45 protein-coding genes and 1 pseudogene are annotated in these 57,671 nt (G+C 56.9%); 34 read left to right on the top strand and 12 right to left on the bottom strand.

The features are described from left to right. Positions 1–10: 10 nt before the first annotated feature. From ALP40_RS07670 to ALP40_RS07650, 5 genes are all read right to left on the bottom strand, one after another. Entirely contained in the window at positions 11–802 is a 792-nt protein-coding gene (locus tag ALP40_RS07670; protein WP_122207707.1) for a helix-turn-helix transcriptional regulator, read from the bottom strand. Between the two features lie 137 nt (positions 803–939). Continuing rightward, on the bottom strand, positions 940–2,220 hold the full coding sequence (locus tag ALP40_RS07665) for an OprD family porin (RefSeq protein WP_122207706.1): 1,281 nt from the start codon (positions 2,218–2,220) through the stop codon (positions 940–942). A 215-nt stretch (positions 2,221–2,435) separates the two neighbouring features. Next, entirely contained in the window at positions 2,436–2,642 is a 207-nt protein-coding gene (locus ALP40_RS07660; protein WP_122207705.1) for a hypothetical protein, read from the bottom strand. Between the two features lie 210 nt (positions 2,643–2,852). Then, a complete protein-coding gene (aguA, locus tag ALP40_RS07655; RefSeq protein WP_122207704.1) occupies positions 2,853–3,959 on the bottom strand; it encodes an agmatine deiminase in 1,107 nt (368 codons plus the stop codon). Between the two features lie 343 nt (positions 3,960–4,302). After that, positions 4,303–7,215 carry an aminotransferase gene (locus tag ALP40_RS07650; protein ID WP_122207703.1) on the bottom strand — a complete coding sequence of 971 codons (2,913 nt, stop codon included), beginning with the start codon at positions 7,213–7,215 and terminating at the stop codon, positions 4,303–4,305. Between the two features lie 236 nt (positions 7,216–7,451). On the opposite strand from ALP40_RS07650, the gene rfbB reads away from it, so the two are divergent. The 6 genes from rfbB (at position 7,452) to ALP40_RS07620 (ending at position 13,836) form a co-directional block, all read left to right on the top strand. Further along, the gene (gene rfbB / locus ALP40_RS07645; RefSeq protein WP_122207713.1) at positions 7,452–8,534 is read left to right on the top strand and encodes a dTDP-glucose 4,6-dehydratase; all 1,083 of its coding nucleotides are present in this window, start codon (positions 7,452–7,454) and stop codon (positions 8,532–8,534) included. Then, positions 8,531–9,406 carry a glucose-1-phosphate thymidylyltransferase RfbA gene (gene rfbA, locus ALP40_RS07640; protein ID WP_122207702.1) on the top strand — a complete coding sequence of 292 codons (876 nt, stop codon included), beginning with the start codon at positions 8,531–8,533 and terminating at the stop codon, positions 9,404–9,406. The genes rfbB and rfbA overlap by 4 nt, the downstream gene beginning before the upstream one ends. Then, positions 9,403–9,948 (top strand): dTDP-4-dehydrorhamnose 3,5-epimerase, encoded by a 546-nt coding sequence (gene rfbC, locus ALP40_RS07635; protein ID WP_122207701.1) that lies wholly within the window; start codon positions 9,403–9,405, stop codon positions 9,946–9,948. Before rfbA ends, rfbC begins: the two co-directional genes overlap by 4 nt. Positions 9,949–10,173: 225 nt before the next feature. Continuing rightward, complete coding sequence (locus ALP40_RS07630) at positions 10,174–11,982, top strand: ATP-binding protein (RefSeq protein WP_181116412.1); 1,809 nt, start codon at positions 10,174–10,176, stop codon at positions 11,980–11,982. Next, entirely contained in the window at positions 11,979–13,364 is a 1,386-nt protein-coding gene (locus ALP40_RS07625; RefSeq protein ID WP_122207699.1) for a sigma-54 dependent transcriptional regulator, read from the top strand. Before ALP40_RS07630 ends, ALP40_RS07625 begins: the two co-directional genes overlap by 4 nt. Next, positions 13,351–13,836 (top strand): YiiD C-terminal domain-containing protein, encoded by a 486-nt coding sequence (locus ALP40_RS07620; protein WP_122207698.1) that lies wholly within the window; start codon positions 13,351–13,353, stop codon positions 13,834–13,836. The genes ALP40_RS07625 and ALP40_RS07620 overlap by 14 nt, the downstream gene beginning before the upstream one ends. 78 nt (positions 13,837–13,914) lie before the next feature. Here the strand turns inward: ALP40_RS07620 and cysQ are convergent, their stop codons facing one another. Next, a complete protein-coding gene (gene cysQ / locus ALP40_RS07615; RefSeq protein ID WP_122207697.1) occupies positions 13,915–14,754 on the bottom strand; it encodes a 3'(2'),5'-bisphosphate nucleotidase CysQ in 840 nt (279 codons plus the stop codon). Then, positions 14,751–15,317 (bottom strand): ADP compounds hydrolase NudE, encoded by a 567-nt coding sequence (nudE, locus tag ALP40_RS07610; RefSeq protein WP_122207696.1) that lies wholly within the window; start codon positions 15,315–15,317, stop codon positions 14,751–14,753. The genes cysQ and nudE overlap by 4 nt, the downstream gene beginning before the upstream one ends. 99 nt (positions 15,318–15,416) lie before the next feature. Here nudE and yrfG point away from each other — a divergent pair, with 99 nt between their 5' ends. Next, on the top strand, positions 15,417–16,079 hold the full coding sequence (yrfG, locus tag ALP40_RS07605) for a GMP/IMP nucleotidase (protein ID WP_122207695.1): 663 nt from the start codon (positions 15,417–15,419) through the stop codon (positions 16,077–16,079). A gap of 194 nt (positions 16,080–16,273) precedes the next feature. Here yrfG and lysM read toward each other — a convergent pair whose 3' ends face one another. Next, the gene (lysM, locus tag ALP40_RS07600) at positions 16,274–16,723 is read right to left on the bottom strand and encodes a peptidoglycan-binding protein LysM (RefSeq protein ID WP_122207694.1); all 450 of its coding nucleotides are present in this window, start codon (positions 16,721–16,723) and stop codon (positions 16,274–16,276) included. Between the two features lie 150 nt (positions 16,724–16,873). Between lysM and ALP40_RS07595 the strand changes: the two genes are divergently transcribed. From ALP40_RS07595 to ALP40_RS07580, 4 genes are all read left to right on the top strand, one after another. Next, positions 16,874–17,755, top strand: a complete 882-nt coding sequence (locus ALP40_RS07595) for a LysR family transcriptional regulator (protein ID WP_122207693.1) — start codon at positions 16,874–16,876, stop codon at positions 17,753–17,755. Positions 17,756–17,858: 103 nt separating this feature from the next. Then, positions 17,859–18,695: a formate dehydrogenase accessory sulfurtransferase FdhD gene (gene fdhD, locus ALP40_RS07590; protein WP_122207692.1), complete on the top strand. Its 837-nt coding sequence runs from the start codon at positions 17,859–17,861 to the stop codon at positions 18,693–18,695. After that, positions 18,692–21,028 (top strand): FdhF/YdeP family oxidoreductase, encoded by a 2,337-nt coding sequence (locus ALP40_RS07585; protein ID WP_122207691.1) that lies wholly within the window; start codon positions 18,692–18,694, stop codon positions 21,026–21,028. Before fdhD ends, ALP40_RS07585 begins: the two co-directional genes overlap by 4 nt. A 196-nt stretch (positions 21,029–21,224) precedes the next feature. Continuing rightward, entirely contained in the window at positions 21,225–21,686 is a 462-nt protein-coding gene (locus ALP40_RS07580; protein WP_122207690.1) for a glycine zipper domain-containing protein, read from the top strand. A 270-nt stretch (positions 21,687–21,956) separates the two neighbouring features. Here ALP40_RS07580 and ALP40_RS07575 read toward each other — a convergent pair whose 3' ends face one another. Then, positions 21,957–23,891 (bottom strand): ATP-dependent DNA helicase RecQ, encoded by a 1,935-nt coding sequence (locus tag ALP40_RS07575; protein ID WP_122207689.1) that lies wholly within the window; start codon positions 23,889–23,891, stop codon positions 21,957–21,959. A 173-nt stretch (positions 23,892–24,064) separates the two neighbouring features. Here ALP40_RS07575 and ALP40_RS07570 point away from each other — a divergent pair, with 173 nt between their 5' ends. Next, positions 24,065–24,892 (top strand): hypothetical protein, encoded by an 828-nt coding sequence (locus ALP40_RS07570; RefSeq protein WP_122207688.1) that lies wholly within the window; start codon positions 24,065–24,067, stop codon positions 24,890–24,892. Here the strand turns inward: ALP40_RS07570 and ALP40_RS07565 are convergent. Both ALP40_RS07565 and ALP40_RS07560 read right to left on the bottom strand, forming a co-directional pair. Continuing rightward, positions 24,859–26,520 carry an acyl-CoA synthetase gene (locus ALP40_RS07565; protein ID WP_122207687.1) on the bottom strand — a complete coding sequence of 554 codons (1,662 nt, stop codon included), beginning with the start codon at positions 26,518–26,520 and terminating at the stop codon, positions 24,859–24,861. The two genes, ALP40_RS07570 and ALP40_RS07565, sit on opposite strands and share 34 nt — an antisense overlap. A 651-nt stretch (positions 26,521–27,171) precedes the next feature. Further along, positions 27,172–27,735 carry a hypothetical protein gene (locus ALP40_RS07560; RefSeq protein WP_122207686.1) on the bottom strand — a complete coding sequence of 188 codons (564 nt, stop codon included), beginning with the start codon at positions 27,733–27,735 and terminating at the stop codon, positions 27,172–27,174. 387 nt (positions 27,736–28,122) lie between these two features. Here ALP40_RS07560 and ALP40_RS07555 point away from each other — a divergent pair, with 387 nt between their 5' ends. Together ALP40_RS07555 and ALP40_RS07550 are read left to right on the top strand one after the other, a co-directional pair. Continuing rightward, positions 28,123–29,103 (top strand): IS5 family transposase, encoded by a 981-nt coding sequence (locus tag ALP40_RS07555; protein WP_122207685.1) that lies wholly within the window; start codon positions 28,123–28,125, stop codon positions 29,101–29,103. A gap of 430 nt (positions 29,104–29,533) precedes the next feature. Continuing rightward, a pseudogene (locus ALP40_RS07550) lies at positions 29,534–30,139 on the top strand (ADP-ribosylglycohydrolase family protein); the annotation flags it as partial. Positions 30,140–30,218: 79 nt separating this feature from the next. On the opposite strand, the gene ALP40_RS07545 reads toward ALP40_RS07550, so the two are convergent. Next, positions 30,219–32,384 carry a M48 family metallopeptidase gene (locus tag ALP40_RS07545; protein ID WP_122207684.1) on the bottom strand — a complete coding sequence of 722 codons (2,166 nt, stop codon included), beginning with the start codon at positions 32,382–32,384 and terminating at the stop codon, positions 30,219–30,221. Between the two features lie 718 nt (positions 32,385–33,102). Between ALP40_RS07545 and ALP40_RS07540 the strand changes: the two genes are divergently transcribed. The 20 genes from ALP40_RS07540 to ALP40_RS25960 all read left to right on the top strand — a co-directional run. Continuing rightward, positions 33,103–33,852 (top strand): hypothetical protein, encoded by a 750-nt coding sequence (locus tag ALP40_RS07540; protein ID WP_122207683.1) that lies wholly within the window; start codon positions 33,103–33,105, stop codon positions 33,850–33,852. Between the two features lie 68 nt (positions 33,853–33,920). Beyond that, positions 33,921–34,454: a type VI secretion system contractile sheath small subunit gene (gene tssB, locus ALP40_RS07535; protein WP_122207682.1), complete on the top strand. Its 534-nt coding sequence runs from the start codon at positions 33,921–33,923 to the stop codon at positions 34,452–34,454. Positions 34,455–34,468: 14 nt separating this feature from the next. Then, positions 34,469–35,971 (top strand): type VI secretion system contractile sheath large subunit, encoded by a 1,503-nt coding sequence (tssC, locus tag ALP40_RS07530; protein WP_122207681.1) that lies wholly within the window; start codon positions 34,469–34,471, stop codon positions 35,969–35,971. A gap of 31 nt (positions 35,972–36,002) precedes the next feature. After that, positions 36,003–36,485 carry a type VI secretion system baseplate subunit TssE gene (tssE, locus tag ALP40_RS07525; RefSeq protein ID WP_122207680.1) on the top strand — a complete coding sequence of 161 codons (483 nt, stop codon included), beginning with the start codon at positions 36,003–36,005 and terminating at the stop codon, positions 36,483–36,485. After that, positions 36,485–38,317, top strand: coding sequence for a type VI secretion system baseplate subunit TssF (gene tssF, locus ALP40_RS07520; protein WP_183136017.1), 1,833 nt, complete (start codon positions 36,485–36,487; stop codon positions 38,315–38,317). The genes tssE and tssF overlap by 1 nt, the downstream gene beginning before the upstream one ends. Continuing rightward, the gene (tssG, locus tag ALP40_RS07515; protein ID WP_122207678.1) at positions 38,281–39,351 is read left to right on the top strand and encodes a type VI secretion system baseplate subunit TssG; all 1,071 of its coding nucleotides are present in this window, start codon (positions 38,281–38,283) and stop codon (positions 39,349–39,351) included. Before tssF ends, tssG begins: the two co-directional genes overlap by 37 nt. Further along, positions 39,348–41,951: a type VI secretion system ATPase TssH gene (tssH, locus tag ALP40_RS07510; protein WP_122207677.1), complete on the top strand. Its 2,604-nt coding sequence runs from the start codon at positions 39,348–39,350 to the stop codon at positions 41,949–41,951. The genes tssG and tssH overlap by 4 nt, the downstream gene beginning before the upstream one ends. A gap of 81 nt (positions 41,952–42,032) precedes the next feature. Next, positions 42,033–42,743 carry a type VI secretion system lipoprotein TssJ gene (tssJ, locus tag ALP40_RS07505; RefSeq protein ID WP_122207676.1) on the top strand — a complete coding sequence of 237 codons (711 nt, stop codon included), beginning with the start codon at positions 42,033–42,035 and terminating at the stop codon, positions 42,741–42,743. Then, positions 42,740–44,083: a type VI secretion system baseplate subunit TssK gene (tssK, locus tag ALP40_RS07500; protein ID WP_122207675.1), complete on the top strand. Its 1,344-nt coding sequence runs from the start codon at positions 42,740–42,742 to the stop codon at positions 44,081–44,083. Before tssJ ends, tssK begins: the two co-directional genes overlap by 4 nt. Then, positions 44,080–44,793: a type IVB secretion system protein IcmH/DotU gene (icmH, locus tag ALP40_RS07495; protein ID WP_122207674.1), complete on the top strand. Its 714-nt coding sequence runs from the start codon at positions 44,080–44,082 to the stop codon at positions 44,791–44,793. Before tssK ends, icmH begins: the two co-directional genes overlap by 4 nt. A gap of 27 nt (positions 44,794–44,820) precedes the next feature. Further along, positions 44,821–48,714, top strand: coding sequence for a type VI secretion protein IcmF/TssM N-terminal domain-containing protein (locus ALP40_RS07490; protein ID WP_122207673.1), 3,894 nt, complete (start codon positions 44,821–44,823; stop codon positions 48,712–48,714). A 34-nt stretch (positions 48,715–48,748) separates the two neighbouring features. Continuing rightward, entirely contained in the window at positions 48,749–49,666 is a 918-nt protein-coding gene (gene tagF / locus ALP40_RS07485) for a type VI secretion system-associated protein TagF (RefSeq protein ID WP_122207672.1), read from the top strand. Next, positions 49,666–52,161, top strand: coding sequence for a type VI secretion system membrane subunit TssM (gene tssM, locus ALP40_RS07480; RefSeq protein WP_122207671.1), 2,496 nt, complete (start codon positions 49,666–49,668; stop codon positions 52,159–52,161). The genes tagF and tssM overlap by 1 nt, the downstream gene beginning before the upstream one ends. Before the next feature lie 146 nt (positions 52,162–52,307). Further along, complete coding sequence (locus tag ALP40_RS07475) at positions 52,308–52,826, top strand: type VI secretion system tube protein Hcp (RefSeq protein WP_122207670.1); 519 nt, start codon at positions 52,308–52,310, stop codon at positions 52,824–52,826. Positions 52,827–52,929: 103 nt separating this feature from the next. Then, complete coding sequence (tssA, locus tag ALP40_RS07470; protein WP_122207669.1) at positions 52,930–54,024, top strand: type VI secretion system protein TssA; 1,095 nt, start codon at positions 52,930–52,932, stop codon at positions 54,022–54,024. A 34-nt stretch (positions 54,025–54,058) separates the two neighbouring features. Then, on the top strand, positions 54,059–54,313 hold the full coding sequence (locus tag ALP40_RS07465) for a PAAR domain-containing protein (protein WP_122207668.1): 255 nt from the start codon (positions 54,059–54,061) through the stop codon (positions 54,311–54,313). A 10-nt stretch (positions 54,314–54,323) separates the two neighbouring features. After that, the gene (locus ALP40_RS25780; RefSeq protein ID WP_259640687.1) at positions 54,324–55,463 is read left to right on the top strand and encodes a hypothetical protein; all 1,140 of its coding nucleotides are present in this window, start codon (positions 54,324–54,326) and stop codon (positions 55,461–55,463) included. Positions 55,464–55,474: 11 nt separating this feature from the next. Continuing rightward, positions 55,475–56,467: a DUF2515 family protein gene (locus tag ALP40_RS07455; RefSeq protein ID WP_122207667.1), complete on the top strand. Its 993-nt coding sequence runs from the start codon at positions 55,475–55,477 to the stop codon at positions 56,465–56,467. Positions 56,468–56,516: 49 nt separating this feature from the next. Continuing rightward, positions 56,517–57,317: a hypothetical protein gene (locus ALP40_RS07450; RefSeq protein WP_183136016.1), complete on the top strand. Its 801-nt coding sequence runs from the start codon at positions 56,517–56,519 to the stop codon at positions 57,315–57,317. Between the two features lie 106 nt (positions 57,318–57,423). Next, the coding region (locus ALP40_RS25960) for a hypothetical protein (protein WP_147478301.1) at positions 57,424–57,671 on the top strand (248 nt) is incomplete at its 3' end.

The following is a 57,671-nucleotide window of genomic DNA, read 5'->3' as shown; positions in this document are numbered from 1 at the left end:
TCTCATGGGGTCAGTTCAGAGCGTGTAAACGATCACCGGCTTCTAAATACTGCGACGGCGCGACGCCCAGTTCGCGGCGGAACATGTCGCTGAAGCTGCTGGGCGAATAGCCGAGGGAGCGGGCGATTCGGCTGACGGGCACGGCCTGAATCACTTCGGCCACGGCGGTCGCCAGTTGTACTTGTCTGCGCCATTCGGCGAAGCCCATGCCGAGGGCACTCTGGAACAGGCGCGCAAGGGTGCGCACGCTGGCACCGGCGTTTTCGGCGTGTTGCTCGAACGAGATGTCCAGCGAAGGCTCGCTCATGACCGCCTGACACAGGTTCATCAAGCGCCGATCCGATCCATCCGGCATGGGAATCTTCAGCAAGGAACGACGAGCGCGCTTGAGTTCCAGCAGGCCCAGATTCACCAGCGCGTCGTAATAATCGGCCTCGCGATCACGATCCAGCGCCACCAGATTGAGAATGACCTCGCGCAGCAATCCGCCGACCTCGAAGACCTGCACGGTGCTTTCCAGTGTCTGGGCGATGGCCGGACGCAGGTAGATGTTGCGCATCTCCAGGTCCGACACCACCCGGATCCCGTGTTCGACGCCGGGCGGCAGCCAGACGGCGCGTTGCGGCGGTACGACCAGCGCCTCCAGTGGCGTCTCCACCCACATCACACCCGACATCGCGTACAGCACCTGCCCCCACACATGATGATGCGGCTCGATGAATCGCCCCCGGGGATAGGTGCGCGACAACGGCTGCACGGGAACGGCGGTGTCGGAAAGATCGGGCGGGGCGGCAAGGGCCATAGCGGTGACCGGCTCAAGGATGTGCGCACAGGGTAGCAAAGCCATGCACGCCCGTTGAGCAGCTTGCCCGTCGGCACAAACAAAAATGCCCCGGTCCGGGACCGAGGCATTTGGGGGTACGCTATCCGCTCACGTCATCAGAATACGTTGATTGGATAATCCACGAAGATGCGGGTTTCGTTGCCTTCGTTGTTGTACGCCTGCGCATCGGCAGACACGCGCAAGAACGAGTTACGCAGACGAATCGACAGGTCTTTGGCCGGGCCGCTCTGCACGACGTAGGTCAACTGACTGAAGATTTCGCGCTCGGTGCCGTTGCCACTGCCCACCGTGCCGTCGTCGATGTTGTCGCCGCGCACGTAGGCTGCCTTGTAGCTGAGGCCGGGCGTCACCAGGCCGGAGAGGTCGATGCCGTAGGCGGCCTGCCACGAACGCTCGTCCTTGCCGTTGAAGTCGGACCAGTAGGAGTTGGCCAGGTAAATGGTGTTACCGCCATCGCTGGTGCCGCTGTCGTTGCGATAGCCACCGTAAACGTAGCCAATGTCACCGCTGCTGCGCTGGTGCGCCAGGGTGAAGGTGTGAATGCCCACCGCCCAGGTTGCCGCCAGGCTCCAGATCTTGTTATCACGGGCGTCGCTGTTGGCGAAGTCCTTGTCCAGCGTTGTCTTGTAGCCGTTGAAGTCCAGCGTCAAGGACTGATCCTGCGGCAGGGCAAAGACGTAGTTCAGGTTCACGTACTGCTTCTTGAGCACGTCCTCGTCGTCAGAGGCGTAGAAGGCGGCGGTGAATTCCTTGCTGAACTGGTAGCTGGCACCGTAGACGTTGATGCTTTTCAGATCCCCGCTGTCACGGCCTTCAGCGCTTTTACGCGCTTGCTGGGTGAAGCGGCCGGCAACCAGTTCAAGCCCGTCGATTTCCTTGGAGGAGATCAGGGTGCCGGTGTAGCTTTCCGGCAGCAGTCGGGAGTTGTCGTAGCTCAGCACGGGCAACTGAGGCATCTGGTCGCCGTACTTGATGACGGTGTTGGAAATGCGCGCTTTAACCGCCGCGCCTGCGCGGGCCAGATCATCGGCAGCGTCGCCCTGGCCGTTGTCGCTTTTCTTGAAGAAGTCGATACCGCCGTTACCCGCACGGCCTTTGCCGCCGTCCAGACGAACGCCATACAGCCCGAACGCATCGACGCCCACACCCACGGTGCCTTGGGTAAAACCGGACGAGAACACGCCCATGAAGGCCTGGCCCCATTCGGCCTTGTCTTCCCGGTTGTTCTTGAAGTCGCGATTGATATAGGCGTTTCGCAGGTTGATGGTCAGGCTGCTGTCTTCGACGAACCCTTTTGAATCTGCCTGCCCTTGGGCCATAGCCTGGCCGGCGCTGATGATGCCCAGCGCGAGCAACCCCATACGTGTGTTAAGCATCGGTGTTCCCTTTTTATACGAATTGACACGCGCTGTGGCGACGGCGGAGGCCGTTCAAGGCGTTCAGGTTCCAAACCTGTCAGCCGCACAATGTCATCGCAGTGGACTACAGATGCACGTACATGGCGCAGAGCCACAAGCGGTGGGACGCGAATCCTAGTCCCAGGGCTTGAAGGGTGTCAACGCACAGAAGGGCGAGACAGAGCGCTCGCCAGTCAATCCTTCAACACACTCAGCAACGCCTCAAGCTCGGCATCGTTGAATAAGCCCACCGGATAGCGCTGCAGTAGCATGGCGCGTACGTCCGGTCTTGGTTTCGCTGGCTTGGTCGTCCTCAACCAATCCGCCATCAATTGACGAGCCTCGTTACTGGAACAAGCAGACAACCCACGAGCACGATGCTGGCTCATAACTGCGTTCATAGTGACAACCTCTTAATTCGTGAGGGGCTAAATGTACGGACGCTGTGTGACAGTCACGCTAGGAAAACGGATGAAGCCTGTGTTGATTAAAGATGAGATTTGGATAAACGCTACTCGGTGTTACCCGAAACAAAGCCCATCGAGTGATGGGCTTAGAAGAGCAAGAACAGGACCAATTGGCCAGTATCAGATGTTACTAATCATTACTGACTAGGCCTTGTGAGAAGCAGGCTGCTGCTGGGTCAGGCAGTGAATATTGCCCCCGCCCAGCAGCAATTCCCGACCGGGAACCATCACGACTTCGTGTTCGGGAAACAGCTGTTGCAGGATTTGCCGGGCGTTTTCGTCCATCGGATCGTCAAAACTGGGGGCGATGATACCGCCGTTTACGATCAGGAAATTCACGTAGGAACCGGCCAGGCGCACCGACGGGTTGCGTTCCTGACTGCCATGCACCTGATCGACGCCTGCGCATTCTTCTTCGGTGGCGAATAATGGACCCGGGATCGGCATCTTGTGCACGATAAACGCGCGACCCTGTGCGTCACGGGTGTTTTCCAAAATACTCAACGCGGCGTGGCAGCGTGAGTAGTTGGGGTCTTCGGGATCATCGGTCCAGGCCAGCAACACTTCACCCGGACGGATGTAGCAGCAGAAGTTATCCACATGCCCGTCGGTTTCATCGTTGAACAGACCGTCCGGCAGCCAGACGATCTTGTCCACAGCCAGGCTGTCGCTCAGTACCGTTTCGATCTGCTCGCGGGTCAGGTGCGGGTTGCGATTGCGGTTGAGCAGGCATTCCTCGGTGGTGATCAGGGTGCCTTCGCCATCGACGTGAATAGAGCCGCCTTCCAGCACGAAGCCTTCGGTCACGTAACGTGGGCAGCGTTCGATTTCCATGATCTTGCTGGCCACCTGCGAATCGAGGTTCCACGGCGCGTACAAACCGCCGTCGAAGCCGCCCCAGGCGTTGAAGTCCCAATCTACGCCGCGCACGTCGCCACGGTCATTGACAACGAACGTCGGGCCTGTATCGCGTACCCAGGCGTCGTTATTGCTGATTTCCACGACGCGAATGTTGGGCATGTCCAGGCGCGCACGAGCGTTGTCGTATTGCGCGGCGGACACGGCCACGGTCACCGGCTCGAAACGGGCGATGGCCTTGGCGACGGCAACGTGTGCGGCCTGCGCAGGCTTGCCGCCCAGACGCCAGTTGTCTGGACGCTCCGGCCAGACCATCCAGACCTGAGTCTGCGTAGCCCATTCGGCAGGCATGTGAAAGCCATCGGCGCGCGGCGTGCTGTTGAGTGTGGTCATGTCAGGCGGGACTCCTTTGGGACGTCGAAGGTTTTGATCGTGACCCTACAGACCGGCCATGACAAGTTGAGTGCAGTTTATAACGGATATAAATCCGGATTAGAAGATCATGAAAGCCATTAACTGAGATTTAACGTGATATTTATCGATATTAATCCGCAAAACTTTGAGCCAAACACATCACTCCGTGGGAGCGGGCCGGGCGGCGCTCCGCTTGACCGCGAATGCAGTATTTCAACCGCAGATGCGTCGGATGTACCGGCCTTTTCGCGGACACGTCCGCTCCCACGAAATCGAGTTCAGTGGGTTACAGGTTGTTTGATAAGCGGCGGCTCCTTTGCGATCACGCAAGCTCGCCTAGCACCTTCGACACGCTGTCTACGAAGAAATCCACGCTTTGGCGGGTGGTACACATGGGGGGTTTGATCTTGAGGATGTTCAGGTAGTCACCCGTCGGCTGCATGAAAATGCCCAGCTCACGCAGGCGCTCGCAGAGTTGTGCGGTTTCTTCGCTGGCGGGTTCGAGCGTCCGGCGATCGCGAACGAGCTCGACGCCCAGGTAAAACCCCATGCCATGCACTGCGCCCACCAGTGGATGATCATCGGCCAATGCTTTCAGGCGCGCCTTGAAGTGGTCGCCGATGACGCGCGCGTTGTCCCACAGCTTCTCGTCCTCCATCACATCCAGCACGGCCATGCCGATCCGGCAACTGACCGGGCTGCCGCCTGACGAGGAGAAGAAATAGCCTTCAGCCTCCAGCGCTTCGGCGATCTCGCGGCGGGTGATGACAGCACCCAGCGGATGGCCGTTGCCCATGCCCTTGGCCATGCTGATGATGTCCGGCACCACTCCCTGTTCTTCAAAGCCCCAGAAGTAGTGACCCAAGCGTCCATACCCCACCTGCACTTCATCGGCGATGCACACGCCACCTGCCGCGCGAACCTTTTGGTAGACCTGTTGCAGATACCCCGGCGGCAGAGAAATACCGCCCGCGTTTCCATACACCGGCTCGCAGATGAAGCCTGCAACCTGGCGCTGCTGCCCGGCCAGTTTTTCCAGCACCTGATCGATGCTGCGCACGTACTCCGGCGCACTGTCGGGGCCGCGAAACGGTCCGCGATAAACGTTGGGCGCGGTCACCGGATGCACCCAGTCCGGTCGAGTGCTGAGCGCTTGAGGGTTGTCGGCGATCGAGGTGGAAATCGCATCAGTCGCCACCGACCAGCCGTGATAGGCCTCCAGCACGCTGAGCATGTCGCGTCCGCCGCTGTAGGCCCACGCCAGACGGATCGCCAGGTCATTGGCTTCCGTGCCGCTGTTGACCAGAAACACACGGTCCATACCGTCCGGCGCCAGCGTGAGCAGACGCTCGGAAAATTCGGCAATCGCGGCGTAGTGAAAGCGTGAGTTGGTGTTGAGCAGCGACCATTGGCGGCTCGCCTCGTGGGCCATGCGCGGATGGCCATGCCCCAGCACCGCAACGTTGTTGAGCATGTCCAGGTAGGAGCGGCCCTGCATGTCGATCAAATGGTTGCGCCAGCCGCGTTCGATCTGCGGCGGTGCCTGGTAATAATGCTTTTGCGAACGGGCGAAACTGGCGTCGCGGCGCGCCAGCAAATGGGCCGGGTCTTGCAGCGCAGGGGCATCGCACTCAAACCCAAGCAACGAAGCGGGCGACGGGCAGAAGGTGCGCCAGGCAGCCGCCCACGACGGCGTGGTGAACAACGGCGGGCTGAGTTCGGCGGATGTACACACTTGCAGCAGCAGCGAGCCACCCGCGTGTCCGATCAGGCCGCCTGCACTCACAGCGCCTTGGGACGGCGATTCCGGCATGACGCCCCACAGACGCAGGTTCACGCCCTCGCCTGCCAGCATCACCGCACCGTCGGCCATCAACCGCAGCGCGCCCGCGAAAGGCGCGTGCAATGGCGTTTCAGCCGGGACGTGAAGCTCGACGTGCAAGGCAAAGGTTTCAGGTTCGCTGGCGCTGTCTGGCAGGGTGCGCGACAGACGGTATTCACCGAAACGGCTGACGGCCAGGCCGCTTTCCTCGGCCGCCTCACTGAGCAGGTATTCATCGATACCGCTCTGCTCCCAGTTGCCTGCGACGAAGTGCTCACTGAGCACGCCCAGATCGACCACTGCCGGTTTTATACCTTTCAGGCTGGGCAGCAACGGCGCATACACCGGCTGTGAGGCAGGCGCAGGCGAAACGCCCACCGCCTGCATAATTGCCGCTTCCATCAGCGCCATCGGCACTGAGGTTGCGACGTCGAAGATGTTCCACTCGCCCTCAAGGTTGGCCTGGATATAGGCGTTGTCCGGCTCGACACTGGCCTGCTGTTCGCTGCTGAGTACCAGCACCGCCGAGCGGGCAACAATCAGCGGCCACAGCGCCTGCAACTCTTCAGTCTTGAGCGGGTTGATGGCGTGATAGGCCTTGATCGCCGCCAGTATGTACAGCGGATCGCCCTCGGCATGGTGCAGCAGTGCCGCGCAGGTCACCGACAGATCGGCCACGCGCCAAGTGGTCACCAGGTCGCCGAAGTCGATCAGCCCCTGAAGCTGCCAGTTGCGTTGTTCATCGCGCCGCCAGACCACGTTATGTTCGGTGATATCCAGATGCACCGCCTGAAGCGGCAGCGCCGCAATCAGCGGCAACAGGCGTCGATGCGCCTGCTCGCCAGCCTCGATCACACAGGCCCGAGCGTCTGCGTCTTTGATCACCGGCAACAGGTGTTTGATCAGCGCATAGGCGTGGCGCGGGTCCCATTGCAGAATGCGGTCCAGCCCCGGATGATCGAAATCGGCCAGTGCCCGGTCAACCTTCGCGCACAACTCGCCCAGCGCGATCACGACGTCCCGACCCAGATGCGCGACATGCCCCAGCGACTGCCCGTCGATGAACTCAAGCAGGCGCGCGTGTACGGGCTGCCCGTTAATCTCGACGGATAACAATTGCGCGGTGTCATTTGCGCGTATCACGCCCGGTACGTTCAGCCCTGCGTGTCCGGCCAAGTGCTTGAGCGCGCCATGCTGGGCGTCCAACTCTCGTGTCGAGTAGGCGCCGTGACAAATCTTCAGCACATAGCGCCGCTGCCGCGTATCGAGCAGAAAGTTTCGGTCTTGCTGGCTGCCCAGTGTTTTCAGCGAGCCGCTCAAGCCGTAATGCTGTTCAAGCAGCTGCAATGCCTGTTCGGCACTCACCTCAGGGCAAGGCAGGCTGGATCGACGGATAAGCGTGGCGAGCGGCATGTGGACCTCGGTTTCTTATAAGGGCTGGAACGGCAACGTCAGTGCGGCAACTATAAGGGGATTGGCCCGCCGCCCCCAAATCACCTTCGGCATAAAAACGCGACGTCGGTTTACTGTCGCTCCCAACGACACGAATCAATTTATTTCATGCCCTACTTGCGCGTTTTGGCCGATCCTGTGAGGCACACTCAGACGCTATGCTTCACCACGTCAAACACACATCCAAGGGTGAATTCATGCGAATACTCGTTACCGGAGGCGCAGGTTTTATCGGCTCGGCATTGATTCGGCATTTGGTACGCAACACTGAACACGATGTTCTGAACCTCGACAAGTTGACCTACGCAGGCAACCTCGAGTCATTGCAATCAATTGCCACCGACACCCGCTATGAGTTCGTACAGGCCGATATCTGCGATCAGGCCGCCGTCGGCGCAGTGCTTTCGCGTTTCGAACCACACGCGATCATGCACCTGGCGGCCGAATCCCATGTCGATCGCTCCATCGACGGGCCCGCCGAGTTCATCCAGACCAATATTGTGGGCACCTACAGCCTGCTGGAAGCGACACGCGCTTACTGGCTGAAACGGCCCGAAGCCGAGCGCTCGGCGTTTCGCTTCCATCACATTTCCACTGATGAAGTGTATGGCGACCTGCACGGCGTCGATGACCTTTTCACCGAAACCACGCCTTACGCGCCCAGCTCGCCCTACTCGGCCAGCAAAGCGGCATCCGATCACCTCGTCCGCGCCTGGCATCGCACGTACGGGCTGCCGGTGGTGCTGACCAACTGCTCGAACAACTACGGGCCGTTTCACTTTCCCGAAAAGCTGATCCCGCTGGTGATCCTCAATGCCCTCGCGGGCAAGCCGCTGCCGGTTTACGGCAATGGACTGCAAGTGCGTGACTGGCTGTATGTGGAAGACCACGCCCGGGCGCTGCTCAAGGTTGTGACCGAAGGGGTGATCGGCGAAACCTACAACATCGGCGGCCACAACGAGCAAAAGAACATCGACGTGGTGCGCGGCATCTGTACGTTGCTCGATGAGCTGGCGCCCCAGCGTCCGGCTGGCGTGCAGCAGTACAGTGAGTTGATCACTTACGTCGTCGATCGTCCGGGCCACGACATGCGTTATGCAATCGACGCCAGCAAGATTGAAAAAGAACTGGGCTGGACACCTGAAGAAACCTTCGAGTCCGGGCTGCGTAAAACCGTGAAATGGTACCTCGATAACCTGGACTGGTGCCGCAGGGTTCAGGATGGCAGTTATCAAGGAGAGCGACTGGGCTTCACTGACCATAAGGACCTGATTGCATGACCAAAGGCATCGTTCTGGCCGGGGGCTCCGGCACCCGCCTGCATCCCATCACGCTTGGCCTGTCCAAGCAGTTGCTGCCGATCTACGACAAACCCATGATCTATTACCCGCTGTCGGTGCTGATGCTGGCCGGCATTCGGGAAATCCTGATCATCTCCACCCCGGAGGATTTGCCGCAGTACCGCAAGCTGTTGGGTGATGGCAGCCAGTTCGGTGTGCACTTTCATTACGCCGAACAACCCCGACCGGACGGACTGGCCCAGGCGTTTCTGATTGGCGAGACGTTCATTGGCGACGATTCGGTGTGCCTGATCCTGGGCGACAATATTTTCCACGGCCAGCATTTCAGCGTGCAGTTGCAGCAAGCGGCGGCTCAAAAAAGCGGCGCGACGGTGTTCGGCTATTGGGTCAAGGATCCGGAGCGCTTCGGCGTGATCGACTTCGATGAGACGGGCCGTGCGCTGTCCATCGAAGAGAAGCCCAAAATGCCCAAATCCAGCTATGCGGTAACCGGGCTGTATTTCTACGACAACGAGGTGGTTCAGATCGCCCGAGACGTCAAGCCGTCAGCCCGTGGCGAGCTGGAAATCACCGACGTGAACAACGCGTATCTGCAACGCGGCGACCTGCGGGTGGAGCGTTTCGGCCGTGGCTTCGCGTGGCTGGACACAGGCACTCATGATAGTCTTCTTGACGCCTCGGCCTACGTGCAGACCATCGAACATCGACAAGGTCTGAAAGTTGCCTGCCTTGAGGAAATCGCCTATCAGAACGAATGGATCGACCTTGACCATTTGCTCAGGCGTGCCGACTACTTCGGCAAAACCGGTTACGGTCAGTACCTATTCAAGATCGCAGGGGAAACCACGTGAATGTAATTGCAACACAGCTGCCCGATGTCCTGATTCTGGAACCCAAGGTGTTCGGCGACGAGCGCGGCTTTTTCTACGAAAGCTTCAATGCCAAGGCGTTCAGCGAAGCCACTGGCCTGGACAGGCAGTTCGTGCAGGACAACCACTCGCGCTCGCAAAAAGGCGTGCTGCGTGGTCTGCACTACCAGATCGATAACGCTCAAGGGAAACTGGTACGCGTGACGGTAGGCAAGGTGCTGGACGTTGCGGTGGACATTCGTCGCAGCTCGCCCACCTTCGGTCAGTGGGTAGCGGTTGAGCTGTCTGCCGAGAACGCTCGTCAGTTGTGGGTGCCGGAAGGCTTCGCGCACGGCTTCGTGGTACTGAGCGACCATGCCGAGTTTCTGTACAAGACCACTGATTACTACACGCCGTCGGCAGAGCGGTGCATTCGCTGGGACGACCCGGACCTGGCCATCGACTGGCAGCTTGAAGAGGCCCCACAGCTGTCGGCGAAGGATCAGCAAGGCAAAAGCCTGAAAGAGGCCGAGCTGTTCGCTTGAGCCTTCTGGCAACGGAACGTTTGTACGAGTGCCTGACGCGGTCGTGCCGGGCATAATGCGCCCTTGATGCCCACGTCAGGATCGACCGGGTTTTCTGTTGCCTGTTGAGAGGTCATCGCAGGCCCGCGCCACCACGGCATGAACACGTTTCAACCGTCAGCGGCGCGGGCCTGCGAAAGCCGTCACAGGCACCGCCTATTACTCGGCGATTGCCAATCGATGACCATGACTTCTGCTCTGCCTCCCCGCCCTCGCTGGCGCAGCCTCGCCCTTCTGGCGTTGTGCCTGGCCCCGCTACTATGGCCGCTGGAACATCTTGCCGAGCGTTACTACCGCAGTGAGCTGGCCAACCAGAACCGCCAGACCCTGGATCTGTACGTCGCCAACCTGCTCGGTACGTTGCACCGCTACGAAACCCTCCCCCAGATTCTGGGCGACCTGCCGGCCCTGCGTGCAGTGCTGGAGACCCCCGGCGACGGCATGACGCAAGCCAACGCCAATCGCCTGCTCAGGGATATTTCTCAGCAAACCGGCGCGGACGTGATGTACCTGATGGACGCAAAAGGCATGACACTGGCCGCGTCCAACTCGGATCAGCGCGACAGCTTCATAGGCCGCAATTTCTCGTTTCGCCCGTACTTCACCGATGCATTGGCCGGCAGGACGGGCCGGTTCTTCGGGCTCGGCACCACCTCGGTCAAGCGCGGTTATTTCTTCGCCGGGCCAGTGCGCGATGGCGAACGGGTGATCGGTGTGCTGGTGGTCAAAGTCGATCTGGACCACACCGAAACCCTCTGGGGCAAGACGCCTGAGCAACTGCTGCTGACGGACCAGAACGGTGTGGTCATCCTGACCTCCAACCCCGACTGGCGCTTTCGGGCGACGCGGGACCTGACCGATGACGAGAAAAAAGCCATCGTGGCGATCCAGCCCTACCCGACCCGCGACCCGCGCCCGCTCAATATTGATGATCACGCATGGCTGGCTCAAAGCCAGGCCATCACCGAAACCGGCTGGAACGTGAACATTCTCGCGCCGAGGGCATTGGTCGACCGCCCGGTGCGCACCGTGCTGGCCATCGGCGGCGCGGCACTGCTAGTGCTGATGCTGCTGCTGGGTCTGATGATGCAGCGTCGACGCCATTATCTGGACCGCATTGCTTTCGAAGCAAAGGCTCGACGCGAACTGGAAATGCGCGTGATCGAACGCACCAGCGACCTTGAAGGCCTCAACAGCCGGCTGCGTCAGGAAGTGCTGGAGCGCGAACAGGCGCAGCAGGAACTGGTGCGCGCCCAGGACGAACTGGTCCAGACCGGCAAATTGTCGGCGCTGGGCACCATGTCAGCGAGCATCAGCCATGAACTCAATCAGCCGCTGGCCGCCATTCGCAGCTACGCAGAAAACGCCGAGGTGCTGCTCGATCACCAGCGCACCGAAGACGCTCGCGGCAACCTGAAATTGATCAGCGAGCTGACCGGGCGCATGGCCTCGATCATCGCCCACTTGCGCGCTTTCGCCCGGCGTGACCGGCATGCGCCGGAAAGCGTGGCACTGCAACCGGCGCTGGACGATGCGCTGGCGTTGCTGGCCAAGCGTCGGCGCGCAATGGAAGTCGAGTTGATCCGCGACGTGCCCGACGCGACACTGTGGGTGCAGGCAGGCGAAACCCGCCTGCGCCAGGTGCTGGGCAATCTGCTGGCCAACGCGCTGGATGCCCTCACGGAAAAAGGCCCGCCACGCAAACTGTGGATAAGTGCCGAGCAAACCGGTGAAGGCGTCAATCTGTACATTCGCGATAACGGGCCGGGGTTTTCTCAGGAGGCGCTGGAACGGGCACGCGAGCCGTTCTTCACCACCAAGACCCGCACACAGGGCCTTGGGCTGGGCCTTGCGATCTGCGACACACTGATGCGTGCGCTGGGCGGCGAGTTGCTGTTCGCCAATCACGCAAGCGGCGGCGCACTGCTGACCCTGCGACTGCGCGCCGGCGCTTCGGGCGCCAACCTTCAACCGCCAGAGGACCTTTCCGCATGAGTTCGGACACAGCCATCGACAGCCAGATTCAGGTGGTGTTGATCGACGACGATTCCCATCTGCGTCAAGCCTTGCGTCAGACCCTGGACCTGGCAGGCCTGAACGTTCTGCCGCTGTCTGAAGCCAACGGACTGGCCGAACGCATCGGCCGCGACTGGCCGGGCGTGGTGGTCAGCGACATCCGCATGCAGGGAATGGACGGCCTGGAATTACTGGTCCAGCTGCATGAGCAGGACCCGGACCTGCCGGTGCTGCTGATCACCGGACACGGCGATGTGCCGCTGGCCGTGAAAGCCATGCGCGCCGGTGCCTACGACTTTCTGGAAAAACCGTTCGCCAGCGATGCGATGCTCGACAGCGTGCGTCGCGCCCTGGCCCTGCGCCGTCTGGTGCTGGACAACCGCAGCCTGCGTCTGGCCCTGAGCGACCGTCAGCAACTGAGTACGCGTCTGGTCGGCCAGTCGGGGCCCATGCTGCGTCTGCGTGAGCAGATTGGAGCCTTGGCCGGTACGCGGGCCGATGTGCTGATCCTGGGCGAAACCGGCGCAGGCAAGGAGGTGGTCGCCCGGGCGCTGCATGACCTGTCCAACCGACGAAACGGGCCGTTCGTGGCGATCAACGCTGGCGCGCTGGCCGAGTCGGTGGTGGAAAGCGAGCTGTTCGGTCACGAGCCAGGGGCGTTCACCGGTGCGCAGAAACGTCGCATCGGCAAGTTTGAATTCGCCAACGGCGGCACGCTTTTTCTCGATGAAATCGAAAGCATGAGCCTGGATGTTCAGGTCAAGCTGCTGCGTTTGTTGCAGGAGCGGGTGGTCGAACGCATGGGCAGCAACCAGCAGATCGCGCTGGACATCCGCATCATCGCCGCCACCAAGGAAGACCTGCGTCAGGCGGCCGATCAAGGCCGTTTTCGCGCCGACCTGTATTACCGCTTGAACGTTGCCTCGCTGCGCATCCCGCCGTTGCGCGAACGTGGGGAAGACGCGCTGATGCTGTTCGAGCATTACGCCGACGCCGCGAGCCAGCGCCACGGCATTCCCAAGCAGGAACTCAAACCGGGCCAGCGCGCCCTGCTATTACGCCATAGCTGGCCGGGCAACGTTCGGGAACTGCAAAACGCCGCCGAACGTTTCGCCTTGGGGCTGGAGCTTGAGCTGGAAGGCAACGCGATGCCTGACGCCCCGCCAGTCGGCGGCGGGTTGAGCGAGCAGGTGGAAAGCTTCGAACGTGCATTGATCGCCGCCGAACTTGCACGTCCGCACAGTTCCGTACGCAGCCTGGCCGAAGCATTGGGTGTGCCTCGCAAGACCTTGCACGACAAACTGCGCAAGCACGGTTTGAATTTTGGCGACAGCAGTGGAGCATCCGATGAAACCGACTGAGCCGCAGACGTCTTTACCGGGCAACGCAGCAGCAGCGCTGGAACAGGTGCTGCATCACGACATCCCGCTGACCCGCGAAATGGGCATACGGGTTATTGACTGGCAAGACCATCGCCTGCGCCTGCACTTGCCGCTGGCGCCCAACGTCAATCACAAGAGCACGCTGTTTGGCGGCAGCCTGTATTGCGGTGCTGTGCTGGCGGGATGGGGCTGGCTGCACCTGCGTTTGCAGGAAGCGGGCATCCGCGACGGGCATATCGTGATTCAGGATGGGCAGATCAGCTATCCACTGCCGGTACGCGACGACGCCGTTGCCGTATGTGACGCCCCGGATGTCGCGCAGTGGGACAGGTTCATCACCACCTACCAGCGTAGAGGCCGTGCGCGCCTGGAGCTGCCGACCCGCATACATGCGCAGGACAACGATGAACCGGCCGTGAGGTTTACCGGGCAGTTTGTGTTGCATCGGTGACCGGACGTGCCACGCGGAGCGTGAGGAGCGATCATTTACCCTTGATCGTGCCCATCAGCGCGGGCACGAACCATCAGCTCAAGACTGCGCCAGCACCAGCAATTTCTCTCGCCACTCGGCCTTGGCTGGCAATGCCAGGAAGAACGGGTTAAGCAGCGACTCGCGTGCGGGATAGGTGAAACGCTCGCCGTCGAGCTGAAGAACCTCGCCGCCAGCGCCTTCGAGCACACCCTGCGCCGCGGCGGTGTCCCACTGCGAAGTCGGGGCCAGGCGCGGATAGCAGTCGGCAGCGCCTTCGGCCAGCAGGCAAAACTTCAACGAGCTGCCGATGTTGGTCAGTTGCAAAGGCCCCAAACCTGCCGCCAACCCCGCCAACAGATGCTCCTGCTCCGGACTGGAATGCCTGCGGCTGGCAACGACGGTAAACGCTTGCCCGCTCGACAGTTCGTGGCGCACTTCGATTGGCTGAATGTGGCCCGGCGCATCACTGCGCCACGCACCCAACTCGGCCCCACCGAAATAGCAGCGGTCATTGGTCGGCATGGACACCACGCCAAACACCACACGACCGCGCTCGATCAGGGCGACGTTAACCGTGAACTCTTCACTGCCGGATATGAATTCCTTGGTGCCGTCCAATGGATCGACCAGCCACCAGCGGTCCCAGGTTCCGCGCTCGCTCAGCGGGATGTCGGCGTCTTCCTCCGACAGCACATGAATCGTCGGATCCAGTGCTTGCAGGCCTTCGACCAGCACTTGATGGGCGGCCAGATCGGCTGCGGTCACGGGCGAGTCATCAGCCTTGGACGTCACACTGACGTTTGCACGCCAGAACGGCAGGATGGCTTCACCCGCCAGACGCGCCAGTTCAATGACCGGGGCAAGCAGCGGGTGCGGCAGGTTGTTCAGGTCGGTCATGGCTGGAACAGTCCACGTTGGGTCAACAGGTCGCGGGTGAGGTACAACGCTGCCAGTGCACGGCCTTCGCTGAACTGGGCGTTCTGGGCCAGACTGGCCAGCTCCCGCAGATTAATTTTGTCCACACGAATCGGCTCTGGCTCGTCACCTTCCAGCCGCTCTTCATACAGCTCGGTCGCCAGTACCACCTGAATTTTCTGGTTCATGTAACCCGGCGACAGCGACAGTTCGGTGAGGTGTTCCAATTGACGTGCACCGAAGCCGGCTTCTTCCTTCAACTCGCGGTTGGCGGCGGCGAGGATGTCTTCACCCGGCTCGATCAGGCCCTTGGGCAAGGACAGTTCGTACTCGTCAGTGCCGCCGCAATACTCTTCGATCAGGATGGCGTGGTCGGCGTCGAGCATTGCCACGATCATCACGGCGCCGTAACCCGAGCCTCTGCCCACCAGACGCTCGTAGGTACGCTCCACGCCATTGGCAAAGCGCAGTTGCAGCTCTTCAACCCGGAACAGGCGACTGCTGGCGACAATGGCGCGGGCGAGGACGGTAGGTTTCTGACGCATGACAGGCTCCTTCACATGGACGGGTTACTATACCGTGGCTTTTCCGAATGTCTGTGTCGGATATGCTTACTCACCAGAACCCATTTCCAAGAGGCACCCATGCTTCCCATGCCCTGGAGCGAAATCGATACCGTCCTGCTGGACATGGACGGTACCTTGCTCGATCTGCATTACGACGACCATTTCTGGTTGCAGCACCTGCCACAGCGTTACGCCGAGCTGCACGGCATCAGCTTCGCGATGGCTTGGCTGGAACTGAAGCCGTTGTTCGAACGCAACGCCGGCACGCTCAACTGGTATTGCCTGGACTTCTGGAGCGCCGAGCTGAAACTGCCGGTACGCGACCTGAAGCGCGAAGTTGCCCACATGATCGCGCTCAGGCCAGACGCCGAGACGTTCCTGTGCGCAATCAAACAGGCTGGCAAACGGGTGATCATGATCACCAATGCCCACCGGGATTCGCTCTCGTTGAAGATGGAGCGGATTGAGCTGGCGCCCTACTTCGAGCGTTTGATCAGCTCTCACGACTACGGCTTTCCCAAGGAAAACCAGCAGTTCTGGGACGCTCTGCACGCGGACACCGCATTCGATCCCGCCCGCAGCCTGTTCATCGACGACACCCTGCCCATCCTGCGCAGCGCGCAACGGTTTGGCGTGGCGCATTTGCTGGCCGTCAGCCAGCCGAACAGCCAGAAAGGCCCGAAGAACACAGAGGAATTTGCGGCCGTTGAGGATTACCGGGAGTTGATCAAGGGGTTGTGATAGGCCTGCAGACGCTCAGCGTCGCACCGCAAAGCGGACGCGGACCGTCCTGAGAGGCGTTACCACGCGTGGGAACGAGCAGTGATATCAAGCACGCTGATCGTGCCCATGCTCCGCGTGGGTATGCAGCCCGTGACGCTCTGCGTCACATTCGAGCGGACGCGGAGCGTGGGGCCGATCATTTGTCCGGGCGACTACTCACTCGGAATGCGTAGCTTCTGCCCCGGATAGATCTTGTTCACATCCTTGAGCATGGGTTTGTTGGCGTCGAAGATTTTCTGGTACTTGTTCGGATCGCCATACATCGCTTTCGAGATAGCACTCAGGGTGTCGCCTTTTTTGACTTCATAGAATCGAGACTCGGTCGCGGCTGGCGCGCTGCTGGCGACGGTCATCTGGTCGTCTACGTTCTCGACGCCTTCGATGTTGCCCAGTGTCACCAGGATTTTTTCTTTCTCTTCCTGGCTGGCCACTTCGCCTTTCACGACAACGGTGCCGCCGTTGACCTCTGTCTGAATATCGGGGTTGCCCAAGCCGCTTTCGGAAATATGCTTTTTCAGGACTTCATCTGCGTTGGCGTTGCCTGGCGTGATCGCATCAAGGATCTTTTCGCCTGCCTCTTTCAGGAAACTGAAAACACTCATGTTCTGGTTCTCCTCATGTGGGGTTCAGACTTTCATCATCAACCATAGCCCTTATAAACCGTGGCCTGCAGGGTTCCGACCAACGTTGCCTGACCATCGTTCAGCCTGAACGCGTAGAATCGAGTGCCTGGCTTGCCCACCGGAGTGAATATGGACATCAAACAACTCAAATTCCTGATCGCCCTCGACGAAACGCGTCACTTCGGTCAGGCGGCTGCACGCTGCAATATCACTCAGCCCACCCTGTCGATGCGTTTGCGCAACCTGGAAGAAGAACTGGGGTTGCCACTGGTCAACCGGGGCCAGCGCTTTGAAGGTTTTACCGCACCGGGCGAGCGCGTGCTGGCCTGGGCGCGCACAGTGCTTGCGGCCTATGACGGCTTGCAGGCTGAAGCGGCCGCCTGCCGAGGTCATCTGGTCGGTACGCTGCGCCTGGGCGTGGTGCCCTTGTCGAGCTTCGATCCTCTGCCGCTGCTGCATCGGCTGCATCAGATGCACCCGAACCTGCGTTTTGAGCTGTCCTCGCTCAGCTCCGAACAGGTGCTGGAACAACTGGCGAGCAACCGTATCGATCTGGGCGTCTCGTACCTGGAGCGTCTGGACAATGACCGATTCGACTCGCTGGCGCTGGACGATACGAAAATGGGGCTGCTCTACGACCGGCGCCACTTCTCATTCAGTGAAGAACCCCTGAGCTGGGCGGACTTGATCGAACTGCCGCTGGGCATGCTCACCAGCGGCATGCATTTTCGCCAATCCATCGATCACAACTTCCATAGCCGTGGTTTGCAACCGCATCCGCTGCTGCAAACCGATGCCGTTCATCAGTTATTACAGGCCGTACATGGCGGTTTCTGCTGCGCGATCATGCCGCTGAAGGGCGGGCTGGAGACGCTGACGGAGCATCTGACGCTGCATCCGATTGCCGATGCACGCACTTTGGCCCAGCTGGGGTTGATCATGCGTCGAAGTGCGCCGCGTTCGGCACTGGCGGAAGCATGCTTTGCGCTGGTGGCAGAAATCCCTCGTTAGGGCATTGATCGACGTCATCTATCGGCGCATCGGAACTAGCGATTAGACGATACCGGACAACAGGCCTAGTCTTATAGGTGTCAATCTGCCGGTATTTCTGCCCATGCACGCCAAGCGCACGGTCGGCACCGCGTCTGCTTTCGCGCCCGCCCCCGAAGCCAGCCAGTCCTATAGTTATGCGACCCTCGAAGGTCAGGACGGCGCACGCACGGCGCTTGCTGAAGAAGTGGCGCTGGCGATTGCCTACAACGGCATCAGTCAGGCGGTCATGCTGGTCAGCCCAACCGACCTTGAGGACTTCATTGTCGGTTTCAGCCTGGGCAGCGGAATCATTGCCTCACGCGATGAAATCTACGATTTGAAACTCAGCGGTTGCGGCTCGGCAATGCAGGCCGAAGTCGAGATCGCCAGCCGCGCCTTCTGGGAAATGAAACAGCAACGCCGCCAACTGGCTGGCACCAGCGGGTGCGGGCTGTGCGGCGTCGAAGCGGTCGAGCAGGCGCTGCCGGAACTGAACGTTCTGCCCGGCGCGCCACTGCCGCCAGCTGAATGGCTGAGCGGCCTGCGTCAGCGCATCGGCGAATTTCAGCCACTGGGCCAGCATTGTGGCGCCGTGCATGCTGCCATTTACATGGACGGTAACGGTCAGTTGCTGCTGGGCCGTGAAGACATCGGGCGTCACAACGCGCTGGACAAGCTGATCGGCGCACTGATTCGTCAAGACATTCCCTTGGCAGGCGGCACCGCCATCGTCACCAGTCGCTGCAGCCTGGAGTTGATCCAGAAAGTACTGCGCGCCGGTATCCAGACGTTGGTCAGTCTGTCCTCGCCCACCGGCCTGGCCCTGCAATGGGCACGCCGGCACAACCTCAATTTAATTCACCTGCCGCAGCACAGCGCGCCGCGGGTCTATAGCCCTGCGATGGAGATTCAACCGTGAGCATTCATCACCAAGCCGACAAAACACCGACCCCTCGTTACAAGCCATATAAAGGTGCAGCGGGCGGCTGGGGCGCACTGATCAGCGTGACGCAAGCCTGGCTGGGCAGCGACAACGCGCTGAAGAACCTGCGCATGATGCTCAAGACCAACCAGAACGGCGGTTTTGACTGCCCAGGCTGTGCGTGGGGCGATTCGCCGGAAAGCGGCATGGTCAAGTTTTGCGAAAACGGCGCCAAAGCCGTCAACTGGGAAGCCACCAAGCGTCGCGTGGACCCGGCTTTCTTCGCACGCCACAGCGTTACCGCCTTGCTGGAGCAGAGCGACTACTGGCTCGAGTACCAAGGCCGTCTGACCGAGCCGATGGTCTACGACGCGGAAACCGACCGTTACAAGCCTATTGCCTGGGACGCCGCTTTCGCGCTGATCGCCAAACACTTGAAAAACCTGCCCAGCCCGAACATGGCCGAGTTTTACACCTCGGGCCGCGCCAGCAACGAAGCGGCGTATCTGTACCAGTTGTTCGTGCGCGCCTACGGCACCAACAATTTCCCGGATTGCTCGAACATGTGCCACGAGGCCAGCGGCGTTGCGTTGTCGCAAAGCGTCGGCGTCGGCAAAGGCACGGTCACCTTCGATGACTTTGAGCACGCGGATGCGATTTTCGTTCTCGGCCAGAACCCGGGCACCAACCACCCGCGCATGCTGGAACCGCTGCGCGAAGCCGTGAAGCGCGGCGCCCAGGTTGTGTGTGTCAACCCGCTGAAAGAGCGCGGTCTGGAGCGTTTCCAGCACCCGCAACACCCAATGGAAATGCTCACCAACGGCGACCGTCCGACCAATACCGCCTACTTCCGTCCGGCGCTGGGTGGCGACATGGCGCTGCTGCGTGGCATGGCCAAGTTCCTGCTGCAATGGGAGCGTGAAGCTCAGGTCAACAATGCGCCGTCGGTGTTCGATCACGCGTTTCTGAACGAACACACCGAAGGCGTGCTGGATTACCTGGCCGCCATCGATGACACCTCGTGGGATGAGATCGTCGAGCAGTCGGGCCTGACGCTTGTCGACATCGAGCAGTCGGCACGCATGTATGCCGTGGGCAAGAACGTCATCATGTGCTGGGCGATGGGCATTACCCAGCACCGTCATTCGGTGGCGACCATTCAGGAAATCGCCAATCTGATGATGCTGCGCGGCAACATCGGCAGACCCGGCGCTGGCCTGTGCCCGGTTCGCGGCCACAGTAACGTGCAGGGCGACCGCACGATGGGCATCAACGAGCGTCCGCCTGTGTTTCTGCTGGATGCGCTGGAAAAACGCTTTCAGTTCAGCGTGCCACGCGAGAATGGCCACAACGTGGTCGAAGCCATTCATGCGATGGCCGAGGGCCGTTCGAAAGTCTTCATCGCATTGGGCGGTAACTTTGCCCAGGCAACACCAGACAGCCATCGCACTGCCGAAGCGCTGAGCAACTGTGATCTGACGGTTCAGATCAGCACCAAGCTCAACCGCAGCCATCTGTTCCACGGTAAAGACGCGCTGATTTTGCCGTGCTTCGGCCGTACCGACATCGACATTCAAGCCAACGGCCCGCAAGCGGTGACGGTAGAAGACTCGTTCAGCATGGTTCACGCGTCGAACGGTCAGTTGCAGCCCATCTCGTCGCAGATGCGTTCGGAGCCCGCGATCCTGGCCGGCATCGCAAACGCGACGCTGGGCAAGCAGCCTGTCGACTGGTTGTGGCTGGCTGAGGATTACAGCCGTATTCGTGATCTGATTGCCGACACCATTCCAGGCTTCAAAGACTTCAACGAGCGCATCAAGAATCCGGGCGGTTTCTACTTGGGCAACGCGGCTGGCGCACGTCGCTGGAACACGGCATCGACCCGCGCCAACTTCAAGCCCAACAAGCTGCCAAGCACCTTGCTGCACGAAGGCATCAGTTCCACCGGCGAGATTCCTGACCTGATCATGCAGTCCATGCGTTCGCACGATCAGTACAACACTACGATCTATGGCCTGGACGACCGCTATCGCGGTGTGAAAGGTCAACGTGACGTGCTGTTCGTCAACGAAGCCGACATCATCCGCCTGGGCTTCCAGCCCGGTCAGAAAGCCGACCTGATCTCGATCTGGGGAGACAACCGCGAGCGCCGCGTGAAGGGTTTCACCCTGCTGCCGTTCGATATTCCGGCGGGCCAGGCGGCGGCCTACTATCCAGAGGTCAACCCACTGGTGCCGCTGGAAAGCGTCGGCGAAGGCAGTAGCACACCGACCTCCAAGTTCGTGGCGATTCGTCTTGAGCGTTCGGCGGAGTCGGCGCGGATTATCTGACGCCCACAAAAAAGGCCCGTTTCGGTTGAAACGGGCCTTTTTCAAGTAACCTAAGACTGCATTTTCAGGTTTAAGTTCCTTAGCCAAAACAATAAGTTAGCTGTTTGTGTTGCAATCGTGTTACTCGTCGGATTTGCATTGCTACATTCTTCACTTGACACGAATATCGCGCCGTCATCCCTATGAGATTCCCTACATGAAGTATTCCTCGATACTGTTGTTGTCTCTTACCCTGACCACCGGTTTCGCCTCAGCAGGCGATAACGTGACGGCAGGTGTAGGCGGAGCATTGGGTGGGGTACTCGGTTCAGTCGTCGGCCAACAGCTCGGCGGTAGCACCGGTTCAGCAATCGGCGCAGGCGTCGGTGGCGCTGCGGGCGGCGCTGTGGGTGCAAACCGCCACAACCGCACAGAGGCTGCCATTGGCGGCGGTCTGGGGGCTGCAGGCGGTAACGTGATAGGTCGCAGTGTAGGCGGCAATACAGGCAGCCTGGTCGGCTCGGCGGCAGGTGGCGGCGCAGGCGCGGCGCTGGGTAACTACATGGGCAATGAAAGCCTGAAGGACGAGCGTGGTTATCGCGGTGATCGTCGCGGCTACCGTAATGACTATCGCGGCCACCGTGGTAAGCATAAAGGCCACTACAAGCGTCATCGTTGATCACAAAGCATAACGAACCGGTCGCTCTCGAGCGGCCGGTTTTCGTTTGGGGGCCAATACACCGTGCAAGCCTTGTCACAGGCAGCCCGACTCTCGTCAGGCTATAGGTGACTTATTGAATAAACGTGTTTTGTGGACTTGCTGGCGATGTCGTCAGTTGAGTTGCTGACAAGTCGCCTGAGAAATCAAATCGCCGGCAAGCCGCCTTCCACGGTCAAAAATTTGCTGCGGGTCAGCACAGTGTCAGGCGCACAGGCATTACCTGTGTAGTCATGAGTCCGCCTGGCCCTGCACCCACGCCCTCACCTGCGCATATGGATAATCCTCAAGCTCGGCAAACCCTGCGGTCGCCCGAGCCTTGAGCTTGGTGAACAACGGCACGCTGATGCCACAGAGAAACCGCGTTACGCATTCGGCGCTGGGTGGCTGGCCGCTGTAGTCCAGGTGTTTGCGGATGAAATCGCCGCACAGCTGCTCAAAATCCCGGTCTTGTAGCGGCTGGAGTGCAGGCGGCTCTGGCAGGTAGGCGACCTGACCGTGGCACACCGAACAGTGCCCGCAGCGCTCGGGAGCATTGTGGTCGCCAAAATACTGGGCAAGACGGTGCGTCAGGCACTGGTCGCTCGCGAACACCTCCAGCATCGTGTGTATGCGGGCAACCTCGGTCGCTTCATGCTCGCTGAAATAAGCGTGCAACTCGCGGCTCAGCGCCTCCGGATCAAAATCGCTACGCAGCAGACTGTAGACCTCGGTCATCTGCTTGCTCTCCAGCTCGATCCAGCCCTTTTCCTGAAAGTAGTCCAGCGCCGTGACCACACGCCCACGCTCAGCGCCATATTGCTGATACAGCGCATCGAAATCCACCGTCGCCCAAGTGCGTGCGCGGCTGGAGGTCTGGATTACCGCTTCGACGAACTGACGCCGCTCGCCCTCGAAGCGTGCCAGCAGGTCATTCGGCTCAAGCAAAAACTTGAAACGGTATTCGGCAAAATACGCGTAACGCGGCGCGATGATTCCGCGCAGTTCCAGTTGCACCAGCAGGGTCTTGAGCGGTAACTGACGAATGTTGCTGAGATCGGCCAATGGGTTCAGGAGAAACTCCCACTGTCCGTCACCACGAGCGGCGAGCAGGTCTTCCAGCACTCGCGCAATCCCTTCACGCTCGGGTGTATCGCCATACACGAAGTTCTCCAACACGTTGAGGCTGTCGCGATTGGCCAGCACCAGGCAGTCGGATGCCGCACCATCACGCCCGGCCCGGCCGATTTCCTGGCTGTAGTTCTCGATGGACTTGGGCAGGTCGAAATGCACCACATTGCGAATGTCGCTTTTATCGATGCCCATGCCAAACGCGATGGTGGCCACGATGCAGTTGAGGTGGCCACCCATGAACTGCTTCTGAATCGACTCACGTTTATCGTTGGGCAAACCTGCGTGATACGCGCTGGCCGGCAAGCCGTTCTGTTGCAAATGCGCGGCGATGTACTCGGCCGTCTTCTGCAGCGTGACGTACACAATGGTCGGCTGTCCGCTTCGCTCGCTCAGCCACTCGACCAGCCGCCGACGCTTGTCCCACCCGCTGACCGGCTCGACCCACAGGTGCAGGTTGGCGCGGTAAAAGCCCGTGCTGACAACGTCCTTGGGCGCGATGGCGAACTTGTCCTGCATGTCGGCAATCACCTGCGGCGTGGCCGTGGCGGTCAGCAGCAAGGCTTGCGGGATGTTGAACTCACGCTGATAGTCGGGCAGTTTCAGGTAATCGGGCCGGAAATTGTGGCCCCATTCGGAAATGCAGTGCGCCTCGTCCACCACCAGTAGCGAGATCGGCACCTGAGTGATGAACTGCCGAAACCGCTCGTTCTTGAGGCGCTCGACGGAAATCATCAGGATTTTCAGCTCCCCGGAGCGCGCCCGCGCCATGACCTGCGCGACGTCGTCCGGGCTCTGCGCTGAATCGATGCTTGCCGCCGAGATGCCGTGACGCTTCAGAAACGCCAACTGATCCTGGATCAGCGCCAGCAACGGCGATACCACCAAAGTTAAATGCGGCAGCATCACGGCAGGCAACTGATAGCAGAGAGACTTGCCTGAGCCGGTCGGAAAAATCGCTGCGGCGGAGCGGCCGGCCAGTACGGCACTGATGGCGGCCTCCTGTCCCGGACGAAACTGCGAGTAACCGAAAACCTGCTCAAGACGTTCATGCATTGGTGCGCTTCCCTGATGAAACAAAACGGATTCGACCTTAGCCTGTCATGCCCAGCGAAGACACCCCTAAAACATTTCAGAAATCGTGCAAGACGCCGTTACACTTGGCGTTTAGCGCCTGCCGTACAGCTGCAGGACCGGGCAGCACACTATGAATAAGCCAAGGAACAGGAATGGATTCCAAGCAGCAGCCCGATGATGACGGAATTATCCGCATACAGCGTCTCGTGCCCGGCCAGGTCGACGTGGTGCTGGGTTCGCATCCACGCCGCAGAACCAGTCTCCCTCCCCGCAAGCCGCGCGCCTATGGCTTATGGATCGCAGGGCTGGTCGTGGTCGGCTGCCTGGGCGCCATGATCGCCTCCCACCTGCGCAAGCCCAACATTGTGCCGGTAACAGCACTTGAGCAACCGGCCGTCGAAACGCAGTCCTCCCAGGCCGAACCTGAAGCTGACCCGACAGCCAGCCCCGTCCCCGTGGCGCTGCGTCAGGAGCCTTACGTGGTGCCAACTCCGGCGCCCGCCTCCACGGCACAGAACGTCCCCGTGCAACCGCTGGATAATTGCCTGAAGAACGGCAACGTCATTGATGAGAGTGTGCTGAACTGCCGCTTTGGCCAGGTCCCGCGCGCGACTCAAGCCGAACCTGCAAAAGGCATGGTGTCGGCCAGTTACATGGCCGACTTCAAGGCCGACGCCGCCCGCCCCGCTGCTCGTCAGGCACGTCCTTACAAGGTCGCGACGGTGTCCATACGCGAGTGGGACGGGCACAACCGCTATCGCGCTCAGTGGCGTGTCTATGACAACACCATCGACGGAGACAGCGTGTGCGAGAACTTCTTGGCTCGCTCGGTGGAACGGCGCGAATGTCGCAAGTCCGCTCAGGTCAATTTCCGTGAGGAGTGCCGGGAATGGAGCAAGCGCGCCAGCCGCGACCGCGACCCGGAGAGCAAGAACGCCGAGCTGCGCTACTGTGAAGCGGCGTCAACCTTCACGCCCTGATCCGTCTCACCGTTCTTTGCCCATTCGCGCAGCAGAAACTTCTGGATCTTGCCGGTCGAGGTTTTCGGTAACTGCGTGAAGACCACCGTTTTCGGGACTTTGAAGCCCGCCAGGTGCTCACGGCAAAAACGCATGATCTGCTCGCCAGTCACATCGTCATAGCCCGTTTTGAGTGTGACGAACGCACAGGGCGTTTCGCCCCATTTGTCGTCAGGCCTGGCCACCACGGCGGCCTCCATTACAGCAGGATGGCGATACAGCACGCCTTCGACTTCAATGGTCGAAATGTTCTCGCCGCCAGAAATGATGATGTCTTTGCTGCGATCACGGATCTCCAGATAGCCGTCGGCATGCCACACCGCCAGATCGCCGGAATGAAACCAGCCACCCTCGAAGGCTTTTTCAGTGGCAACCGGATTACCCAGATAGCCTTTCATGACCGTGTTGCCGCGCATGTAGATCTCGCCAATGGTCTGGCCGTCCTTGGGCACCGGCTGATGGGTTTGCGGGTCGGCCACCATGACGCCTTCGAGCGTCGGATAACGCACGCCCTGACGCGCCTTCAACGAAGCACGCTCATCGGCTGCTAACTCATCCCACTCGGCTTTCCAGGCACACACGGTGACCGGGCCGTAGGTTTCAGTGAGACCGTAGGCGTGGGTAATGCAGATGCCCATCGCCTCGACCGACGCAATCACCCGAGCAGGCGGCGCAGAACCAGCGGTCATGGCATTGACCGCGTGCCCAAACGAGACGTCCGCCGCATTGGGCAGATTGGCCAGCGCATTGAGCACAATGGGCGCCCCGCAGAGATGGCTGACCTTGTTTTCACTGATGAGTGTGATGATTTTCTGCGGATCGACCCGCCGCAAAAACACATGGGTGCCTGCCTGCGCAGTAATCGTCCACGGATAACACCAGCCGTTGCAGTGGAACATTGGCAGCGTCCACAAATACACCGGATGCAACCCCATGCCCCAGGCCATCTGGTTGCCCACCGCATTCAAAAACGCGCCGCGATGGTGATACACCACCCCTTTGGGGTCGCCGGTCGTGCCCGAGGTGTAATTGAGGGAAATGGGCGCCCATTCATCCTGCGGCCACTGCCACTCGAAATCGGGATCACCTGCGTCAAGCAGCGCGTCATAGTCGAGTTCACTGAGCGGCCGCCCTTCGCTGTACTCAGGATCATCGACATCGATCAGTAGCGGCGGATGCTCCAACAGGGCCAGTGCAGCATGCACCACGGCGTGAAACTCCCGATCAGCGATCAACACCTTGGCCTCCCCGTGCCCGAGCATGAAGGCAATGGCCGGTGCGTCGAGGCGCACGTTTAGCGTATTGAGCACTGCGCCCAGCATCGGTACGCCAAAATGCACCTCAAGCATCGCGGGAATATTGGGCAGCATGACGGCAACGGTATCGCCGCTTTGCACACCCAACTGGCTCAGCCCTGAAGCAAGCTGGCGACAGCGGCGATACGTTTGCGCCCAGTCACGCCTGATCGCGCCATGAATGACCGCCGGATAGTCCGGATACGTTGCAGCAGTGCGCTCCAGAAAACTCAGCGGCGTAAGCGCCACATGGTTGGCCGGGCCTTTGGACAGCCCCTGATGGAAGATAGACATTGGCACACCCTGGCGAATTATTAGCTCTGGACCCATACGGGCCGGTGATTTCACAGTTCTGCTGTGCTCAGTTATAGCTCGCGGAGGCAAGGGTGCGTCACCCGACCTTCGACTAAATCCCACGCAGGCATGGCGAAAGGCTTACATGCTATTGAGCCATTGGCTATTTTTGAACCTTCCAGACAGCCGTAAGATTGGATCCAACAACTGGTGAACAAGGAGTTCATCAGGATCAAGGACGATCGACCATCGCCGGGAAGGCAGCCGACAGGGAGTTGGAATGGTCTTGGTACAAACCCGCTTCGGCGGGTTTTTTATTGCCCGCGATTTGCAACACTCGATTCTCGATTGATCAAAATATGTACGCGCGTCTGTTCCCATGCATCACTTGTCACATTCTCAAGGCATGTTGAATACGGAACAGGGCTGCAACGGCCTCGTATAGCCAAAGGCTTACACGCCCTGAGGGCAGTTGGCTATTTTTGTCCTATAACAACAGCCGTAAGATTGGATCCAACAAGTGGTGAGCAGGGAGCTCACCAGGATCAAGGATGATCGACCATCGCCTCGGAGGCGTCCGACAGGAAGTCGGGATGGTCTTGGGAAAACCCGCTTCGGCGGGTTTTTTGTTGCCTGTCGAAAACACACCCGCTATCGACGGCTCGCCTTCCTCTCGCGCAGCATGGCCCTGCGGCTTTCGATATGGCGCTTACGCGCATCTCTAAGCCTGTACTCTTCACGTAGCACCTTGCGCTGAGCACGATTGAACACAAACTGCTCACGCAGCTCCCGGTGACGCTTGCTGTTCAATGACAAAAAACCAAGCAACGGAAACAGCACGCCCAGCATCGAGCTGACCAGATCGACACGCCGATCAGGCAAGGCCCAGGTCACCAGCACCGCTGCCAGACAGATTGCCAGCAACGCCACCAACACCCACATCCCCCACAGCCGCCCTCTTGCCAGCAAAATGCCCCCGGCTGACATGATCAAACTGATGCCCATCATGAGCTTGAAGGTATTCATGGAAGCATCGCGATCATGACCAAACCAGGCCTGCATGACGATGCTTGTCGTGATGGCTAGGGAAAAGATGCACATGAAGATGGAAAACATGAACATCGGAAAATAGCGGGCACGGAGGCTATACGGGGCGTAGAAATACATCAGTTTTGGGTCGAGGGGGCGTGGTTTGTTGCGGGATTGTTTGCCCATTTTTTGGTCTTCCTTGAAAACTGGATTGGGAGTTCGAAAGGTATTACAAACGCCATCCAGCGATTTGCAGAGTGTAGGTTAATGGGCTCATAAAATTAAATGATGCCGCACCCCGGCGCATCAGTTTCCTTGAGCCGTCGTTCGTACCAGAAGGTGAGCCGATTGCTATCGGGCGGCTTCAGACTTTTCGTGCTGTCAGTGTCATCAAACTCGATGGTGAAGCGCTAGCCACTGTAGTTCCCGATTGCGGTCACACGAAAATCGGGGTTGTGGTGGACTCCAGGTCAGCCCCGGCACATCGGTCACGCAGACGGCGCGGGGCCTAAGGATTCTCCGAACAAGTCCCGGTTATGCGAAAATCGCCTGACCACCTGATCCGAGCCTCCCATGAGCCAGATGAGCTTTTCCGATTTCGAATATGCCGGCAAGCGCAAGCAGACACGCCGCGAACGCTTCCTCGCCGAGATGGATCAGGTCGTTCCCTGGACAGGTCTGCTGGGCCTGATCGAACCGTTCTACCCCAAGGCCGGCGGCGGCAGAAAACCTTATCCGCTGGAAACCATGCTGCGCATTCATCTGCTGCAGAACTGGTTCTCCCTGAGTGATCCGGCCATGGAAGAAGCGCTCTACGAAATCACCCCCATGCGTCAGTTCGCGCATCTGACACTGAGCGCGCCGATCCCGGAAGACACCACGATCATGAACTTCCGGCACCTGCTGGAGAAACATCAACTGGCTCCTGCAATCCTCGCGGTCATCAACGGTTATTTGCAGGAAAAAGGCCTGTCGCTGCGCCAGGGCACCATCGTCGATGCCACCATTATTCATGCCCCAAGCTCGACCAAGAACAAAGACCGCGAGCGCGATCCCGAGATGCATCAGACGAAGAAAGGTAACCAGTATTTCTTTGGTATGAAGGCGCACATCGGCGCTGACGTTGAGTCTGGACGGGTTCATCACGTCCATGGCACCGCCGCCAACATGGCTGATGTCACCCAAGTCGCCGAACTGCTCCACGGGGAAGAAAACGCGGTCTATGCGGACGCTGGCTACACCGGTGTCGAGAAGCGTGAAGAGCACGAAAATCGTAACGTGATCTGGCAAATCGCGGCGCGGCGCAGCACGTATTCCAAGCTGAACAAACGCAGCCTGTTGTACAAAGCCAAGCGCAAGATCGAGTACTGCAAAGCGCAGACACGCGCCAAGGTTGAGCATCCGTTTCGGGTCATCAAGCGCCAGTTTGGTTACGTGAAAGTACGCTTTCGTGGGCTGATGAAAAACACGGCCCAACTGACCACGCTGTTCGCCCTGTCGAACCTGTGGATGGCTCGAAAACGACTGATGGGTATGGGTGAGTTGCGCGCTTAACACGGAAAACCGGGCGAAAAACGCGCTCGACTCACGCTGCATCAGACCGTTTTCAGAAAATAGCGCTGTGTGCCTGGCAAATTACGGCGTGGCACCGCTGCGCGGCAAGTTGATCGGAGCATCCCTAAATACGCAGCGTTCGCGCCCCTCTAAGCATATGTCGATGGTGATCAATCAGCCCAGCCAGTCTTCTTGAGGGTGTCAAAATCCATTAATAACACTCTTGGCATCGTGCGCTGTGTTCTGCATGCATAGCAGTATCATGCCTCGTGTACAGGCCACTGAGTCGAACGACAATACATGCAAAGGCAAGCGCATCCAATCCTCAAAGGGTTCATTAGCGATTCACAGCAGAATCAGCCCAATGTAACGCCTAGCGACTTGCTCGACTGATGAGGTGATTGCCACTCCAATCACTAGGAAGGACATGATGATCGGCTTAAGAAGCTCGAACGATGTTCTGGAAAATCACGCTGAGCGCTATCACCATCTGCCTTTTCAGTTTTCCTCGCAATTGCTTGAGCGCATGGATCACACTGAAGCCTGACGCTCCAAAACTACCCGTTACTAAACCCGACTGGATCGCATCAAGTGCTTGCACGCTGACTGAGGAACAGGCGCTTAACCATGCCAAAGGTTGTCTGCTCGGACTGGCTATCGCTGATGCGGTCGGGACAAAGCTGGAGTTTCTACCTCGGAATCGCAGTCGCGTTAATGACATGGTCGGCGGCAGTCCCTTCAGGCTCAGTCCCGGAGAATGGAACGACGACACCAGCATGGCGCTCTGTCTGGCAGATAAGTATCTCGCCAAAGGCGATTTTGATTTCAAGGACTACAGCGACAGACTCTGCCGCTGACACAAACACGGTGAGAACAGCCATAACGGCAGATGCTTCGATATTGGCATGCAACCAAGGCAGCACTTGAAGGGCATCTGGCGAGTGAAAACGGCTGGTATGGCAATGACCATCCCTCCACCGCCGGAAACGGATCAATCATCCGATTGGCACCTACACGATATCGAGGACACGGTCTAAGGCGCTTCCAGACAAAGTGACTGGACTCAAAACGAGCAGTGAGACCCGATTATTGATTGAGCCTCACCCTTTGCCTGCTTAGGCCTTTTCGAAGCGCTGCTGCAACAAATGACGCGCAACACCTGCATTCAAGTAATCGGCGATCAGTTCGGCCAGCGCTTCGGGCTTGAGCTTTTTATCGTCGCGACAGAACTGACTCATCATTAAAAATACCTGTCGTTTCTTCTTGTTGACCCTGGCCGACGGTAAGAAGAATGAGCGGTACGCAACCTCGGGCAGCGGCGCGTCGTCTTCCAATTGAAGCGTCAGAATCAACCCGGTACTCGCATGCAGGCCAAAGTCAGCGACGTGCTTGATCGGGATCGGCTCTTTCACGTTCGGGAAGACCAATTGATCCGGGCTCAAGATCAAAGCCGTTTTGCTGGCCCGTAAGTACATGCGCAGCGAAAAAGGAATCAGCACTGCCATGAATGCCAGCAGGACACCGCCCGTAATCATAAGCAGGTCCTTCTGCCCCCCGAATACGTCCGCGAAGAACAGCCCCATCACCAGCAGGCCAATACCCAGCAACAGAAAAGGCGTCATGAATATCAGAGATAAAAGCCCCCGCAAGCGGGCGCCCTCATGGAGGATCACATCTCCGCTCACATGACTCGCACGCGAACGCAGCTCTTCAACCACTTCGGTGTCACGCGTTACGTATTGTGTGATGAAGTCCTCGGTGAGACGCGTGCGCAGTGCTTGTGGCTCAACAAAATATTGATCCATCGCGGCGCACGCCTGGTCGGCTAGAACGGGGCGAGTTCCTGCGCGAATCGCATCGTCGGCAGCCATCTGCAACGCAGCGATACGTTCGCCGTTCGAAGGGTGCGTATCGGACGGGTGTGGCAGCTGAACAGCCATTTCATCTTCGGGCAGACTCAACGCCTGGCCAGACAATTCATGCATCACGCTGGTGGGTAGATCCTGGGTTACCGCCTGCTCAGGCGTGGGATTGGTGGCGTAGCCAAGATGCTTTTGAACACGCTCTTGCAGCAAGGGGTCGATAGCCGAAATACGCACCAACGCCGACGCAGCTGCCGCATTGCCCGCCAGGCTCGCGCCAGCCGCATCGGCAGCCAGTTCCCGCACGCGGCTCCAGTGGTTCACGGCGTGATCGAAGCTTTCCATGAAGTAAACACCCAGCATGAACGCCGGGCGCAGGATGGTCCGCTGGAGCAGGTCACTGATCACCATATTGGCTGCGATCACGCCTAAGCTGCGACCAATGCCGTCGTAGATCGGCAAGAAGCGCAAACTGTATTCGGTGTCTTCACCCGCGAAATGCGCCAGCTCATGACCAATGACGGCGCTGGTTTCGGCAGCATCCATCAGCCCCAGGTACATCATCGGAATATGCAGTGTGCGTCCCTTGAGTGACATGTCTGCGGGCAGCAACGAGACGTCGCTGGACGTCACATAGAAACCTTCGGTCATGCCCAGCACAATATGATCGGGGGATAGAGCTCCCAGTCGGGTCGCCAGCTCACGCACATAGGCCCATAACGCTGGTGCGTCTTCAGGCGTGACTTCCCTGCCCAACACCTGCATCGGCGTCGGTTCGAACATATGCAGCATGATGCGCAGCTGCTTGCCCATCTGCCAGATCGAGTAGAGGCAGGCAGCGACCATGATCAGTACCGCGATAATCAGCTTGAACTCACCGGCAGACATTTTCCCCAGATGCCACAAGCCCAGCCCTTCGAAGCTGAGAATGGCTGCCACCGCAGCACCCATTGCGATGATATGTCCTACCAGGACGAAAGGCAGGATGCGGCTGACACGACTGAAGGTGTGCAGCAATCGCTCACGAGAATGAAGCGCGCGGCCCCCCGCCCAATTGAGCCCCAGCAGCCCTATCGCTCCGACCAGTGCAGCGAGTATTCCAAGCGCGATGACCGCTCGGGCAAGCCAGGTCATCACCGATGCCAACGGGATCAACGTGCCCAGATCATCCTCTGCCTTTGCGACGCGAGAAATCGCAATGCTTAAACTGATCCTCTCCTCGCCGATCTCCACCATACGTGTAGGGGCGTTGGGCATCTCGGCGAGTTGATCAAGATAGGGACGCGCTTCACGGACGCTGGCCTGGATTTCATCCAGCTCCCGCGCATTGTCGAGGCTGCGCTGCAATTCCCAAACACCCACCAGATTCAGGCACAGTGGCAGCAAAATGAGTACGGCAATGAGCTTATAGATTTTCATGAGGCTGGCTCAACAGGTGTGTCGCCGCTGGCTGTCCCTAGCGCGCACAAGGTCCATGAGGCAAAAACGCCAGAGGCGCTTTGCGTGCGTGCGCACCGCCTGCCTATGCAGAACGTTGATGCGCAGGCGGCGTTATACCTTGATACAAAGCGGGTGGTGACAGAATTTGTATGCCACCCGGAGCGAAACAGGCAAAGGTACAGAAAAGCGCCTCGGGTTTACCCTCAAAAACCTCGATATGCCATCACTTTCAGGTTTGAAAAATTTAGCTAGCACTAAGCCAGTCGTGACTTTAACGCCGCTGAAACGCCAAGAATGAGTGAATCGATTCATCTTTTTAAGCTTTATTTCGCGTGCCATACCGGATCCAATAAAAGGCCCCAAAGCCTTGAATTACAAGCCTTTAAAGGCACATTCAGGGCATGCCCCAACCCCGTAGTGGCACTTAAGCATCATTGCTTAGTGTAACAAAACCGAGAAAATATCCGCCGTCTGTAGGAACTTTCCTACCAAAAGTACTGCCATAGACCACATTGCTGGCTATACGATTCCTATATGCCAGTATTGAATCCTCCCTTATCGTGGCAGCGCGTTTTGCAATTGAGGCACATAGCGAAACCGCTTCGTGAGCAGGTGTGCAGTCGAGAAACTCGTAGCTTTTCCACGTACCCGGCCCAAGCCGGGGAACGGTCGTGAAGAGTTCAAGGACGATGTACCGATGACTCAGACGTTCGATATTGAAGCATTGATCAAGCTGCGCAAGCAGACGCGGGCCATTTCCGACGCGCTCAAGGTGCAGGCGTCCGACTATCTGTCGACCCTGGCCCTGTTGATTCGCCCGCAGAATTTCTTCGGTGAATATCTGCAGGGCGCGCAGCGCAGCAGTGGCCGCGAGACTCAGCATCACTTCAAAGAGCTTAAAGAGCTCTACGACCGTATTGGCTCATCAGAACCGTTCAAGCTCGTCAACGAACTGGAAGTACCGCTCAACCTCATCAGCACGACGCCTGAGCTCTTTCCGCTCGAGTACGACATGGTCTTGTCACAGAGCGGGCAGACCATCCGTATCACCAGTCCGGTTCGCTGGGTGGTGGGCTTCAACTCGTTCGATCTGGCGCAGTTTCGCAAAGTGATCAAGGACCCCAACCGCAGCAGCGCAGAGCTGTATCGCTATGTGGTGCATTATCTGGTCCTGTTCTACTGCCTCAGCAAGTCGCCGGGTATGAGTCGGTTGTTCGAAGGCCTGCGCTTCCCTGTCAGCTTCGAACGCTTGAAAGACTTCGGCGATTTGCCGTTTTGCGTAATCAGTTCACCTGTCCGTTCTGAATTACCGGACGAGTCGGTTATCCGTAGCAGTACCCAAATTGCAGGCAATTCCAGTTTCGAAGAGCTGGTGGGTCAGGAAAACATTCTGGAAATGAACGATGAAATCCGTCAGCGCCTGTTGCTGACGATTGAAGGACTCTAACGCGCCTGGCCTGTCCCAGGCCCGGTACGCAAACGACTTGCAGCGAGTTGCTCGCACAGGAGATGACGATGGCGAAGAAGGAAAGTACCCAGCACAAACTTGACCGCGTTCGCGCGCCTCGGGTCCACATCACTTATGACGTAGAAATTGGCGATGCGCAGGAAAAGAAAGAGCTGCCATTCGTTGTAGGCGTTCTGGGCGATTTTTCCGGCAATCCTCTGGAGCCGCTGCCCAAGCTCAAGGATCGCAAGTTCGTCTTCATCGACCGTGACAACTTCAACGGTGTCCTCAAAGGCATCAAACCGCGTCTGGCTTACCGCGTCGATAACACGCTGGCCAAGGACGGTACTCAACTGGGCGTCGAGCTCAACTTCAACGCCCTCGAAGACTTCGAGCCACAGAACGTGGTTCGTCAGGTCGAGCCTCTGCGCAAACTGCTGGAAGTGCGCAACAAGCTGGCTGACCTGCGCAACAAGATGGGTGGCAACGACAAGCTTGAAGAGCTGCTGATGGACGTGTTGCAGAACACCGAGAAGCTCAAGACCCTGGGCAAGGAATTCGGCCGCGAAGCCGCTGTTCCAGCCACCGACAATAAAGAGTAAGGAGGAGCCTGACCATGAGTGACAAGCAAACCGCAACTCAGCAGGACAGCGCTCTGGTCGAAGTTGAAAACTTCGCACCACAATCCTCCCTGCTCGACAGCATCATTTCCGAAAGCCGTGTGGCTCGCTCTGAAACAGAGCGTACTCGTACCCGTGACCTGATCGGCGAACTCGTTGCCCAGGTGCTGGAAGGCGAGATGACACCCAGCAAGGACCTGATTGCCGTGCTTGACGCGCGCATCGCCGAAATCGATTCGATGCTCTCCGAGCAGATGAACGAAATCATGCATGCCAGCGAATTCCAGGCGCTCGAAGCCTCTTGGCGTGGTCTGAAGTATCAGGTCGATCAGACCGAGACCAGCACAACGCTGAAGATCCACCTGCTTAACGCTTCGAAGAAAGACCTGGTTCGCGATCTCAAGGCCTCGTCCGAATTCGACCAGAGCGCGCTGTTCAAGAAGATTTACGAAGAAGAGTACGGCACCTTCGGTGGTGCACCGTTCGGTATGTTGCTGGGTGACTACGAGTTCAACCGCAACCCGGAAGACATGTACCTGCTCGAAGAGATCTCCCACGTTGCAGCCGCAGCACACGCCCCTTTCATTTCGGCGGCATCGCCTGAACTGTTCGGCTGGGACTCGTTCACCGATATGGCAGGTCCTCGCGATCTGGCCAAGATCTTCGACACCGTTGAATACGCCAAGTGGAAGTCGTTCCGCGCCTCCGAAGACTCGCGCTATGTCGGCCTGACCCTGCCGCACGTGCTGGGTCGTCTGCCTTATGGTCCGGATACTACGCCGGTTGAGGAATTCAACTTCGTTGAAAGCGTCGATGGCCGTGACCACAACAAATACCTGTGGATGAACGCTGCCTACGCGCTGGGCACCCGCGTCACCGACGCGTTCTCGCGTTACGGCTGGTGCGTGGCGATTCGTGGTGTTGAAGGCGGCGGTCTGGTTGAAGGTCTGCCGACTCACACTTTCAAGACTGACGACGGTGAGATCGCGCTCAAATGCCCGACTGAAATCGCCATCACCGACCGTCGCGAAAAAGAGCTGTCGGACCTGGGCTTCATTCCGCTGGTTCACTGCAAAGGTACTGACTACGCCGCGTTCTTCGGCACTCAGTCGACCCAAAAGCAGAAGCAATACAACACCGATATTGCCAACGCCAACGCCCGCCTTTCGGCACAGCTGCAGTACATCTTCGCCACCTCGCGTATCGCTCACTACATGAAAGCGATCATGCGCGACAAGATCGGCAGCTTCGCGTCCCGCAAAGACGTCGAATCCTTCCTGAACGAATGGCTATCCGATTATGTGCTGCTCGATGACACGGCGAGTCAAGAGGCCAAAGCCAAGTTTCCACTGCGTGAGGCCAGCGTCGAAGTGGTCGAAGTCCCCGGCAAGCCAGGCGCATATAAGGCCGTCGCATTCTTGCGACCTCATTATCAACTGGATGAATTGACAGCCTCGCTGCGTCTTGTGGCAGAACTGCCTCAATCTACGCGGAGCTGACCGACTTCGCCCGCCAGGGAGGCATAGCTGAATGAGTCGATCACCTCAACTGGTGCCCACGCTGTTTGATCGTTTGCTTGATGATGATCCTCATCAAGCAAACGAAGCAGTGTCAAAGCGACTGTGTTCGCTGGGTGAGTACAAAGCGAGTTTGATAAAAGATCTGGAGATACTGGTCAACACGCGCCAGTGTCTGGTCGCATCACAACTGGAAAGCTACCCGGAGTTGGCAGGCACCATTCTTGAATACGGCATGCCCGACTTTACGAGCAAAGGCGTGCTGAATCCTGAGGATCGACGTCTCATCCAGGCACAGTTGGAACGCGCAATTACCGTAGGCGATCTGCGATTTCGAGCGGTGAAGGTGCAACTGCTTAATCAGCAGATTGGGCATCGCATGCTGACCTTCAGGGTTGACGCAGTGTTGCATCTTCAAGATGCGACGCGTCAGGTTTCCTTCGACGCGGTGTTGCAGGTCAACACCCAGGAATACAAAGTGCAGAACCTCAATTGATTCTCGACGATCTGCTGCCGTACTACGAAAAGGAACTTTCGCACCTGCGCTTTCTCGGGCAGGAGTTCGCGCGTGAGTATCCAAAAATTGCCTCGCGGTTGCTCATTGAAGGAGACAATTGCGAAGACCCCCATGCCGAGCGGCTGATTGAAGCTTTCTCTTTTCTGGCAGCCCGGATACACAAGAAGCTCGATGACGAGTTTCCTGAAATTGTCGAAGCTTTTCTAGAAGTGCTTTATCCGCATTATCTGCGTCCGACGCCCGCGCTTTCCATTGTCGAGTTCACAGGCGGAACAAGCGCCACGTTGACGGCCCGTTACAACATCCCGCGTCATACAGAAATCAGCTCGAAGACGATAGAGGGCGTGGCCTGCAAATTTAGAACCTGCTATCCCGTCGACTTATGGCCTGTTAGCGTGCGTGACGCGTCGTTCGTTGAGCTGGAGCGGTCTGCATTCAATGGTCACAGTGCGGATTTGGTGGCGTGCCTGAAAATTGGCCTTAGCGCAACGACCGATCTGCATTTCGGTCAGCTTGACATAGAGACGTTGCGCTTTTTTCTTGATGGCGAAAGCACGCTGATGCTGCAGCTCTATGAACTGTTATTCAACAATTTGGCCAAAGCCACAGTGAGTTTCACAGAGAATGGTCAGCGGCGTGAAATAGGCTTGCCATCTGGATCAGTGAGAGCAGTAGGCTTTGAGCGCGATGAAGGCCTTGTTGATTATGCGGAGCGTTCGTTTCTGGGATACAGGCTGTTGCATGACTACTTTACCTTTCCAGACAAGTTTATGTTTATCGACATCGGGGGCTTGCACCGAAGCTTGGCAGGTAAGGATTTAAAAGACATAGAACTCAACTTTTACTTTTCACAGTATGAGATGGGAGACCGACTGGCACGGCTGGCTCAGAACGTGGGACGCAACAACTTCAAGCTCGGTTGCACCCCCATTATCAACCTGTTTAAACAGCAGGCTGAGCCCATCAAGTTGACCCATACACGTCACGAATACCCGGTTACACCCGACGTCAGATTGCAAGGACATGCCGAAGTCGTATCAATAGACCGCGTACAACGGGTTAAGAAAGTGGCAGGAGCGGACAGGGTTAGCGAGTGCAACCCATTCTTTGAGCCACGCGGCGACTTGGGACCTGATGCATGCTATTGGATTGGCCGTAGGAGACCCTCTCGCCGAGGTAAGCAAGGCGGTACGGAGATGGCGATTCGAGTCGTGGATCGAGAGCTCGATCTGATAGATGCAGGCAGCGACTCGCTGAGTATCTCCCTCACCTGCAGCAACCGCGACTTGCCTCAAATGCTCAGTTATGGCGGCAGCCAGAGCGATTTTATTTTTGAACAGGATGGCGTGGTTGACAGCATTCGATTGCTGAGGAAACCCACAGCCACAGCACGCGTGCCGCTGGGTGATGGCCTAATCTGGCGCCTGATTTCGCACTTGTCCCTTAACCACATGTCGCTGGTATCGCAGGGTAAAGAAGTGCTTCAGGAAATGCTCAGCCTCTACAACTACCGACGGGGTCTAGCAGTTCGCAAGCAGATCAGCGGAATTTTATCGATCAAGAGTGAGCCGGTGGTAGTTCGTATAGGCCACCCCCGGCCGAATTTTGTCCGCGGCGTGGGCATCACGCTGGAACTCGACGAAAGCCAGTACATCGGTAGCGGCGTGTTCCTGTTCGGCAAAGTGCTTGATCACTTTTTTGGACAGTACTGCACCGTCAACAGCTTTACCCAACTCACCCTTCGCACCCGCCAGCGGGAAAAGAGAATTGTGCAATGGCCACCCAGAACGGGCGATCAACCTCTGGTCTGATTGATCAGGCACGTGCAGAGCCATACCGGTTTGAATTTTTCCAACTGGTCAGACTGCTGCGCCTGCATTACAGCAGAGCAGGACGGATTGATCCGGAAGCGCGGCCCCATGACGATCCCCTGCGCTTTCGCACACAGTTGTCTCTGAATTTTCCGGTCAGCGAAGTTAGCGATTTGAAATTTGAACGCGCCGAGCGTCTCAATGCCAATGAGCAGGCGCTTTCCGAAGTCCAGGTCACGTTCATGGGCTTGATCGGGCCGTCGGGCGTGCTGCCGCGCCCGTATACGGAAACGCTCTTAAATCGCCATATTCAGCATCGCGATGACGGTGCGCATGCATTTCTCGATGTATTTTCTCATCGCATGATCGCGCTCTTCTATCAGTCATGGCAGAAGTATAAGTTCCACATCGAACATGAGCGCAAAGGCTCGTCGGACTTTGAGCGCTATTTACTCAATCTGGTGGGATTCGGAAAGCAGGGGCAGAAACGAAAGTTTGGTGCAGACGGCTCTCCTGTCCGACAGGAACTATTTAGCTATTTCTCGGGATTGTTTACTCAGCGCCCGCGTAACCCACATAACCTGGAAGTGATGTTGAGTTTCTATTTCGGCCAGCCGTTTGTGTTGCGCCCGTTTGCTGGGCGGTGGCTGAAACTCGACCCTGAACAATGCACGCAGCTAGGCAGAACCAATGCGGCTCTTGGCCAAAGCGCCGTTGCCGGAAACCGGGTTTGGGATTACCAGTCGTGCCTGCGTATTGATATCGGCCCCTTGGCGCTGGCCGATTATCAACGCTTTCAGCCGGGCAATGATGACTACCGCAAACTTGTAGACATGGTCCGTTTCTATCTAGGTCCCTCACTGGACTTTGAACTCGCGCCGCAGCTTAAGGCTGAGGCAGTACCACTTGCACGTCTGGGCCGCGACACCACAACAGCCCTTGGTTGGCTTGGCTGGCTTAAAAGGCCTGGTGAACAAGTAAAGCCGTCGCGTTGCGCCGTTTTCCGTATTCCTTTTGATGGGGTCTCTCTGTGAACCTGAAATCACTGTTTGCCAAACTCAACGACACCTGCCGTAACGCCACAGAAAGCGCCGCGGCACTTTGCCTTGCTGAGCGTCACTACGAAGTCGACATTGAGCATGTGCTGCTGCAACTGCTTGAAGGGGATGACAACGATTTGATACCCGTTCTACGTCACTATGACGTTGTGATAGAGCGGCTACAGTCCCAGTTGGCTGACGCCATGAGTGATTTCAAGACGGGGAATACTCGCACGCCAGCCTTGTCGCCGCACATCACTCAGTTGATTGAGCGAGCGTGGGTGCTCGCATCGATTGAGTATGGAAATAGTCTGATCCGCAGCGGCTTTCTACTTCAAGCTCTGCTGGACGACAAGGATTTGCGACGTATCGTTGCAGCTTCGGCACCAGAGCTTGAAAAGATCAATGTCGACGATCTCAAGGTCAATCTTGCTGACCTCATCTCGTCTAGCAGTGAGGCGCAACAAAGCTCTCCACTTCCTGCCGGCACTGAGACACCTCGCTCGCCGGGTAAGAGTAACGGCAAAACCCCTGCGTTGGATCAATACACGGTTGATCTTACTCGCAGTGCTCGTGAAGGCCGAATCGATCCTGTGCTGGGGCGCGAGTTCGAAGTCCGGCAAATGGTCGATATCCTCACACGTCGTCGCCAAAACAACCCGATTCTCACAGGCGAGGCTGGCGTGGGTAAAACTGCCGTGGTCGAAGGGCTGGCATTGCGCATTGCCTTGGGCGACGTGCCTGCACCACTCAAGGATGTTGCCATTCACACACTCGACCTGGGTTTGCTGCAAGCGGGTGCAGGAATCAAAGGGGAATTTGAAAACCGACTCAAGTCGGTCATTGAAGAAACCAAGCGTAGCGTTCATCCGATCATTCTCTTTATCGATGAGGCTCACACCCTAATCGGATCCGGTGGTCAGGCAGGGCAGAATGACGCTGCCAATCTCCTCAAACCGGCTTTGGCACGTGGAGAGCTGCGCACAATCGCCGCTACAACATGGGCAGAATATAAAAAATACTTTGAAAAAGACGCCGCGCTTGCTCGCCGCTTCCAGGTAGTTAAAGTCGAGGAGCCGGAGGAAGACCAAGCGATCTATATGCTGCGGGGTCTGTTGGATAAGATGCAGCAGCATCACCATGTCGCTGTCATGGATGAAGCGCTCGTCATGGCGGTTCGTCTATCTAATCGCTACATCACCGGACGGCAGCTGCCGGATAAGGCCGTCAGTGTGCTCGATACCGCTTGCGCTCGCGTCGCACTTGGTCAAACCGCACAACCCGGAAAGCTTGAAGACTGCAGGCGCATGATTGATAACCTGCGCGCAGAGATATCGCTTCTTGAACAGGAGCAAGCCAAAGGCAGCGATCATAAGCGGCGGTTGGCCCACCTGAATGAGGAGCTGGCTGAAACTGAGGCGCGCGAACAGACGTTGAACGCTCAGTGGAAGAATGAGCTTGATCTGGTGAAACAGTTGCATGCATTGAGCGCCCTGAATGACGGTCTGGATCATCGCGAAGATCTGAGCAGACTGCGCTCTGAGCTGGCTAAGGTTCAGGGGGAACAGCCACTCGTACACTCGCTGGTGGACGGCGCCACCATAGGGGAAGTCATCTCCGGCTGGACAGGAATACCTCTGGGCAAGATGTTGCGTGACGAAATCGATACGGTTCAGCGCTTGCCAGCACTATTGGCCGAACGTGTTCTCGGCCAAGACCATGCGCTACTTGAAATTGGAAAACGCATCAAGATTTCCCGTGCTCGTATGGAGGATCCCAATAAGCCAATCGGCGTATTCCTGCTATTGGGTCCAAGTGGCGTGGGCAAGACAGAAACGGCATTGGCACTCGCTGATACGCTATACGGCGGCGAGCGCAACGTGATTACCATCAACATGTCCGAGTACCAAGAAGCGCACACCGTTTCCAGCCTCAAGGGTTCTCCTCCAGGATATGTCGGCTACGGGGAAGGTGGTGTTCTGACTGAAGCTGTGCGTCGCAAGCCATACAGCGTTGTGCTTCTTGATGAGGTTGAGAAAGCTCATCCCGACGTTCTTGAACTGTTCTTCCAGGTTTTCGACAAGGGCGTGCTTGATGACGGCGAAGGGCGTGAAATTAATTTCCGTAATACCGTCATCATCCTTACGTCCAACGTCGGAACCGAGCGCATCATGCAGACATGCTTAGGCGTCAGCGAACCCCCTGCTCCGGCTCAGATCGTCGAGGATCTGCGCGACCAGCTCAACAACGTATTCAAACCAGCGTTTCTTGGCCGCTTGAGTATCGTCCCTTACTACCCGGTCCAAGACGCAGTTCTGGAGCGTATTGTGGGCCTCAAACTCGCACGAATCCGTGAGCGCTTCGAACGTAATCATCAAGCCTCACTGGAGTTCAGCGCAGAACTGATACCCACGATCGCAGCACGTTGCACAGAAGTTGATAGCGGTGCTCGAAATATCGACAACATCCTTTCGGGAACATTGATGCCTGAGCTGGCAGAGCATGTGCTCGGACGTATGGCAGAGGATAAGCCGGTCAACAGCATGAGTATCGGTCTGGATGAAACCGGTGGTTTCTCATACACCATGACGTAAACGACAGTCAGGTATCTGGATGAAGGTTCAGCAGTGCCCGAACAGCCGGGCACTGATCGAAGGTGTTTCAGGAGCAGTAAAATGGGCAGGTTTTTGGGCGTTTTAGTCATGTTGCTTGGGTTGACCGCTTGCGGTATCACCGACCGAGTAGGCAAACGGGTCGATGATACGTGGGCAGGCGACATGCTGTTCAGCAGTGATGAGAAAATTGTGCTGACAGTGGATGGAGGCAACCAACTGAATCCCAACACCACCGGCATGCCCTTGTCCGTGGTTACCAAGGTGTACCAGTTGACCACGCTGGACCGGTTCAATACTGCGGACGCAAATACTCTTCTCGATCACCCGGAGCAAGCGTTGGGCAACACTGTTCTCGATACACGCGAATTAGTGGTTCTGCCGGGTATCGGCTCAGTGCAGAGCTGGCCTCTGGCCAAAGAAGCACGGTATATAGCCGTTGCCGCTTTCTTCCGCGACGACAGCGGCGGCCGCTGGAAAGTCGCACTGAACGCAGATGCGTTTCGTAAGGACGGCATCCTGTTTTCATCCGAGGGCGGGCGCGTGCTGCTCGACCTGAACCGTATAAGTGTCGAGCGTGGACAGGACGTTTTGCAGATGCATGACGAACAGATCATCGCTCCCGTACAGCCAACCAAACCAGAGGATACCGAGCCAGGTTTGGTAGAGCGTATGCAGTCAAAGGCGGCCGACTCGGCTGAAGATGCTGCCAATAACTCCATTAAGAAGTCGCTGAACAATACATTTGATTCGGCATTGGAAGGTACTAAATGAGCAAAAAGAGCCGAGTGATGTGGTCCGAGGGCATGTTCCTTCTGCCCCAACACTTCCAATATCAGGACGAGTTTCACCAAAACCAGTTGGCTCAGGCAACGTTACGCTCCTCACCGTTTCACTGGGGTGTACAAACACTGGAGATTGATGAACAAGCCTTGGCCAACGGCGTGTTGCAGCTCAAGCGACTGAAGCTTGTATTTCCCGACGGCTCGCTCTTTGACGCACCGCAAAACGATCCGCTGCCAGCGGCGCGCGATTTAAAGGATGTGCAGCATGGTACGGAGCTGAAGGTCTATGCGGCGCTCAAACTGGCAGAACCTTACAGTGCGAATTACCTTAATGAGGGCGATGAGCGCAAAGGCGCACGCCGTTTTCGCAAAGCATTCGATATGTTGCCTGACATCAACGAAGGCGAGCTGGAGAACGAAATCACCAGCTTGCGCTTGAATGTTGTATTGCTCATTGATGGCGACTCGCTCGATGGCTACAGCTATTGTCCGCTGATTCAACTGCAACGAAACAATATCAACGGCTTCAGCCTGGATACGCAGTTCGTTCACCCAACCCTACACGTTGGTTCGCATGAAACGCTGCTGAAAATTGCTCAACGTTTACTCGGGCTGCTGCAAAGCAAAAGCGAAACGCTTTCTGGCCGACGACGCGAACGAGCCGATCAGATTGCCGAGTTTGGTTCAAGCGATGTCAGTCTTTTCTGGCTCCTGTATACCGTTAACCGCGCCTATCCAGGGTTGGCACACCTGCTTCAGCACCCACGTCTGCATCCAGAACAGCTTTACAGCTTTCTTGCGGAGCTGGCTGGCAGCCTGCTGACATTTTCTTTGAGCGCGCAGCTCAATGACATACCGGCTTACGACCACCATGATCCTGCCGCTTCAATGATGAAACTCGACAGGCTGGTCCGTGAGCTGCTCAACAGTGTCGTACCCAACCAATACATCCCGATCAGCCTGGAGCAGACGCGCAACTCCTATTTTGTGGGCCGACTCAACGACCCACGGCTTAGCGAAGCGGATTTCTATATTTCGGTTCATGCCGACATGCCCGGCGCACAGGTTCTTGAACTTGTACCCAGGGCATTCAAGGTCGGCTCGCCGGAAGATATCGAGGTTGTCGTCAACACTGCGATGCCCGGCGCAACACTGAGCCACTGCGTCCGAACGCCGAACGCCATTCCTGTTCGTCTGGACAATCAATATTTCTCGATCGAACCCCACGGCCGGGTTTATGAACGCATGATGAGCGCTCACGCCATCGCGTTCTATGTGCCCAGTGCTTTTAAAAACCTCAAGCTTGAACTGATGGCGGTGCTCAAATGACTGATGCCGTGATGCAAGGCGGCGTTTCTGCGCCACTGCAAACGTTGACACTTAAGGACTTGGTCAAAGATTTCATGACCATGGCCCTGATGATTCGTCGCGGCAACAAAGTGCGCGATGTAGCCCGGATGCGCGCAAGTGTTGATGAGTTTTTTCCGGCCCTGGAGCGCGATGCACGTCGTGCCAACTACAGCGTTGAGCAAGTAAGGGATGCGCAATACGCGCTGTGCGCCTTTTTGGATGAAAGCGTACTGAACGCGGGACAGAGCGAGATACGCAGCCAGATTGAGGTCAATCCGCTGCAGTTCCAATACTTCGGTGTGCACTTGGCTGGTCAGGGCTTTTTCGAGAAGCTAGAAGCGCTACGTACCGACGTGAAACGTAATCTCGATGTACTTGAGGTTTATCACCTGTGCCTGGCCTTGGGCTTCGAAGGCAAATACAGCCTCGAGCAAAAAGACCAATTGCGCTACATCGCCAACACGCTGGGTCAGGATATTGCCCGCTACCGTACCCCACGCAAAGCGCTTTCACCTGAATGGGCATTGCCCGATCAAGTGTCACAAATGTTCCGCTATGAAGTCCCTCTTTGGCTGTACCTGATAGTTATCGCTCTGGTATGTGGCGCGGTTTATCTGACGCTGGACTGGCTTTTAGGCAAAGAAGTCGCAGCGCTGGCCGAACAGGTCCGTCAGCTGTTCAGCGTTTAATTCAGTTACGGATTTGGTCAGGAAGACATGAGAGCATTATTGCGTTCCTTGAAGAACTTTTGGTTTGCGCTGGCACTGCTTCTGGTCATAGGCCTGTTGGCGTGCTGGTTCGCGCTTCCACGCTTGAGCTTCACCCGGGAAAACGTTTACGTCGCCATGGCGTTACTCAGTGCATTCTGCTTGCTGCTGATTGTGCTGCGCCAATACAGACGCATCCGGGCCGAGCAGAACATCGAAAGCCTGGTTCAGCTGGAAGTTGACAGGTCGCTGGGCGCGGAAGGTGAGTTCCGTGACCAACATGTATTGCGCGAGCGACTCAAGCATGCCATTGCCATGTTGCGCTCCTCTCGGTCAGCTGGCGGTGGCGGAGCTTCGGCACTCTCAGATCTGCCGTGGTATCTCGTAGTTGGCATGTCAGCCTCAGGCAAGACTTCGCTGCTTACCCGATCAGGATTATCAGCAACCATCGCGGGAGCCCAAGCCAGCGGAATGGACAGTGGGACTCAACATTGCGACTGGTATTTCAGCCCCGACGCGGTCTTGATCGATACCGCCGGACGCTATCTGCGCGATGATCAGTCAGCCAGCGAATTCGCGTCTTTTCTCAAGTTGCTGCGCAAACAGCGCACCAAGCCAGCCGTAAACGGATTGATTCTGGTTGTAAGCCTTCCGGAAATCGTATCAGCCACTATGGCAGAGCGCGAGGCTCTGGCTGCTCGTCTGGTATCACGCATTGACGAGTACAGCGAGTGCTTGGGCGTCAATCCTCCCCTCTACCTGATGTTGAGTAAAACCGACCTGGTGCCAGGGTTCAATCAGGCTTTCCAAGGGCTGGATACGGCTCAGCGTCAACAGCCTCTCGGCATGACGTTCGCGCTATCGGACGTACGTTCCAAGGGACTACGCGCCGTAATGGAAGCAAAGTTCGCACAACTTTTAGAGAGCGTCCGGCATCACGTCGACACACAAGTGATTACCGGAGGCAACAGCGCGAGCGTCGAGCTGCTGCAGTTCCCCAATTATTTTGCAGAGCTATCGACCGTCATCTCAGGGTTTCTTGATCAATTCGAGCGCTCTGCGCAGGGGCACACGCCTCCGATCGTACGAGGGGTCTATTTCACAAGCGCCCTGCAAACAGATGAACAATTACCGCCGGTCTATGAAGACGCACTCGGTGATTACTATGCTCTGGAACCTAAAGAACGCCCCGCACGGAATCAATCGGCGGCCAAAGTCGGGGACAAAAGTTTTTTCATTACCGAGACATTCCGCCAAGTAGTTTTCCCGGATCGGAACCTCAGCCTTTATTACTCACGATTGGGCCGTACGCGGTCGCTGACTCCAACATTGATCGGAATAGCAGCGATAGCAGGTATCGCGCTACTGGCTTGGGAAGCGATCTCCTACAACAAAAACCGCGAGATGTTGGCTGGAATTGCTGGAGAGTTGACGCAGCTGGAAAATGCACCTGACCAGGCCGAACGCCTGCGATCCGGTGAAGCGATGGAAACGTTGCGCGCTTACCTGACCAAATTCGAGGGCTATGACAACAATGGCGTGCCACTTGTCCTAGGTGCAGGCTTATACAGTGGGGATGAGCTCCTGACACCATTGCGTCAAGCGTACCTACAGCAATTACGTACACAGGCTCTGGAGCCTATAGGCAAGCAGCTGCAAGTTCAGCTTCGCGAACTGAATCTGTTTGCTCAAACAGTTGATCGCTCTCCGCTGGCGCCTACGGATAAACGTCGCTCACCCAAAACCACTGCTAAAACCAGTGCTGCCATTCAGGGTATTAGCGTGCCCAAGGTCCCGAGCACTGTGCCACGCAGTACTGCCGACCTGGCCGGACAGTTGAGGTCAGGCGTCAACGAGGCTGGGGAAGCTGGACGCCGCCGTACTCTTGATGCTCTCCGTGACCAAGCAAAGTCTACATCCAGTACAGATCGCGCTGAAGACACTGCACTGACTGCAGGACTTTCGCTTTCCGAGGACAGCTTGGGCCGCCTGACAGAGCAACAGGTGTCCTCGGTTATTAAAGCGTACAGCGCTCTAAAACTTTATTTAATCCTTACACGCCCGGATGAGCATCGCGATGCGGAGTTCGTGGCAGACGAGTTGCCGAAAGCCTGGCTGCTTGCGGCGCAAGCACAGGGACAAGAAGTCAGTCCGGAATTGATCGAAGCCAACACAGCAATGTATGTACGTTACCTTCAACAAGGGACGGCACCTGCACTGCGGCGCAACGAGCAATTGATTACCGAGGCCCGCCAAAGTCTGCGTTCGTTCATGATTGCCAGTTCTCTGGTAGACCGCGAATACTTGCGCTTGCAGTTGGAGTCGAGCCGGCAATTTCCAGCGCTTACGCTGGCAGATATGGTGCCCGCTGTTGGTCGTGACCAATTGTTCTCATCGGAAGCCGTCCCGGCGATCTACACACGCCAGGGTTGGGAAGAGTTTCTGCAACCCGAGCTCATCAAATTACTGTCTGGCAACCTGCGTAACGACACTGACTGGGTACTCGATAGCGAGGGCAGCAATGGCATGGTGCAGAAGGCTAACTTTGTCCGCGAGCTGATGGCTCGCTATAAGGCTGATTACGCAGATGCCTGGTTCCAGCTGCTAAGGGGCGTAGGCGTTCGTCACTTTACCGATATGGCCAACGCCACAGAACGCTTGGCGATGCTGAGCGATGTACAGAATTCCCCCGTCAAGAATCTACTGTATGCGGTCAATCAGAATACGCTTTGGGATTTGCCGAAAACGTCGTCTGTCTCTTCTACAAGTAAGACGGATGACGGTTTCTGGAGTCGCATAAAAGGTGCATTCGGCACTCAAGGTGAGCAGATCGAAAGCATGGTGGTGGCGCTACCAAGAGTAGACGACGGCGTGCTGGCCAAACGCTTCGAACCCGTTGCGCGACTGTTCGCGACACAAAACGCTGAAGGCGCAGACAGCACCATCATGGACCGTTATTTGGCCGCCCTCCGGAAACTGAAGGTGCGTCTTACCAACATCCAGCGATCGCAGGATGTCGGTAAAAACAGCAAACTGTTGATCAGCGAAACGCTGGAAGGGCAGCCTTCAGAGGTAACACAAGTACGCAATTATATTGAAACCAGTGTTGACACCTCTGAGGGCGGGTTGTCGAGCTCATTGCAACGCTTATTCAGTTCGCCGCTTCAATACTCGTGGGAAACGCTACGTGATCCTGCCGGACAACAAATCGCCAAAGCATGGTCACAAGATGTCGCACGGCCTTGGAAACAGGTAATGGCCTATCGGTATCCGATTGTGCAGGGCAGCGAGAACGAGGCATCCGTCAAAGACCTGCAGCGTTTTGTGGATCCAGACACCGGCCTGCTCCCCGCCTTCAAGCGTAATGAGATCGGTAACCTAGCCGGCGGAGAGGGTCTGGGGATGGGATCTGGGGCAAGCGCTGCTCCTCTCGTCAACGCCAGGATGATCGACAGTATCGACAAAGCCAGCTCTGTCGGCCAAGTCATAGCCAGCCTTTCGGATAAAGAGAATGGCTTCGAAATCATGCTGGAACCGTCGGCCCGTTACACCGACATCATTTTTACACTCGACGGACAAGAGCAGCACTATCGCAACGGTCGTACCAGCTGGAACCGGTTCTCGTGGCCAGGCAGCACCAATGCCCCTGGAGCACGGCTGGATGTAGTGACGCTCGAAGGTCAACGCATCACCGTGTTCGACTATCCGGGCCGCTGGGGTCTGCTGAAAATGAACGACAGCGCTCGCGTCACCGACCTAGACACGGTACAGCAACGTTTTAGCTGGCAATCAGCCGCAGGCCCGGTAAGTCTGGTCGTTCGCAACTATGGCGGAGTCAAAATGACCGACCTGGCTCAGGTCAAGGCACTTAGCGTTCTCAACGATCCTGGGCAGAAAAACTGATCATGGCAATACATTGCAAAGGAGTCGCTGGCCGATGATAGGGTGTTTCGGCAAAGTCCCTGCGAGCACGGACTTCGTAAGCCTGAATGGTGCGATGTCTGAAGTTTGTGAGTTCGACCTGTGGCTGCAGAATGGTTTGGGCCGCATGCAAGTGCGTGACGATTGGCGCGAGCTATTCGATGACCTGCCTGTGTGCTTCTTCTCCTATCGCAGCCGTACTGGTCAATGGTTGCTAGGCGGATTCATCAGTTCTCGCGATGCAAGCGGCCGCCGTTACCCGTTCATGGTGTTTCAGAGTGTGAAGGCAGATCATGAGTTGTTCTTTAGCCCGCATACCCTGTGCGAACTCTTTGCCGGACAGATCAAACCGCTCCTTATGCAAGCGGCTCAGGGTACAGATATTGAACAGATATTCGCCCGTATCAGAGCAATGCGATCGTGGACTTCCCAGGATCTGGATCTGTATCGCCGCGTGCACGAAAAATTTCTAGCGGATTTCAACCTGCGCGACGTAGCCCGGCCACTTCGCCACAGTTATCCCGAATTCAACACACAGTCAGGACTTGAAAGCCTTTACAGATTGCGAAAGGCGCTCAGAAATCAGGCACCGCAAGCGATAAGCCTACCGCTACCTGCCGAAAGCGGGCTCAAACGGCCGATGGCCGACATGTGGTGCACATTGCTTTCTCGCTTGCGAGGTAAGCCTGGAATGCCTGACGTAAGTGTTCTGGTAGATAGCTTCATGCGTCCGGGACTTCTTTGTTTCCCTTCGCGGGGGAGCGATGAAATCTATCGAATACTCACGGGCATCTCTTCAACCGCAGATCGTTACAACCTGCTGGATCCGTCGCCGGAACCGCAATCTGCCGCTGCATTGGCGTTACCCGATGACCACCTTGCATTGAATGATTTTATAGAGCGCTTCGTCAGCGCTCGGGACGAGCCGTATTGATGAACAGGATCAAGTATTACTTTTTCAAATACCAGCCGTACGTACTGGGGATCATGTTCTTCCTGGCCATTTTTGTGGTCTGGTCGGTTGGCGTGGCACTGGGTTTCACTTCTTTGTACAGCCTCTTGGCTGGCATCGGACTGTTTCTTCTGCTATCGGCAGGTTACGTTCTGATCATGTACCGTGGCGTGTCGCCCCGTCACGACCTGGAAGCCTTGCTGCGCGAAGACGCCGATCAGGCGGTCCTCAACTCAAGCCCCCAAGATCGCGAGGAAGTAAGCCTTCTGCGCGAGCGCTTGCTGCAGAGCATTGAACGCCTGCAAGGGAATCAAGGCAAAGCAGGGCCAAACAAAGATGCGCTCTATGCACTTCCTTGGTACTTGGTTATCGGCCAACCGGCTTCAGGTAAAAGCACGATGCTTTATCAGTCCGGTCTCAACTTCCCTTATGCCGAACGCGAAGGTGCCAGGGTTGCAGGTTTGGGCGGCACTCGTAACTGTGATTGGTTTTTCAGCTCCGAGGCGGTGCTTTTGGATACCGCAGGACGCTATATGGATAATCAGGAAGAAGCCGGAAAATGGCGTGCTTTCCTGGGTCTGCTTCGCCAGCACAGACAACGACGTCCGCTGAATGGTCTGATCGTTGCTGTCAGTATCGAGGACATACTGAGCTCAACGCCCGAGAGCCTCGAACGTCTGGCCAAGCGCTTGCGTGAGCGAATTCAAGAGGCCCACGACCTGCTCGAATTGCGCCTGCCGGTATATCTGGTATTCACCAAATGCGATCTGGTGCCAGGATTTACCCACTTTTATCGCCAACTGGATGTGCAGACCCGAGGCGAGGTGATGGGCAAGACCTTTGCGCATGAAGGGTTCCGACAGTCAGACTGGGGACAGCGCTTCACTGCAGCAATGAGCGATCTGGTGGACCACTGGCAGCACATCGCCGACCAGCAACTCGTGCAGCAGGATATCCAGGCGACCCGACAGGATCCGGCGGCTTACCGCTTCCCTTTGGAACTGACAGCTCTCAAGCCGCTGCTTCAGGCATTTGTCACAGACCTATTGAGGGCAAATCCTTATCAAAGTGCGGAGCTGCTTCGCGGTTTCTACTTCACTAGCGCTCTGGATGCAGAAAAAGCTGCCCAGGGACTGCATGCGCGTCATGTCAGCGAACGCTTCGCGCTGGCTGAGTCGGCAGGAGAAATACCTGTCTCCGGTCTGGCACAGCCGATGTTCATTAACAGTTTGTTCCAGAAAGTCATTATTCCGGATCAACATCTGGTAGCCCTGTACACCAGCAATCGCAGCGAGACTCGACGCAAGGCAGGCTGGATTGGTGCAGCCGCATTCGCAGCACTGTTGCTCTGTGTGGGTTGGGGAGTCTCTTACAGCAATAATAAAGCAGCGATTGAATCTATTTCGAACGGGCTTACTGCAGCAGTACAGAAGGACGCACAGACCGTCAATCAGTACACCCAGTGGCAGACGCTTGACCAATTGCGGCAGACATCAGCAGACCTGTATTCACGTCACCACGACGGTGGCGTGCCATTGGGAATGCGCCTCGGCCTATACAAAGGTTATGAGGTAGAACCTTTTGTACGCCAACGTTACTTTGCGCGCCTGGAAAGCGTCATGCTCAAGCCAACCGCTGATAATCTGACGCGCTCGCTCTACTTGCTGAGCAGTATCAAGATCTATCAACGCAACGCCCCCTCGCTAACCGCTGTGACAGGCATCGACAGCGTAGAGCCGCGAGCGCTGCCGATCGACAATCGTGCACAATCCGTTGCTACGTTCGGCAAGACAACTCTTGATACGTACCTGATGCTATCCAAAGCACAGCGCGAGCAAGCCGATCCTTCAATCCTCAAAGCACGCATTCCAGACTACTGGTATCCGGCTATTAACAAACAGGTTCCTCACGCTGTCGGTATGTCTGCACAAAGTGCTGGTGAGGTCGACGATTACCAGTACGCGGGAAGACAGATAGGGTTCTACAGCGACCAGATTCGTGAACTGGATGTCCCACGCATTTTGAATAACGCGTTTCTTATTTCAAGCTCCCGTAACTACATCAACAGCCTGCTTTCGCAGTCGCTGAAGTCGATCGAAACCATCACGCTGGAGTCCGACACCCTGTTTGCGTTCGGTCGTGCAGATTTCCAGAGCCTGGAACTTGCTGGTCAGCGCCAACTGAGCGCGATTGCCAGCAAGCTATTGAACACCGCCAACGTCGGCAAGATCGTCATCACCGGTCATGCCGACCAGATTGGCGACCCTCAGAGTAACTTGCAGGTTTCCAAGCAGCGCGCACAGACCATCAAAACCTATCTGGTGGGCAAAGGGCTGCCGGGAGAGTTAATTGACGCAGTGGGCGAAGGAAGTAATAAACCCTTGGTACGTTGTGACATGCAGATGCCGCGTGCAGAGCTGATTCACTGCCTTGAACCCAACAGGCGGGTTGAAATCGAGGTGCGTGCGCTGAACTGACGCCGCGACAAAAATAGAAACCATTGTCGTACATGCGCCTGAAGTGGCACGTACGACTCAGAGCGGCCTCGCAGCGATAAGGCGGGGTCAAACACAGGGCAAATCCAATACCTGGATAACACAGGCCCTTTTAAGGAGAAGTGAAAATGGCATTTGACGCATTCCTCAAGATTGACGGCATACCAGGTGAAAGTCTGGACGACAAAAACAAGGACTCGATTGAAGTCCTGGGCTACCAATACGGCGCTACCCAGGCGACTTCGGCAACCGCAAGCTCGTCCGGTGGTGCTTCATCGGAGCGTGTAAACCTGAGCGACTTCACCATCCGCAAATATGTGGACAAGGCCTCGCCTAAACTCTTTGAGTCCTGCTGCAAAGGTCAGCACATCAAGGAAGTTGTTCTGAACGTGAACCGTGCGGGTGGCGATAAAGTGACCTACCTGACCATCACTTTGGAAGAAGTCGTGATTTCTTCGGTCAACTTCTTGGGCAACCTGCCTTTGGGTGGCGAAGTAAAGTCTGAAAGTGATCTTCCAATGGAAGAAATCAAATTCAACTTCTCCCGCATCAAAACCACCTACACCCAACAAAAGCGCGCCGATGGCGCCGGTGGCGGTAAGGTTACCGGCGGCTGGGACCGCTCGCTCAACAAGGTCTACTCCTGATAAGGCCTCGAGCGGCTGATTTTATTTAGCCGCTCACCCGAGGGTCCCGCGTCTGCTTAGACGCGGTGGCCTTCTTTTTCCACCTTTGCATGTAGAGCCGTCCATGTCTGACATCCTTGACGATCTTTCTCTTTCTACGCTGCGTATGCCTATCCGGGACAGTGCCGGTGAGGATATGAGCTTCTCCAGCTTGTTCGACCAGATCAAAGAAGCACGTCGAGCCGATGCGGATTATTTAACGCAGGGCGATTGGCAGACGGATCTGAAACAGGCAGATTGGGAACAAGTGGTGCAACTGGCAAGCGCTGGCATCACGGAGCAGAGCAAAGATCTTATGCTCGTAGCCTGGCTGGGCGAAGGCTTGGCTCACAGGTACCATTTCCGTGGCATTCGCTTTTCGCTGGCATTGGCTCAAGCCATGCTGGAAGATTTTTGGGAAAGCCTTTTTCCCTCACTTGAAGAGGGCGTGGAAGAACGCGCTACCCGTTTGACCTGGCTTAATAACACATTGTCCAGTGTCGTTCGCACGCTACCCATTACTCAAGGGCAAGGGTATAGCCTACTCAAATATGAAGAGTCGCGTCAGGTTGAAAACCTGGCTCGCCAGAACTCTTCAGCGATGAATCAGGCACTTGAAGAAGGCAAGATCAACGCTGAGTTGTTTCAACGCTCAGTGGTACTTACAGATACTGAACATCTGCATCGTAAATACGCAGAAATGAGTGAATGCCTGGCGGCATGCCAGCAATTACAAACGTCTATTGACGCCGTCTTCGAACGCGATGCACCCAGCTTTCTTGGCCTCAATGACGTCCTCACACATGCTCGGCAATTGGTGGAACGATTGCTCAAAGAGCGTGGTGTAGAGATTGCACCCACCCCAGGTCAGTCCTCCGAAGACAGCACCGCAGCCGAGCCGGTCAAAGAGTTGCCGGTCACCAAGACGGAAATTGCCTCTCCCGTCAATGCACCTATGCGCACTGTGCCGCTAAACCGGGATGAAGCCTTTGCCCTGTTACAAGGCGTGGTGCAGTTCTTCAAGCAAACAGAACCTCACAGCCCAGTTCCTTATCTGGTCGAACGGGCCATCAAATGGGGCAACATGCCGTTGGAGAACTGGCTGAATGACGTGATCAAGGACAGCAGCGTGGTGGATGGCATCCGCGACGTTCTTGGCACCCTACAACAACGAGACTGAAGAACGGTCATAGCATCCCACAAGGAGTTCAGTCATGCGTCCGATCATTTTGCTTAACGATCCCACTGACAGAGCGGGAGTGGTTGTTGAAGCCTCAACCACAACGCTCGTCAATGGCAGGGCCGTCGCCAGAATGGGAGACAAGGTCATGTGCCCTCATGGGGCGTGCGTGATCGCAACCGGAGACTCCACCACGCTGGTCGATGGCAGAGCAGTAGCTCGTCATGGCGATAAAACCGCCTGTGGTTCCAGCCTGGTCGCCACCAACAGCGACACCGGAATTCTATAAGGACAGCAGCATGTTGAAGCCCTATGGCCAAGGTCACCGCTCTCTTTGGGACGTGATTGGCGAGCGACGCGAACAGGAAGAACGCTTGGTAGCCCCAGCTCGGGCGCCCGCCGATTATGACCTTGCACGTATGGCACTCGACAACGCCTGGCTATGGCTGCCTAACCTTGAACCGGCAAGAGCAGCCACAGGCAAAATGACAGAGTGGACCGACGCCGACTTTGATCATGACCCGCGACTGATTAGTGCTGCAGGTCATCGTCGTAATATTCGTCGTATCCGCTGGCCAGCTAAAAACCCGGAAGTTCAGCCATTGCCACGTGCCTTGCAACTGCTTGAAGGCATGCTTTCCCAATGGAGTGAGTTCGCTTCAAGCATAGATTGGGAAAGCACAAAGGTCATACTTTTTGCCCCTACCGATATTGCTTCCGATCCATGGCTGGCCGAAGTATTGACGGTCTGGCCGTTCGACTATCTACCGGGCGAAGGTTTCGAATCAACGTCGCTAGCCTTCGACGAGTGGCTTCCCGGGGCGCTGCAGAACCATTTGGAAGCGTCTGGTTTGCTGTGCCTCAGCGTAGACACATGGGCTACTCAAAGCCGAGCAGCGACGTTAACTGGTGAGTTGATGGCAGGTGAAAGTGTGGCGATACTGAGTTTACGTCGCGTGGATCACGCTAATCCGGAAGGCGGAAACGGCTGGTACCTTTACCCTTCGATGAAACGTGACCATGCCCCAAGGTCATTGCAAGCCAGAGCAAGCAGCGATGATTTAAGGCAACTTGCTGAGACGCTTTACGAACAGGCAGGCGCAAGGCCAGAAGATATCAAAGCATGTGTTACCGACGGCCATCATCACGATAAGAGACTTGAGCACCTTTCTCATTACCTCACCACGCAACTGCCTCACTGTGATATGCAGGAGCATGTCATAGGCCAGGCATTCCTTGCAGGCGAACGGGGGGCGAGCGCATGTCACATGACCGCCTTGGGGCTTGCTTTCCACGTTGGCAATAAAAATGGTGGAGCAGTTCTAGTGTTTGAAAGACGTGCAGCCACTCAAACGCAAGCTTGGCTATTAGGTTCCAGTCAAAAAGCGTTGCCACTTGAACCCGAACAAGTGGATCAATTCGCAGTTGACCTTGGGTAGAGCAGAATCCGATGAAACAAGACTTTAAACTCAATCAAGACGCCTGCTCGGTCAATGATTTGAACCCCGGTTGCGTCCAGCTGTGGACGCTCGGGCAACAAGAGGCGGTCAGGCGCTTGAGCGTAAAGACTCGCGTTGAACATAAGCAGCCAGCCCGTTATCAACTGATCAAAGGATTCAGCACGCGGGCAGCGCGCATAGCGGGTAATTACGCACGTATTTATCTTGAGCAAGAGGCTAATGGCAAGCCTGAACTAAAAGGCAGATTCTATTGGACGGGCCTTGCTGCGTTTGCCAGCAAACAGGTGATGTGTGCGCTGGATTACTCAAGTGATACAAATCTGCGCTATTTACTTGTCCCTACGCCGCCGCTCGAGATGACAAAGATATTTTTGGGCAAAGGAAATTTTTGGCTATTCCAGGATATTTTTGTCTGGCACTGGTTTTATATAAACTTCCCAGAACACTTCAATGAATGCGTCAAAGAAAGAGACCTTAGCAAATGCGATGCGAAGTTTAAACCCTACTTCGCAAAGCTGCCGTGGTTCGATGAGGCACTGCCTAAAATAAAAAACTTGGTCTTCAATGATTATATAGTTTTAGGGTTTAACTTGGTTCGCAAAATAGAAACGAACCGCAATGGAAACAAACGAGCGGAACAGCAATTTGCACACCTGATGGCGATTGCCAATCATGAACAGTTGAAGATATTGCAACCGCTTATCTATGACAGCACCACATTTAAAATTCTTCTCGGAAGTCAAGCGCTTACTGAGGGCTATATGGGGATCCCACGTCGGCTTGCAGCACTCAGCACTGCGTGCGAAACCAAGGATCCCAATCTTGATATCGTCATGACGAAAGGAAAGCTTTATAACCCGACGGACAGAATGACGTTCATCGGTAATATCGCTTCTGCTTACCATCGCCGAATGCAAAAAAACACCAAGGAAATGGAGCAGGCGATCGCCACAATAGCAAGCTGGAGTGAGCGCAATGACTAGATATCTTATTGTTGCTTTCTTTCTTTTAACCGGCTGTGGAGGACCAGACATGAACACCGGAAAACTTGAAATTGAACTGGCACTTAATGGTTCGATAGAAACTACACTGTCGTCCACTACAGTGAAGCTTGTTAAAGACTGTGATTCACATTTTTGTAATTACCAGTTTGGCGTGCCGTCAGCGTCCAACGACCTTATAAAGGCCAAAGTCATTACCAATGGCAACACGTTGAATCTTGAAAACATACACAACATTACCATCGTCACGACACCCGCCGGTACCGTAACGGATTTTGATATTTATGCCGCAGGCGTTCCTCAGGACTCAATGCACGAAGACGCCATGAGTTATTTTTACCGCCAGGTTCATAACCTCGCCTCCTCCGGCTGGCATAGATATATCTATCCTGACGAAGCAAGAATTTCAGGTTCACAGGCCTCAAAATTCGACAGCAAGGATGAAATCCTGGGGAACTCTGTGTCGACTGGCCCGTGGAGTGATCCGGAGCTTAAGCTCAGCAAAACAGAATGGAATGCTTTGCCTGCTATCAACACGTGGATGTTTCACAACGGCGACCAGTATCTCTACCTAAGAGTACAGCGAGAAAACAGTAGCGACTCACCACAAGACCGGGGCTCCTACCTGTTCACTATGACGTTCAAATCAGAAAGCGAATTTTATAAGGAATTCATTGAAAACGAGAATCGTGAGCAGTGGAAGGAGCTGTTGCCTGACGAGCTCAACCGCATGGCACAGGTGCGTAAAAGCACCGAGACGCAACTTAAAAAAATGGGAATCGAGATCGACGAGCGATATGAGAACCCGAAAATCTCAGCGCTAGCGAACTGACGTAATCGGTAATAGACAACTGACCGGCGCTCCTCGACGCCGACCGAAACCTGGATTCTCGGCGTCACGCCGTCATCCGATGCAAGCCGTAATGGAGCAATGCACCATGGACCTGACCTTCGGAACCGCCCTCAGCCAGAGCGGCCGCCTCCTGCAACTCACCACGTCCCTGGGCGAGCATCAGCTGCAGGCCCTGCGCGTCCACGGCGTCGAGCGCCTTGGCCGTGTGCCGCGCTACACCCTCGACGTGCTGGTGCAGGACACCGAATACGATCCCGAGCAGCTCATCGGTCAGCCCGTCAGCCTCGCCATACTCTGCGATGACGGCAGCTGCGCCCAGCGCCACGGTCTGGT

It is taken from the genome of Pseudomonas viridiflava, from assembly GCF_003702045.1.
GTDB classification, from domain to species: domain Bacteria; phylum Pseudomonadota; class Gammaproteobacteria; order Pseudomonadales; family Pseudomonadaceae; genus Aquipseudomonas; species Aquipseudomonas viridiflava_C.
Note: the sequence above shows the minus strand (reverse complement) of the source record. Positions and strands in the feature narration are given on the sequence as shown.

Bases quoted from the DNA above. Each gene is read 5' to 3' on its own strand.
- ALP40_RS07670 (WP_122207707.1), bottom strand. From the start codon at position 802: ATGGCCCTTGCCGCCCCGCCCGATCTTTCCGACACCGCCGTTCCCGTG.
- ALP40_RS07665 (WP_122207706.1), bottom strand. From the start codon at position 2,220: ATGCTTAACACACGTATGGGGTTGCTCGCGCTGGGCATCATCAGCGCC.
- ALP40_RS07660 (WP_122207705.1), bottom strand. From the start codon at position 2,642: ATGAACGCAGTTATGAGCCAGCATCGTGCTCGTGGGTTGTCTGCTTGT.
- aguA (WP_122207704.1), bottom strand. From the start codon at position 3,959: ATGACCACACTCAACAGCACGCCGCGCGCCGATGGCTTTCACATGCCT.
- ALP40_RS07650 (WP_122207703.1), bottom strand. From the start codon at position 7,215: ATGCCGCTCGCCACGCTTATCCGTCGATCCAGCCTGCCTTGCCCTGAG.
- rfbB (WP_122207713.1), top strand. From the start codon at position 7,452: ATGCGAATACTCGTTACCGGAGGCGCAGGTTTTATCGGCTCGGCATTG.
- rfbA (WP_122207702.1), top strand. From the start codon at position 8,531: ATGACCAAAGGCATCGTTCTGGCCGGGGGCTCCGGCACCCGCCTGCAT.
- ALP40_RS07630 (WP_181116412.1), top strand. From the start codon at position 10,174: ATGACTTCTGCTCTGCCTCCCCGCCCTCGCTGGCGCAGCCTCGCCCTT.
- ALP40_RS07625 (WP_122207699.1), top strand. From the start codon at position 11,979: ATGAGTTCGGACACAGCCATCGACAGCCAGATTCAGGTGGTGTTGATC.
- ALP40_RS07620 (WP_122207698.1), top strand. From the start codon at position 13,351: ATGAAACCGACTGAGCCGCAGACGTCTTTACCGGGCAACGCAGCAGCA.
- cysQ (WP_122207697.1), bottom strand. From the start codon at position 14,754: ATGACCGACCTGAACAACCTGCCGCACCCGCTGCTTGCCCCGGTCATT.
- nudE (WP_122207696.1), bottom strand. From the start codon at position 15,317: ATGCGTCAGAAACCTACCGTCCTCGCCCGCGCCATTGTCGCCAGCAGT.
- yrfG (WP_122207695.1), top strand. From the start codon at position 15,417: ATGCTTCCCATGCCCTGGAGCGAAATCGATACCGTCCTGCTGGACATG.
- lysM (WP_122207694.1), bottom strand. From the start codon at position 16,723: ATGAGTGTTTTCAGTTTCCTGAAAGAGGCAGGCGAAAAGATCCTTGAT.
- ALP40_RS07595 (WP_122207693.1), top strand. From the start codon at position 16,874: ATGGACATCAAACAACTCAAATTCCTGATCGCCCTCGACGAAACGCGT.
- fdhD (WP_122207692.1), top strand. From the start codon at position 17,859: ATGCACGCCAAGCGCACGGTCGGCACCGCGTCTGCTTTCGCGCCCGCC.
- ALP40_RS07580 (WP_122207690.1), top strand. From the start codon at position 21,225: ATGAAGTATTCCTCGATACTGTTGTTGTCTCTTACCCTGACCACCGGT.
- ALP40_RS07575 (WP_122207689.1), bottom strand. From the start codon at position 23,891: ATGCATGAACGTCTTGAGCAGGTTTTCGGTTACTCGCAGTTTCGTCCG.
- ALP40_RS07570 (WP_122207688.1), top strand. From the start codon at position 24,065: ATGGATTCCAAGCAGCAGCCCGATGATGACGGAATTATCCGCATACAG.
- ALP40_RS07565 (WP_122207687.1), bottom strand. From the start codon at position 26,520: ATGTCTATCTTCCATCAGGGGCTGTCCAAAGGCCCGGCCAACCATGTG.
- ALP40_RS07560 (WP_122207686.1), bottom strand. From the start codon at position 27,735: ATGGGCAAACAATCCCGCAACAAACCACGCCCCCTCGACCCAAAACTG.
- ALP40_RS07555 (WP_122207685.1), top strand. From the start codon at position 28,123: ATGAGCCAGATGAGCTTTTCCGATTTCGAATATGCCGGCAAGCGCAAG.
- ALP40_RS07545 (WP_122207684.1), bottom strand. From the start codon at position 32,384: ATGAAAATCTATAAGCTCATTGCCGTACTCATTTTGCTGCCACTGTGC.
- ALP40_RS07540 (WP_122207683.1), top strand. From the start codon at position 33,103: ATGACTCAGACGTTCGATATTGAAGCATTGATCAAGCTGCGCAAGCAG.
- tssB (WP_122207682.1), top strand. From the start codon at position 33,921: ATGGCGAAGAAGGAAAGTACCCAGCACAAACTTGACCGCGTTCGCGCG.
- tssC (WP_122207681.1), top strand. From the start codon at position 34,469: ATGAGTGACAAGCAAACCGCAACTCAGCAGGACAGCGCTCTGGTCGAA.
- tssE (WP_122207680.1), top strand. From the start codon at position 36,003: ATGAGTCGATCACCTCAACTGGTGCCCACGCTGTTTGATCGTTTGCTT.
- tssG (WP_122207678.1), top strand. From the start codon at position 38,281: ATGGCCACCCAGAACGGGCGATCAACCTCTGGTCTGATTGATCAGGCA.
- tssJ (WP_122207676.1), top strand. From the start codon at position 42,033: ATGGGCAGGTTTTTGGGCGTTTTAGTCATGTTGCTTGGGTTGACCGCT.
- tssK (WP_122207675.1), top strand. From the start codon at position 42,740: ATGAGCAAAAAGAGCCGAGTGATGTGGTCCGAGGGCATGTTCCTTCTG.
- icmH (WP_122207674.1), top strand. From the start codon at position 44,080: ATGACTGATGCCGTGATGCAAGGCGGCGTTTCTGCGCCACTGCAAACG.
- ALP40_RS07490 (WP_122207673.1), top strand. From the start codon at position 44,821: ATGAGAGCATTATTGCGTTCCTTGAAGAACTTTTGGTTTGCGCTGGCA.
- tagF (WP_122207672.1), top strand. From the start codon at position 48,749: ATGATAGGGTGTTTCGGCAAAGTCCCTGCGAGCACGGACTTCGTAAGC.
- tssM (WP_122207671.1), top strand. From the start codon at position 49,666: ATGAACAGGATCAAGTATTACTTTTTCAAATACCAGCCGTACGTACTG.
- ALP40_RS07475 (WP_122207670.1), top strand. From the start codon at position 52,308: ATGGCATTTGACGCATTCCTCAAGATTGACGGCATACCAGGTGAAAGT.
- tssA (WP_122207669.1), top strand. From the start codon at position 52,930: ATGTCTGACATCCTTGACGATCTTTCTCTTTCTACGCTGCGTATGCCT.
- ALP40_RS07465 (WP_122207668.1), top strand. From the start codon at position 54,059: ATGCGTCCGATCATTTTGCTTAACGATCCCACTGACAGAGCGGGAGTG.
- ALP40_RS25780 (WP_259640687.1), top strand. From the start codon at position 54,324: ATGTTGAAGCCCTATGGCCAAGGTCACCGCTCTCTTTGGGACGTGATT.
- ALP40_RS07455 (WP_122207667.1), top strand. From the start codon at position 55,475: ATGAAACAAGACTTTAAACTCAATCAAGACGCCTGCTCGGTCAATGAT.
- ALP40_RS07450 (WP_183136016.1), top strand. From the start codon at position 56,517: ATGAACACCGGAAAACTTGAAATTGAACTGGCACTTAATGGTTCGATA.